Source organism: Brevundimonas sp. Root1423 (assembly GCF_001426805.1).
Genome location: NZ_LMFL01000005.1, coordinates 55,691 through 104,634, shown reverse-complemented (window position 1 = coordinate 104,634; position 48,944 = coordinate 55,691). Strand labels below are relative to the sequence as shown.

The following is a 48,944-nucleotide window of genomic DNA, read 5'->3' as shown; positions in this document are numbered from 1 at the left end:
ATCGAGATCGCCCTGGCCAAGGGCAAGAAGCTGCATGACAAGCGCGAGGCCACGGCCCAGCGCGACTGGCAGCGCGACAAGGCCCGGCTGATGAAGGAACGGGGCTGACGGCTCAGGCCTGCGGCGTCGCCACGTCCATCACCGGCTGGGCGTCCAGCACGCCCGGCGTCGAGGCCGTCATATAGGCGTCGATCCCGCCCGGTCCGACCGAGGGCTGGCTGTACTGCTGGATCATCAGCCCCATCGCCGCCAGCAGGGCCGCCATCAGCAGGGCCCACATCGCCGTCTTCCGTTCCTGGGGCGTGAAGACCCCGTTCGACCTACGCATCACAGCCTCCAAAGCTGTTCGATCAACGCAAGCTGGGCGGTACTGTTCCTGGGAGCCAAGGCTACACCCGGAGGCCGGTGATTCGCGTGGCGCGGGAGCCACACTCGCCGCGTCGGCGAGGGGCGTCCGGTCAGGTTTCGATGATCTCGCGGGCGCGGCGGAACACGGCCTCGAACATGGCGGGGGTCAACCGGCCGGTGTTCGTGTTTAGGCGCGAGCAGTGATAGCTGTTCAGGATCACATAGCCGCCCAGGGCCGCCTCTACGCCATGGCCTGGCGGCGCGGCCGTCCCCCTGAGGCCGAGCGCCTTGAGCACATTGCGCCGCGAGACGTCGCCCAGGGTGACGATGACCTTGAGCCGGGGCAGGGCGGCGAGGCGGGCGGTCAGGAAGGGGCGACAGGTCGATTCCTCGGCGGGCAGGGGCTTGTTGCCGGGCGGGGCGCAGCGCACCGCGTTGGTGATCATGCAGTCGACCAGCCGAACGGTGTCGTCCGGCCGCGCCTCGTAGACGCCGGTGGCGAAGCCGGTCCGGATCAGGGTTTCATAGAGAATCCAGCCGGCGCCGTCGCCGGTGAAGGGCCGGCCCGTGCGGTTGGCGCCGGTCCGGCCGGGAGCGAGTCCGGCGACCAGCAGACGCGCGTCGGGATCGCCGAACGAGGGGGCGGGACCGTTGAACCAGTCGGGGTTCTGGCCCTGGTTCTCGCGCCGGTACTCGACCAGGCGCGGGCACAGCGGACAGTCGCGGGGCGGCTCCGGGTTCAGGCTCATTCGCGGTGATCCGTCTCGAACACCCGGCTGGTCGGCTGCGGCGCCGCGGCGCGCGGCCGGCCGATGTCCGGCAGCAGGTCGTTCAGCTCCACGAAGGCGTCGGCCTGGCGGCGCAGTTCGTCGGCGATCTGGGGCGGCTGGCTCTTCGTCGTCGAGACCACGGTGACCCGCACGCCCTTCGCCTGCACGGCCTGGACCAGCCGGCGGAAATCCCCGTCGCCGGAAAACAGGATCGCGTGGTCGATGTGCGGGGCGAACTCCAGCATGTCGACGGCGATCTCTATGTCCATGTTGCCCTTGGTGCGGGTGTGGCCCTGGGCGTCGGTGAAGCGTTTGACCGGCTTGGTCACCACGGTGAAGCCGTTGTAGTCCAGCCAGTCGACCAGCGGCTTGATCGGCGAGAACTCTTCGCCCTCGATCACCGCCGTGTAATAGTAGGCGCGAACCAGAACGGCCTGGTTGCGATACATCTCGACCAGCTTCTTGAAGTCGAGATCGGCGTTCAGCGCCTTGGCCGCGGAATACAGATTGGCCCCGTCGATGAACAGGGCGATGCGATCGGTCGGATAAGGCGTCATGGAAAAGGACTCCGGCGAAATGGACGTCCCCGCCTCCGTCGAAATAGACGACGCGGTCGATCTGGACCTGGCTGTCATCGTCGCGCTGGGCTGCAATGACAAGGGGGCGTGGGCCGACTGTCGCGAGGCGCTCGAGGCCGCCCTGGCCCGCTTCCGGTCGGAAGGGATCGATGTGCTGGCGCGGTCGTCGTGGTGGCGCTCGGCCGCCTGGCCGGACCCCGCCGATCCGCCGTTCCTCAACGGCGTGGTCATCGTTCGCACCGAACACGAGCCTCACGACCTGATGGCCGCGCTGGGCCGGATCGAGGAGGCGTTCGGACGCCAGCGCGGCGCGGCCAACGCGCCGAGGACGCTGGATCTGGACCTGATCGCCTATGGGCGGCTGGCGGACCAACTGGGCGCGCTGATCGTTCCGCATCCCCGCGCGGCGGAGCGCCGGTTCGTCATGGGACCTCTGGCCGAGATCGCTCCGAACTGGCGGCACCCGGCCGGAGGGACGGCCAGGACCCTCGCCGCAGCGGCGATGGTGGGAAGGGACGCCGCGCCCCAGCGCTGACGCCTCATTCTCGCCCATGCGGCGTTGCACAATTGGGCCTGACCCTATAGTTTGTGCGGTTCTCCCCCCGCGCCCGAGGATATTCATGGCTCGCGTCACTGTCGAAGACTGCATCGAGAAGGTGCCGAACCGGTTCNGGCCAGCCCGTGCGCCAGGCCCTGTTCACCCCCCGCGCCCGAGGATATTCATGGCTCGCGTCACTGTCGAAGACTGCATCGAGAAGGTGCCGAACCGGTTCGGCCTGGTTCTGCTCGCGGGCAACCGCGCCCGCGCCATCGCCAACGGCGCGCCGCTGACGATCGATCGCGACAACGACAAGAACCCGGTCGTGGCCCTGCGCGAACTGGCTGACGACATGGTCAAGCCGGACGAACTGCGCGAGACCGTCATCGTTGCGCTGCAACGTGTCGACGAGCGCACCGAAGCCGAGGACGAGGCCGAGATCGTGGGCCTGCTGGCTGAACCCCAGCACATGAACATGGCCGAGGCCGAGCTGATCCGTGCGCTGCAAAGCGACCGCGACGGTGGCCAGGAGGAGCGGTACTGNGAGGACGAGGCCGAGATCGTGGGCCTGCTGGCTGAACCCCAGCACATGAACATGGCCGAGGCCGAGCTGATCCGTGCGCTGCAAAGCGACCGCGACGGCGGCCAGGAGGAGCGGTACTGACGGCGGAACCCGCCAACGGTATCACCATACTGCCGGCGCGGCAGCCCGCGCCGACGCCCGAACCCGCCAATCTGAACGACCCGGGTGGTCCGCGTCCTCACGTGGATCCGGACGACCATCCGCGTTCCACGGTCCTGCGTCAGTTCGAACTGGTCGAGGCCGTGCGCGCCTACGATCCGACGGCGGACGAGGCGCTGCTGAACCGCGCCTATGTCTATGCGATGAAGATGCACGGCTCGCAGCTGCGGGCCTCGGGCGATCCCTATTTCGCCCATCCCATCCAGGTCGCCGGCATCCTGACCGACTACCGGCTCGACACCGCCACCATCGTCACGGCCCTGCTGCACGACGTGGTCGAGGACACCTCGGCGACCCGCGACGACATCGCCGGCATGTTCGGCGAGGAGGTCGCTTCTCTGGTCGAGGGGGTGACCAAGCTGTCACGGCTGGAGCTTCAGGCCGAGCACACGCGCCAGGCCGAGAACCTGCGCAAATTCATCCTCGCCATCTCCAAGGATGTCCGCGTCCTGCTGGTCAAGCTGGCGGACCGTCTGCACAACATGCGGACGCTGAAGCACGTCAAGCCCGAGAAGCGCGAGCGCATCAGCCGCGAAACGCTTGAAGTCTACGCCCCGCTTGGCCGCTCGATCGGCATCCACTCGATCGCCTCCGAGCTGGAAGAGCTGGCCTTCGAACATCTGAATCCGACCGCCCGGACCGCCATCGAACGCCGGCTGGAAGCGCTGAAGCTGGAGCACGGCCGCGCCATCGACGGCGTGTCGCGCGAGGTCGAACGCGTGCTGTCCGAAGCGGGGGTGAAGGCCACGGTCTTCGGCCGGCAGAAGACGCCCTATTCGATCTGGCGCAAGCTGCAGCGCAAGTCGGTCGGCTTTTCGTCCCTGTCGGACATCTACGGCTTCCGCGTCCTCGTCGAGGCCGAGGACGACTGCTACCGCGCGCTGGGCGTCATCCACCGCGCCTGGCCCGTGGTGCCGGAACGGTTCAAGGATTTCATCTCGACCCCGAAGTCCAACAATTACCGCTCCTTGCACACGACAGTTGTCGGTCCGTCTGGCCTGCGCATCGAGATGCAGATCCGCACCGAGGCCATGGACCGCGTCGCCGAGGACGGGGTGGCGGCGCACTGGGCCTACAAGAACAAGTCCTATGGCTTCGACAAGGAGGCCATGGAGAAGGACGGCGGGCGCGATCCGCTGCAGAACCTGCGCCACCTCGTCCAGGTCATCGAGCACGGCGAGGGCGGCGAGGACTGGGTCGAGCACGCCAAGCTGGAGATGTACCTCGACCAGGTCTTCGTCTTCACGCCCAAGGGGTCGCTGATCACCCTGCCGCGCGGCGGCATGCCCCTGGACTTCGCCTACGCGGTCCACACCGAGGTCGGCGACACGGCCGTCGGCGCCAAGATCAACGGCGAACTCAAGCCGATGCGCACCCAGCTCCAGAACGGCGACGTGATCGAGATCGTTCGCGGCTCGAAGCGGGAAATCCCGGTCGACTGGCGCTCCCTGACGGTCACGGGCCGGGCGCGCTCCGCCATCCGTCGCCACATCCGCACCTCCGAGCGGGGCGAGTTCCAGAAGCTGGGACGGGCCACGCTGGACCAGACACTGTCCCGCGCCGGCAAGACTCTCGCCGAGGTGTCGCTGAAGGCGATGCTGGAAACCCTGTCGTTCGCCTCGGAAGAAGACCTGTTCGAGGCCATCGGCCGCGGCCGACTGTCGGCGGCCAAGGTCGGCGAAACCCTGTTCCCGGCGCTCAAGGGCCGGCTCAAGGCCGGTCCCGACCGCAAACGCATCGGCGACGAGCAGGCGCGCCTGTTCGTCCGCGGCGGCGGCCTGACCCCCGGCGTCAGCGTCCATTTCGGCCATTGCTGCTCCCCCGTGCCCGGCGACCGCATCGTCGGCATCCTCGAGCCCGAGGCCGGCCTGACCGTCCACACCATCGACTGCCAGCGTCTGGCCGACTTCTCCGACGACGATTCCGTCTGGCAGGATCTGCAATGGACGCCCCAGGCGGAGCAGGGGGCCGTCGCCTCCGCCCGCATCCGCGCCACCATCAAGAACGCGCCGGGCGTCCTCGGCCAGGTCGCCACCATCATCGGCGAGGCCGGCGGCAACATCCTCAACCTGGTCATGAGCCACCGGCAGCAGGACTTCTTCGACGTCGACATCGACATGGAGGTCGAGGACGCGAAGCACGCCACCGCCATCATGGCCGCCCTGCGCACCAATCCGTCGGTCGACACGGTCGAACGGGCGCGGGGCTAGGGCCTTGCGGCGACGGTGGCGCTCGTTATGACAGCCGCCATGACCTCAGATGACGTTCTCGACGAATTCCGCGGCGCCGGCGCCCTGCGCGAAGGCCATTTCGTGCTGTCCTCGGGGCTGCACAGCCCGGTGTTCCTGCAGAAGAACCTGGTGTTCATGGACGCGGCGCGGTGCGCGCGGCTGTGCAAGGCGCTGGCGGAGAAGATCACGGCGGCCGTCGGGCCCGTCGACGTGGCCATCTCGCCCGCCGTCGGCGGCATTATTCCCGGCTATGAGACCGCGCGCTGGCTCGGCGTGCCCTCGATGTACGTTGAGCGCGAGGGCGGCGTTTTCAAACTGCGCCGCGGCTTCCACGTCGAGCCGGGCCAGAAGGTCGTCATGGTCGAGGACATCGTCACCACGGGCCTGAGCTCGCGCGAATGCATCGCGGCCATCCAGGCGGCGGGCGGAGAGGTGGTGGCGGCGGCCTGTATCGTCGACCGGTCGGGCGGACGGGCCGACGTCGGCGTGCCCTTGGTGGCCCTGGCGACGCTGGACGTGCCCGCATACCCCGCCGACGACCTGCCGCCGGAACTGGCGGCCCTGCCGGTCGAGGACCCCGGCAGCCGCCGGCTGGCGAGCCGGGGCTAGGCGGATGACCGGACGCGTTCGCCTCGGCGTCAACATCGACCATGTGGCCACCGTGCGGAACGCCCGCGGCGGAGTCCATCCCGATCCGGTGCGGGCGGCGCGCGAGGCCCTGGCCGCCGGCGCCGACGGCATCACCGCCCACCTGCGAGAGGATCGACGCCACATCACCGACACCGACATCGCGGCCCTCAGCGACCTGTGCGCCGAGGCCGGACGGCCGCTGAACCTCGAGATGGCCGTCACCGATGAGATGCTGGCCATCGCCCTGCGGCACAGGCCCCACGCCGCCTGCCTCGTGCCAGAGCGGCGCGAGGAGGTGACGACCGAGGGCGGCCTGGCCGTCGCCGGCCACGAAGCCCGCATCCAGCCGGTCGTGAAGGCCCTGGCCGACGCCGGCATCCGGGTGTCGCTGTTCATCGAGCCCAGCCTCGAACACGTCGCGGCCTCCCACGCCGTGGGCGCCCGGGTGGTGGAGCTGCATACCGGCCGCTACTGCCATCTGTCCGGCGACGACCGGGCGGTGGAGTTTGAACGGCTTCAGGCCGCGGCGACGCGGGCGTTCGATCTGGGCCTGGAGGTCCACGCCGGCCATGGTCTGGACTACGTCACCGCCGCCCATATGCTGGCCATTTCCGAGGTCCGCGAGCTGAACATCGGCCATTTCCTTATCGGCGAGGCGGTGTTCGTGGGTCTCACGCCCGCCATCCACCGCATGCGCGCGGCCATGGACGCCGTCGCGTGATCATCGGCGTCGGCGCTGACCTGTGCGACATCCGCCGCATCCAGTCATCGCTCGACCGTTTCGGCGACCGGTTCAAACAGCGCTGTTTCACGGAGCTGGAGCAGGCCCGGTCGGATCGCAAGCCCGACGCCGCGTGGAGCTACGCCAAGCGGTTCGCGGCCAAGGAGGCCTGCGCCAAGGCCCTGGGCACGGGCATGCGGGTCGATGTATACTGGCGCGACATGGGGGTGGTGAACCAGCGTTCGGGACAGCCGACCCTGGCCCTTACCGGACACGCCCTGGAGCACCTGCAAAGGTTGACACCGCCCGGTCACGAACCGCGGATACATCTGACGCTCAGCGACGAGCATCCGTACGCGCTCGCCTTCGTGGTGATCGAAGCCTTGCCGATGTCTTGATCACGTTATACCGATTTCGCCGCAAAGACCGCGGAACAGCGGCTGGGGACCGAACCGAGATGAGCGACGAGCACAAGCCGCACGACGACCACGGCCATGCGGGTCACGACGACCATGCCCCGGCCGCGCCCGACGCGCACGGGCATGACGCCGTGGCCGCGCATCCCGTGGCGGACGACCAGGCGGCCGAGGAGCATCCGGCGGCGGATCACGGCCCCGACGACCATGGCCACGACGAGTCGGCCGCCCACCCCGTCCATGACGCCCACGGTCACGATGACCCGGCGCACGGCCACGACGACCCTTCTGCCGCGCACGCTGACGAACACGCGCATGACAGCCATGCCGCGCCCGTCGTCGCCGCTGCCGCCGGCGGCGCGGCTGTCGCCGCCGCGGCGGCTCCCAGGCCGGTATGGAGCGACGCCGGAGACGCGCCGTTCCAGGACGTCGACAGCACGCCGGTCTACGCCCGTGGCAAGGGCGCCGGGAAGAAGAAGTCCGGCGGCGGTTCCGGCAGCGAGAGCTTCGAGTTCATCAAGACGATCTTCTTCGCCCTGCTGATCGCCTTCGTCCTGCGCGTGGTCCTGTTCCAGCCCTTCACCATTCCGTCGGCCTCGATGGAGCCGAACCTTTACGAGGGCGACTACATCGTCGTGTCCAAATGGAGCTATGGCTATTCGAAACACTCGATCCCGTTCAGCCCGCCGATCTTCGACGGCCGCATCCTCGCCCGGTCGCCCGAGCGCGGCGACACCGTCGTGTTCAAACTGCCGCGCGACGACCGGACCGACTACATCAAGCGCCTGATCGGCCTGCCCGGCGACAGGATCCAGATGGTCGCCAACGTCCTGCACATCAACGGCCAGCCGGTCCGCGACGTCGTGGTCAGCGGCGCCGACGTGACCAATATGTACGGCATGCCCATCGTGCGCATGCGCGAGACCCTGCCGGGCGGCAAGACCATCACCATCCAGGACTTCGGCCCCGGCAACGATCTGGACGACACCCCGGTGTTCGAGGTTCCGGCCGGCCACTACTTCATGATGGGCGACAACCGCGACAACTCGATCGACAGCCGCGTCGAGCAGTCCCAGGGCGTCGGCCTGGTGCCGGAAGAGAACCTGATCGGCAAGGCCGAGATCATTCTGTTCTCGTGGTCGCCCGGCGCCTCGCTGTGGAACCCGGTCAGCTGGTTCTCGAAGATCCGCCCGAGCCGGTTCTTCACCGTCCTCGACTGATGGCGGCCAGATCCTCGGACCGACGGGCCGAGGCTGTCCGCGCGCTCACGCGCCGCCTGGGCCATGAGTTCAGGGACCCGGCGCTGCTGGACCTGGCCCTGACCCACGCCAGCGTGGGGGAGGGGGCCGAGCGCGACGCCCGGGGCCGACTGTTCGCCGACAACCAGCGGCTGGAGTTCCTCGGCGACCGGGTCCTCGGCCTGCTGGTCGCCGACCGGCTGATGCGCGACCATCCCGACGCCAACGAGGGCGAGATGTCCTCGCGCCTGCACGCCCTCGTCGACAAGGCGACCTGCGCCCGCGTGGCCGAGGCCGTGGGGGTGGGCGACGCCATGCGCCTGTCGCCCGGAGAGGCCAGACAGGGCGGCCGCCGCCGCGAGGGCATGCTGGGCGACGCCATGGAGGCCATCCTCGCCGCCGTCTGGTTCGACGGCGGCATCGACGCCGCCCGCGCGGTGTTCGACCGGACGTGGGCGGAGGAACTCTCCGCGCCGGCGCGCAAATCCCTGACCAACCCGAAATCGGCCCTGCAGGAGTGGGCCCTGGCCCACGCAAAGCCTTTGCCTGTCTACCGTATCGTCGACCGCAAGGGCTCGGATCACGCCCCGACCTTCACCGTCGAAGTCAGTGTGGCCGGACATCCGCCCTTGACCGCACAAGGCCGTTCGCGTCAGGACGCGGAGAAAGCGGCCGCCATCGGCCTGCTGCAGCGTGAAGGCGTGATTTGACCAACCCTGAAAACCAGAGTGCCGGCTTCGCCGCCATCATCGGCGCCCCGAACGCCGGGAAGTCCACGCTGGTCAATCGTCTGACGGGAACCAAGGTCTCGATCGTCACCCAGAAGGTCCAGACCACGCGCTTTCCCGTGCGCGGGATCGCCATCGAGGGCGACGCCCAGATCGTGCTGGTCGACACCAGGACGCGGAGAAAGCGGCCGCTGTCGGCCTGCTGCAGCGTGAAGGCGTGATTTGACCGATACAGAAAACCAGAGCGCAGGCTTCGCCGCCATCATCGGCGCGCCGAACGCCGGCAAGTCCACTCTGGTCAATCGTCTGACGGGCACCAAGGTCTCGATCGTCACCCAGAAGGTCCAGACCACGCGCTTTCCCGTGCGCGGSATCGCCATCGAGGGCGACGCCCAGATCGTGCTGGTCGACACCCCCGGCATCTTCACCCCGCGCCGCCGCCTGGACCGCGCCATGGTCGCCTCGGCCTGGGGCGGCGCCTCKGACGCMGACGTGGTCGTGCACCTGATCGACGCGGCCTCGCACATCGCCGCCGAAGGCAAGGAAGGCCAGGCCGCCGACCGCCGCTCGGCCGAGGACACCGAAACCATCATCGCCAATCTCAAGGCGACCGGCACCAAGGTGATCCTGGCCCTGAACAAGATCGACGGCATGCGCCGCGACACCCTGCTGGCCCTGTCCCAGCGACTGTTCGAAACCGGCGTCTATTCCGAGGTCTATATGATCTCTGCGCTCAGCGGCGACGGCGTCGACGACCTGAAACAGCGTCTGGCCCGCGCCATGCCCAAGGGGCCGTGGCTCTATCCGGAGGATCAGTCGGCCGACGTGCCGATGCGCGTCCTGGCGGCCGAGATCACCCGCGAGAAGGTCTATCTGCGCGTCCATGAGGAACTGCCCTATTCGGCGGCCGTCGAGACCACCGCCTTTGAGGACAAGGCCGACGGTTCGGCCCGGATCGAACAGACCATCTATGTCGAGCGCGAGAGCCAGCGGCCCATCGTCCTGGGCAAGGGCGGCCAGACGCTGAAATGGATCGGCCAGAAGTCGCGTGAGGAACTCACCGAGCTGCTGGACCGTCCCGTCCACCTGTTCCTGACGGTCAAGGTCGACCCGAAATGGCAGGATTCCCGCGCTCTTTATGCCCAGTTCGGGCTGGATTTCGACGTCTAGCGACCGTGTTCAACGTACCCAGACACGCCGGGGGCCATCCCCGGCTCATGATCGCAATTTTCGCGGTCCTGCTGATCACCATCGCGGCCCTGGCCGCCTGGGCCAGCGCCCGGCCCGCGTCCGTCGCAGCGGCGGCTGAACCGCTGCCTCCGCGACCGCCGGTCGAGGTGGTCGAAACCCTGCCGGCCCTGAAGGCCCAGCTCGACCGCTGGGGCGCATCCGGGCAGTTCACCGGCGGCGTCCTCGTCGCCCGCGGCGATCAGGTGCTGTTCCGTCAGGTTCACGGCATGGCCGACCGCCGCGCGGGCGAGCCGCTGCAGCTGAACTCGCGCTTCCGCCTGGCCTCGGTCAGCAAGCAGTTCACCGCCGCCGCCATCCTCAGGCTGCAGGACGAGGGCGTGCTGTCGACCCATGACCCGGTGTGCCGGTGGATCCAGCCCTGCCGCCCGGCCTGGGAGCCTGTCCGCCTCTACCACCTGCTTGGGCACAGTTCCGGCATTCCGGATCTGATGGCGCGGCCGGCCTGGGGCGTGCGCCGTGTGACGCCCGCCACCATGGCGGAATTGACCGCCGAATCCATGCAGTACGGCCTTCAGTTCCCGCCCGGTACGAAGATTCGCTACAACAACGCCGCCTACAATCTGCTGGGCGCCGTGGTCGAGAAGGCCAGCGGGCAGCCGCTGCACGATTATCTCCGCACCGCCTTCTTCAAGCCGCTGGGCATGACCGACACGGGGTATGACGACGGCGCCTCGGACGTGGTCATGGGTTACGCCAACCTCGGCGGCGGCGGTCCGTCCGAACAGCCCGACGCCAATGTCAGCATCATCGTCGGGGCAGGGGCCCTGTATTCGACCCTCGACGACCTGCTGGTCTGGCAGCGGGCCCTGCATGGCGGCCATCTGCTGAGCCCCCGCAGCTATGCGATGATGATCGCCGACCACGCGCCGGACTCGACGCCGGCGGAACGCGGGCGGCCGCGCCGCGACTGGGGCTTCGGCCTGTTCACCAACAGCCTCGGGCGCCGCGTCAGCCCCGACTTCCTCGACCGTCAGATCTATCACACCGGCAGCTGGTCGGGATTCCGCAACCTGGTGACGTACCAGCCCGACGCGGAGGTGACGGTGATCGTCCTGTCCAACAACTATCACCAGCGCGACGCTGTCTTCCTGCTGTCGCAGCAAGGCGTGGCCGAGGCCCTGGGGCGGCCGGTCCCGACCTCCATGGCGCGCTGACCGGTCAGAACCGCATCGTTCCCGTCTCGACGAACCGCTGGTGCCAGGCCAGCGCCTCGTCCAGCAGGGTCGGCGACTGCAGGCCGTACGAACCCTTGAGGGCGCGGTCGTAATAGTCCTGCAGCTGGTCGCGGTAGTCGGGGTGGGCGCAGTTGGGGATGATCACCCGGGCCCGCTGCTTGGGCGACAGGCCGCGCAGGTCGGCCAGGCCCTGTTCGGTGACCAGCACCTGGACGTCCTGGGTGATGTGGTCGACGTGGCTGGCGTGGGGCACGATCGCCGAAATCCGGCCGCCCTTCGCCGTCGACGGCGTCATGAACACCGAGATGAAGGCGTTGCGGGCGAAGTCGCCCGAGCCGCCGATGCCGTTCTGGATGCGCGAGCCCATGATGTGGGTCGAGTTGACGTTGCCGTAGATGTCGGCCTCGATCAGGCCGTTCATGGCGATGCACCCCAGCCGGCGGATCAGTTCGGGGTGGTTCGATATCTCCTGCGGCCGCAGGATGATCCGGTCGTGGAACTCGGTCATCCGCGCGTTCAGGTCCGCCGCCGCGTCGGGGCTCAGCGAGAAGGCGGTGGCCGAGGCGACGCGCAGTTTTCCGCTGTCCAGCAGGTCGAGCATGCCGTCCTGGATGACCTCGGTGAAGGCCGTCAGGTTTTCGAACGGGGCGTCCACCAGCCCGGTCAGGACCGCATTGGCGATATTGCCCACCCCCGACTGCAACGGCAGCAGCGAAGCGGGCAGGCGGCCGACCTTCACCTCATGGGTGAGGAATTCCAGCAGGTGGCCGGCGATCGCTCTTGCCGCGTCGTTCGGCGGATCGAACGGCGCGTTGCGGTCGGGCGAATGGGTCTCGACCACGGCCACGACCTTGGCCGGATCGCAGCGGAAGGTCGGCTGTCCGATCCGGTCGTCGGACCGTATCAGCGGGATCGGCACCCGGTCGGGCGGCAGGGCGGTGCCGTAGTAGATGTCGTGCATCCCCTCCAGCGCCTCGTTCTGCCAGGAGTTGACCTCGAGGATCACCTGATCGGCCCGGTCGAGCCAGGTCTTGTTGTTGCCGACCGAGGATGAGGGAATCAGCGAACCGTCCTCCCGGATGCCCGACACCTCGATCACCGCCGTCTCCAGCGGCCCGAGGAAGCCCTGCCAGGCCATCGGCGCCACCTGGCTCAGGTGCATGTCGAGATATTCCATCTCGCCCCTGTTGATCTTCTCCCGCGCGATCGGATCGGAATTGTAGGGCAGGCGGAATTCGATGCCGTCCGCCTTGGCCAGGGCGCCGTCGAGCTCCGGCCCGGTCGAGGCGCCGGTCCAGACCCTGAGCCGGAACGGGTTACCCCGGGCGTGCTCGGCCTCGATGCGGGCGGCCAGCGCCGGAGCGATGACCTTGGGATAGCCCGAGCCGGTGAAGCCGCTCATCCCCACCGTGCTGTTGGGCGGGATCAGGGCGGCGGCGTCCTCCGCGCTCATGATCTTCGACTGCAGGGCGGCGGAGCGGATGCGTGAGGGGGCCATGGATCCGATCTAGGCGCCCGGACCCGCCGCGGCCAGCCCGGAAGACTGCGTAGGCCGCTGTCAGCCCTCCCGGGCCCAGCGCGCGCGGCGCTCCAGCTCGGCCGCGCTGGGATCGTCGTCGCCGAACGTACCCGTCCGCGGCGGCTGGTCGGTCCTCACCCAGGTGTTGGCGACGACCCCCGACCCCGACTGTCGCGTCTTCGTCAGCGTCCAGGCGCGGGGGCGGGCGCCGTCGTCGAACAGCCGCTTTCCCGCGCCCAGGATGACCGGGAAGGTCAGCAGGGTCAGCTGGTCGATCAGGTCGTGCGCCAGCAGGGTGTGGATGACCTCGCTCGACCCCTGGATCAGCAGGTCGCGCCCCCCGGTCGCCTTCAGCGCGCGCACCGCGGCGGCGAGGTCGCCGTCCAGTCGCTGACTGTGGGCCCAGTCCAGCGGCGTCTCCGGGCCGGCCGCGACGTATTTGTTCACGGCGTTGAACGTGCGGCCGATCTCGTCGTTCTGGTGCGGCCAGTAGGCGGCGAAGATCTCATAGGTCCGGCGGCCCAGCAGCAGGTCGTAGTCCTCGCCCATGGCCTCCTGCATCAGTCCGCCGGCCGTCTCGTCGAAGAACGGCCAGACCCAGCCGCCGAAGGCGAAGCCCCCGGTCGTGTCCTCGTCGGGTCCGCCGGGGCCCTGAATGACGCCGTCGAGGCTGACGAAGGTGGCGGTTCTGATCCTTCGCATGACGGTCATGCTCCCTGGGGCTTCCAGCCTTCCGCCGGCATGGTGTTGACCATCCACGGCACGCCGAACCGGTCGATCAGCCCGCCGTAGCCGGGCGACCAGAAGGTCTCTCCGAACGGCATGGTCGTCTTGCCGCCTTCGGCCAGGGCGTCATACCAGCGCCGGGCCTCGGCCACGTCCCCGGTGTGCAGGGTGACGTCGAAGCCGTTCTTCGGCTTGTCGACGTTCGGAGCCCAGTCGACATCCATGTCGGCGCCCATGATCGCCTGATCGCCGACCTCCAGCCAGCAATGCATCAGCCAGTCCCGGTACTGCGGTCCCACGGGCATGTCGGGCGGGCCTTCGCCATAGGGGTAGGCGGCGGTGATCCTGCCGCCCAGAACCCGGGCGTAGAACTCGAAGGCTTCCCGGCACTGGCCGCGGAAGCTGAGGCTGGTCACGATCTTCATGGTCGGTCCTCCCTTGAACGGTTGAAACAAACGCCGAGGCTACGAATCCTTGTCGCGGGCGAGGAAGGCCTCCAGCCGCTCGAAGGTGCTGGTCCAGCCGTGTCTGTGGCCGGTCAGGCTGGCCTCCGACTTCAGTCCCTCGTGGGTGAAGTCCATCAGCGTGCCGCCGCCCGGGGCGTCGCTGAGCCGGACCGTCACCAGGGTGTCGACCGGTGGGCCGTCCTCGTGCGACTCGTCCCACTTGAAGGTGAAGACCAGCCGCTCGTCGGGTACGATCTCGCGATAGATCCCGCCCTGCCACAGGTCCTGGCCGGTGTCCGGCGAACGCAGGCAGGCCCGCCATTCGCCGCCGACCCGAAGGTCCTGGGTGGCGCTGACCGCCGGCCACTCGACCGGACCCAGCCACAGCACCATGACCTCGGGGTTCGTCCACGCCCGCCACACCAGCGGCCGCGGCGCATCGAAGAAGCGCTGCATCTGCAGGGTCGGACGGGTCGCGGGGGCTTCGACAAAGGTCATCGGGCGGCTCTTCGGCGTGTCCGGTCGAGGGTCGGGCAGGTCAGTGGGTCTTCAGCAACTCGGCCAACTGGTCGGCGCAGGTCCCCCAGCCTTCGTGGAAGCCCATGGCCTCGTGCTGCTTCATCGTCTCGGCGTTCCAGTGGCGCGCCGTGGCGACATAGTCGGTCCGGCCGTCGTCCCGCGGCGTCAGTTCGACCGTGGCGACCATGAACGGCTGCCCGGCGGGCCGCCAGTCCGGCGTCAGGGCGTCGGTCGTGATCCAGCGCCGGTTCGGAATCGCCTCGAGGAAGACGCCGCTGTTGGGAAAGCGCTCGCCGTCGGGGCCGTGCATGATGAAGTTGAACACCCCGCCGGGCCGCGGGTCGAGTTGTACGTCCGAGATCGTCCAGGGCTTGGGCGCGAACCACTGCTGCAGCAGCTCGGGCGTCATCCACGCCTTCCAGATCTGCTCCGGCGTCGCGTCCAGCACCCGGCGCAGCACGAGGGCGTGCTCGTGGGCGACGCCGTCAGTGTGGCAGGGGTTGTCGTCAATTTCTTGGGCCATCGGGGTCTCCCTTCTGGATCTTCTTCAGATAGGCGTCGAGACGGTCGAAGCTGGCGTCCCAGTAGCGGCGGTAGTGTTCCAGCCACTCGGCGATGCCCTTCATTCCCATGGGTTCGAGGCGGGCGGGTCGCCACTGGGCCTCGCGACCGCGGCTGATCAGCCCCGCCTTCTCCAGCACCTTCAGGTGTTTCGACACCGCGGGCAGGCTCATGTCGAACGGCGCGGCCAGGTCGTTGACGCTGGCCTCGCCCTCGCACAGCCGCGCCAGGATGGCCCGACGGGTCGGGTCGGCCAGGGCAGCGAATTTGGCTGAGAGGGGATCGGTCTGCATCAGGGAACTTCGTGTGTAACTCACAGGTTAAATGCGCGCCGGTTCGGAGCTTGTCAACCCTTCAGTTAAATAAAGCGCCGGAACGTCCGGCCCGCCCGAGCGATTGGATCAGTCAGCCGGAGCAAGACCATGAAAGCCCTGATCCTGAACTGCACGCTGAAGCCGTCGCCCCAAACCTCCAGCACCGAGGCCCTGGCGAAGGTCGTCCTCGCCGAACTCGAAAAGGGCGGCGCCCAGGTCGAGATGATCCGCCTCGTCGACCTGAACCTCAAGCCCGGCGTGAAAACCGACGAAGGGGAGGGCGACGACTGGCCCGCCGTTCACGCGAAGATCATGGCCGCCAACATCGTCGTCTTCGCCACCCCGACCTGGCTGGGCCAGATGTCCAGCGTCTGCCTGCGCGCGCTCGAGCGGCTGGACGCCCTGTTCGGCGAGACCGACGACAGCGGTCGCCCGGTCGCCTTCGGCAAGGTCGCCGGCGTCGTCATCACGGGCAACGAGGACGGGGCCCACCACATCGTCGCCACCGTCTGCCAGGGCCTGATCGATATGGGCTTCACCATTCCGGCCCAGAGCTGGACTTACTGGCACCTGGGACCGGGGCCCGGACCGGACTATGTCGACACCGATCAGGGCCACGACTGGTCGGACCGCGTCGGCCGCAACGCCGCGCGCAATCTGCTGGCCCTGGCGAAAGTGCTGAAGCCCTCGACCTATCCGGTTCCCGAAAGCGGCGAGGACGCCTAGCGTAGGCGAAAGGCCGTCGGGAGGATTCCATGTCGCTGTTGCTCGCCGCCGTTGCGGCTCTGTCGCTGCAGTCCGCGCAGCAAGCGCAGGCCGCCGCCGCCCTGAGTGAGATGCACGCCGCCGCGGCGCGCTCCGACGGCCCGGCCTGGGCCGGCCGCCTCGCCCCCGGCCTCGTCTGGGTCGGCAACGAGACCTCGGAGCGCTGGGACCGCGACGCCTTCCTCGGCTTCGCCGCGCCGACGTTCGCGCGCGGCGAGGGCTGGGTCTATTCGGCGCGCGAGCGCCACGTGACCCTGGCCCCCGACCCCTGCGCCTGCGTCGCCTGGTTCGACGAGGTGCTGGACAGCGTCACCTACGGCACGGCGCGCGGTGAGGGCCTGCTGGTGCGCGAGGGCGACGACTGGCGGGTGCTTCGATACGCCCTCAGCTATCCGATCCCCAATGACCTCGCCAATGCGATGACGACCGAGATCAAGGCCTTCGAGGCCGCGACGCCCATCGTCGACGCCCCGGGCGAGGCCGCCGACACCCCTGAGGAACGGGCTGCGGCCCTGGTGCTTGACACCCTGCATCGCGAGGCCTCCGAAGCCGACGGGGCGGCCTATTTCGACCTGTTCACAGCCGACGCGACCTACATCGGCACCGACCTGACCGAGCGCTGGTCGATCGCCGAGTTCCGCGCCTACGCCGAACCCTATTTCAACCGCGGCCAGGGCTGGACCTATACGCCCCGGTCCCGGTCGCTGACCCTGGCCCCGCTGGATTGCCGCTGCGTGGTCTGGTTCGACGAAGCGCTCGACAGCGCCTCCTACGGCACCAGCCGGGGCACGGGTGTGCTCGTACGCGGCGACGACGGCCGCTGGCGCGTCGCCCTCTACGCCCTGACCTTCCCCATCCCGAACGCCCTGGCGCGGGATATGACGGCGCGCATTCGGGCGGCGGCCGAATAGGCATTTCCCTCCAAGACCGCGCGCCTGCCGGCGCCGAACCGTCCCTCCACCGGGTTCCGTCGAAAGGCAGTGGGAGAACGGTCTGGACCGGGTCGAGAGTCTCGTATGCTTCTCGAAAAAATGTACGCGGATCTCGGGCGGCCTGTCGGCCTGGCCGGCCCCGCGCGAAACCGGGCGCGCGAGGCGCGCGAGGCGCGCGAGGCGTGGAATAAATAATGTCAAAGACCCCGCCCTGTGGGCTTTGGAGGACTAGAACACAGGCCTGCGTCAGAGGCGGTCGCAGGGCTCCGGACGGGCCTCGAACGCGGTCCTTGCAGGGGCGAAAGTCGCCAATTCAGGGGCGAGAGTAGCGGGTTGGGAGGGGCGGGAGTCTCCATCCCGGCGGAGAGCGCAACGCCGCAGTCTGGTGGTGGGCGTCGCCCCTGAAACGGAACGTATGGCCAACTCCAGCCCGGACCTCTAACACCTGCGGCATGGATTTCACCGACCACGCCTTCGTCCTGTCCGCCCGCGCCCATGGCGACACCGGGGTGGTGGTGGAACTGCTGACCGAGGAACACGGCCGCCGCGCCGCCTACGTCGCCGGCGGGGCCTCCCGGCGGATGAAGCCCTTCCTGCAGGCGGGGGCGCGGGTGACCGTCGACTACAAGGCGCGGACCTCGGACCACCTCGGCTCGGCCCGGCTGGAGCCGGTGGGGGAGGGGCCCAGCGCCCTGTTCGACGATCCGCTGGCCCTGACCGGCCTCGCCGCCGCTGCGGCGGTGGCGCAAGGGTCATTGCCGGAGCGGGAGCCGCATCCGGGCGCCTTCCTGGCCTTCGAGGCGCTGATGTCGGCCTTCGCCCTGCCGGACGTCTGGCCCGCCATCTTCGTGCGCTTCGAGGCGGGGCTGCTGGAGGACCTCGGCTTCGGCCTGGACCTGAGCCGTTGCGCCGTCACCGGGACCATGGACGACCTGGTCTGGGTCAGCCCGCGCACCGGCCGCGCCGTCAGCGCCGACGCCGGCGCGCCCTATGCCGACAAGCTGCTGAGCCTGCCGCCCTTCATGTTGGGGGCCCAGGCGGGGCTGGGGGAGGGGGATGTCGGGGCCGGCCTCGATCTGACCGGCCATTTCCTCGAACAGTTTGTCTTCCACCCCCAGAACAGGCCCATTCCGTCCGCGCGGGTGTGGATGATCGACAAGCTGCGCGAGGCGGGCCGGCTTTAGGCGCTAGACTCGAGCCTCCAGACCGCCGATTCGGACCCCATGACCGTTCACACCCCGCCGCCGGAAGGCGGACGCATCGTAGACGAGCCGATGAGCGAGGCGCTGTCGCGCCGCTACCTGGCCTATGCGCTGTCGACCATCACCAACCGNAACCCGCAGGCGGCGGCGCGCAAATGCGCCAAGGTCGTCGGCGAGGTCATGGGCGGCTATCACCCGCACGGCGACGCCTCGATCTATGACGCCCTGGTGCGCCTCGCCCAGGACTTCTCGCAGCGCTATCCGCTGGTCGACGGCCAGGGCAACTTCGGCAACATCGACGGCGATAACGCCGCGGCCATGCGCTACACCGAGTGCAAGCTGACGGCGGCAGCCGTCCTCCTCATGGAGGGCATCGACCAGGACTCGGTGGACTTCAAGGCCACCTATGACGATCAGGACGAAGAGCCGATCGTCCTGCCCGCCGGCTTCCCCAACCTGCTGGCCAACGGCTCGTCCGGCATCGCCGTGGGCATGGCCACCTCGATTCCGCCGCACAACGTCGGCGAATTGATCGACGCCTGCCACGTCCTGCTGGACCGTCCCGACGCCACGACCGAGGAACTGGCGACCATCGTTCCCGGTCCCGACTTCCCGACCGGCGGCGTCGCCGTCGAGGGCCACGCCTCCATCCTCGACGCCTATGAGACCGGCCGGGGCGGCGTTCGCCTGCGCGCCCGGTGGGAGACCGAGGACCTCGGCCGCGGCGTCTGGCGCATCATCGTCACCGAGATGCCCTACCAGGTGCAGAAGTCGAAGCTGATCGCCGACCTCGCCGATCTGATCGAGCACAAGAAGGCCCCGCTGCTCGGCGACGTGCGCGACGAGTCGGCCGAGGACATCCGGCTGGTCATCGAGCCGAAGAGCCGTACGGTCGAACCAGAAGTCCTCATGGAGAGCCTGTTCAAGCTCTCCGATCTCGAGGTCCGTTTCCCGATCAACATGAACGTGCTGGACGCCACCGGCACCCCGCGCGTCATGGGCCTGAAGGCCTGCCTCCAGGCCTTCCTCGATCACCGCCGCGACGTGCTGGTCCGGCGCGCCCACTGGCGCATCGAGCGGGTCGAGAAGCGGCTGCATCTGCTGGAAGGCCTGCGGATCGTCTTCCTCAACCTCGACGAGGTCATCCGCATCGTCCGCGAGGAGGAACAACCCAAGGCCGTCCTGATCGCCCGCTTCGGCCTGTCGGAACTCCAGGCCGACTTCATCCTCGACACCCGCCTGCGCCAGCTGGCGCGGATCGAGGAAATGACGATCGAGAACGAATACAAGGCGCTCGCCGACGAACTTGCCGCGCTGCAGTCGCTCTCGTCCTCGCCGGCCAAACAGTGGAAGCAGGTCGGCAAGGATCTGGAGGCCGTGCGCAAGGCTCTCGTGTCGCCGCGCCGCACCACCATCGCCGAAGCCGTGGACTCGTCCGCCTACGCCTCGGTGGAGGCCTTCATCCCGCGCGAGGCCATCACCGTCATCCTCTCCGAACGCGGCTGGATTCGCGCCGCCAAGGGCAAGGTCGAGGATCCGTCCGAGCTGAAGTTCAAGGAGGGGGACAGCCTCGCCTTCCTCGTCGCCGGCCATACGACCGACAAGCTGCTGGTGGCCGCCTCGGACGGCCGCATCTTCACCGTCGGCGCCGACAAGCTGGCCTCGGGCCGCGGCCACGGCGAGCCGCTGCGCCTGATGATCGACCTCGACGAGAAGGCCGAGATCGTGAACCTGCTGATGCACCAGCCCGGCGGGAAACTGCTGATCGCGTCCAAGGCCGGCTACGGCTTCATCGCCCCCGAGGACGAGCTGCTGGCCCAGAAGCGCGGCGGCAAACAGGTGCTGAACGGCGAGATGCGCGCCGCCCTGCGCGTCACGGGCGACCACGTCGCCGCCATCGGCGACAACATCAAGGCCCTGATCTTCCCCGTCGCCGAACTGCCCGAAATGGGCCGCGGCAAGGGGGTGAAGCTGCAGTCCTACAAACAGGGCGGCCTCGCCGACGTGGCGGTGTTCGACAGCGCCCTCGGCCCTGAATGGGTCGACGGCGGCGCCCGCCGCCGCAACTGGCCCGACTGGAAGGACTGGCTGGGCAAGCGGGCCGGGGCCGGGCGGCAGGGACCGCGCGGGCTCAGGAAATTCCGTTAGTCGAGCGGGGCCGGGATTCCGAATGCCCGGCTCAGCCTCACGCGCTGTTCCTCGCAGGCCGGGACCAGGGCGTACAAGGCCTGGAGCCCGGCGTTGAACCCGTTGATATCCTGCGCGAACAGCGCCTCGCGGGCCGGCCGGAAGGCCTCGCCCCGCACATCGCTGATTGCTTCTTCGGTCACCGGATCGGGGATCCGCAGCTGGGGGCCGAAGCGCTGGCTGTAGCGAACGAACTGCATCTCATGGCCCCGGTAGGTCGCGACGTCGGGATGGTGCTCGAACAGCTCCATCGACTTGCCCGTCGCGGCGGCGCCGTACACGCCGGCGCAGCGCACCGAGACATCGTAGTCCGCCTGGATCTCTTCGAGGAACCGCTCCTGACCCGCGGCGGCGCCCGGCAGGGCCAATGCCGTCAGGACGCCGGCCAGAACCAATATGCGCATGGGAGCCTCCAATCCGCCGCGACGATGAACGAACGCCGTTCTTCGTGCAAGGAGCCAATGGTGTCGGCGATTTCACTATCCGACCCCCGGTTGTCGCGCGATACTCGCGCCCTGGCCGACGCTCGGCCGTCCTGGAGACCGCAATGCTGACCACCCTGATCGTCATCGCCGTCATCGTCGCAGTGGTGCTGTTCGTCATCGTCGGCGCCTACAACAAGCTTGTCGCCCTGGACCAGCGGGCCGACCAGTCGTTCGCCGACATCGACGTGCAGCTCAAGCAGCGCCACGACCTGATCCCGAACCTCGTCGAGACCGTGAAGGGCTACGCCACCCACGAACGCGGCACCCTGGACGCCATCACCGCCGCCCGCGCGGCCGCCGCCGGCGCGACCTCGGTCAACGACAAGGTCGAGGCCGAGAACATGCTGACCGCCACGCTGGGCCGTCTGTTCGCCGTCGCCGAGGCCTATCCCGACCTCAAGGCCAACACCAACTTCCTCGAGCTCCAGCGCGAGCTGTCGGACATCGAGAACAAGCTGGCCGCCGCGCGCCGCTTCTTCAACAACGCCGTCAGCGAGTTCAACGCGGTGCGCCGCCAGTTCCCCACCGTGCTGTTCGCCGGCATGGTCGGCTTCGGCCACGACAAGCCCTTCTTCGACGTCGGCGAGGGCGACCGAGCGACGATGAACGCCGCGCCGCCCAAGGTCAGCTTCACGGCGTAGGGGATCGCATTGATGGCCGCCGTCGGGCTCCAGACCCACATCTGGGCGAACAACACCCGTTCGGTCCTCCTGCTGGCAGGCTTCCCGGTCCTGATGGTGGGCATCATCTACGGGGTGCAGCTCATCCTCATGGGCATGGGCTTCCTGCCCGGGACGGGCCGGGGACTGGGCGAGGACATGGCGCTCGCCGCGTCCTGGCTGGGCGGCACCATTCCCCTGGCCCTCACCGTGGCGGCCATCTGGTTCGCCATCGCCTATTTCGGCAACCAGGCCATGGTCGACGCCATGACCGGGGCTCGAAAGGTTGAGAGGCGGACTGAACCGGACCTCTACAACCTGCTGGAAAACCTCGCGATCTCGCGGGGCCTGCGCACCCCGACGCTGCGGCTCATCGAGACCGGCACCCTGAACGCCTTCGCCACCGGCCTGCACGAGGGCCGGTACAGCATCACGGTCACCCGGGGTCTCGTCGACACCCTGACCCGCGACGAGCTGGAGGCGGTGCTGGCCCATGAGCTGACCCACGTCATCAACAAGGACGTGCGGACCATGGTGATCGCCTCGATCTTCGCGGGCATCATCAGCGTCATCGCCGAACTGGTGTTCCGGGGTCTGATCCATTCACGCGGCGGCGGACGCCGGGACAACAAGAACGCCATGCCGCTGGTCCTGATCGGCCTGGCCTTCGCCGCCGTCGGCTTCGTTCTGGCCATCGTCATCCGGATGATGCTGTCGCGCTCGCGGGAGTATGTGGCTGACGCGGGTGCGGTCGAACTGACCAAGAATCCCGACGCCATGATCTCGGCGCTGCGCAAGGTCGAGGGCCGGTCGACGCTCAAGGGGCCGGACGAGCTCCAGCAGCTGTTTCTCGACAACCAGCCGAATGGCGTCGGCCTGGAAGGCCTGTTCGCCAGCCATCCCCCGATCCAGAAGCGGGTCGACGCCCTGGTCCAGTTCGGGGGAGGGGTGGATCCCGGTCCCTGGAGCGGCTTCGCGCCGGAGCCGCCCGACTACGAAACCTCGGTGCCCGCGGCGGGCTGATCTTCCATCCGCTCCCAGCCCAGCCGGGTCAGCTGTTCCATGGGCCGGAAGTCGGCCTTGTAGTCCATCTTGCGCGAGCCCCGGACCCAGTAGCCCAGGTAGACGAACGGCAGATTCACCGCCGTCGCCTGACGGACGTGGTCCAGGATGGCGAACCGGCCGAGACTGCGGGCCTCCATCGCCGGCTCGAAGAAGCTGTAGACCATCGACAGCCCGTCCCCGAGCAGGTCCGTCAGGCAGACCCCCACCAGATCGCCGGGTCCGCCGTCGGGCGACGGCAGGCGGTACTCGATCAGATGCGTCCGGACAGCCGTGTCCTCGACCATGGCCACATAGTCGAGCCAGCTCATGGCGCTCATGCCGCCGCCGGGATGGCGGCCGTTCAGGTACCGGCGCAGCAGATCGAACTGCTCGGTCGTGGCCTCCGCCTCGACCAGGTCGCGCGACAGGTCGGCGTTCCGCTTCAGCACCTTGCGCTGCGAGCGCGAGAAGGCGAACTCGGGCACCGGCAGCCGCACCGAGACACAGGCGTCGCAGGCCTCGCAGGCCGGGCGGTAGGCGATGTTCTGGCTGCGGCGGAACCCGGCCTGGGTCAGCTCGTCGTTGACGTGAGCCCCTTCGCTGAACGGCAGGTTGGCGAACACCTTCCGCTCGGTCTGCCCTGGCAGATAGGGGCAGGGGGCCACCGAGGTCATGTAGAAACGAAGCTGGCGCTGGGGAACAAAGGTCACGGCGCTACATCCGCATCCGATTTCGCCGACAGTGGGGCAGCCGTCTCGTCATCGGACGATTTGCGCCCGCGTCGCCCCGCGGGGCAAGCCCGTTCACCCCACACGCGCGTGCGGGGCGGCCCGTCACAGGCTGGTGTCCGTGGGCAGCACCGGCGCCTCGCGCAGCAGGACGATGGCGATGCGGCGGTTGCCGGCCAGGGTCGGATCGTCGGGATAGAGCGGGTCCGAACCCGCCTTGCCCGACACCTGGTAGACGCGGTCCGGATCGACGCCCGCGGCCTGCAGGATCAACCGCGAGGCGTTGGCCCGTGCGGAGGAGAGGGTCCAGTCGTTCGGACCCGTCGCGCGGCTTGACCCGGGCGCGGCCGAGGTGTGGCCCGTGACGGAAATGCGGTTGGGCAGCTGGGTGATGACCTTCGAAATGGTCCGCAGCAGCAGCTGGGCCCGCGGATTGGGCCGGGCCGAGTTCTGCTCGAACATCGACCGGCCTTCCTGATCGACCAGCTGGATGCGCAGGCCCTCGGGGGTCTGGTCGATGATCAGCTGTTTGGACAGTTCGGCCAGCTCCGGCATCGACTGCATGGCCTGACGCAACGATTCGGCGGCCGAGGAGAACTCCGCGGCTTCGCGCCGGGCGATCTCCTCGCGCAGGGCCGCCTCGCTGGCGGCGGCGAGGTTCTGGCTCTGGCCCGCTTCGGGCGGTGCGTCCGGCGGCGCCTCGGGCGCGAGTTCGCTGATCACCGACTGCGAGCCCGATCCCTTGGCCCCGTCGTCGCCAAGCGCCGTCCCGCCGAGGATGCCGCCCGAACCCGAGGTCGTTTGCGAGACGCTGGCCGGAGCAAAATATTCGGCGATGCCGCGCTTCTGTTCCGGGTCGGTCGTATTGATCAGCCACATCAGCAGGAAGAAGGCCATCATCGCCGTGACGAAGTCGGCATAGGCCACCTTCCACGCGCCGCCATGGTGGCCGCCGCCAATGACCTTCTTGACCTTCTTGATGAGGATCGGGCGATCGCTCATGGACATGGGACGCTGGCCTCGGCGGTGAACTCGGCCCGACGATGGACGCCTCAAGGTTAAGGCCGCGTTTCCCATACCGTCCGGTCTTGCTCCGGCGCCGGGCCTCGCCTAGTCGTCGCGGTGTGAGCACGCCCTCAGATCCCGCGTTCGACGTCCAGGCCTACCGCCGCGCGCTGGGCGGTTTCGCGACCGGCGTCTGCGTGGTGACCGCGCATACGGAGGAGGGGCCCTTCGGCATCACGATCAACTCCTTCACCTCGGTGTCGCTCAAACCGCCCCTGGTGCTGTGGTGCCTGGATCGGGCCTCGGACCGGCACAACGCCTTCGCCGCCGCGGACCGGTTCGCCGTTCACATGTTGCCGGCCGAGGACCGCGAGATGTCGGACCGGTTCGCCTGGGGCGTCTGCCGCCTGTCGTCGGACGAGTTCGACAGCTCCAGCGCCGAGCCTCCGCGGCTGAAGAACGCCCTGACGCGGCTGGACTGCGTCGCGACCGAGCGAATCGTCATGGGCGATCACCTGACCATCGTCGGGGCGGTGCAGGCCTTTGAAACCGCGCCCGGCGCCGCCCTTGTCTATTATCGCGGCCGCTACGGCGTCGCTCCGGAGCCTGAGGAATGAAGATCGGTTTCGCGGGCCTCGGCGTCATGGGTGGGCCGATGGCGCGTCATCTGGTTCATGCAGGACATGAAGTGTCCGGCTTCAACCGCACCCCCGACAAGGCGCGATCGTGGGCGCAAGCCAGCGGCGGCCGGTTCGCCGAGACGGTCGCCGGGGCGGCGGATGGCGCTGATCTGCTGATCCTGTGCGTCGGAAACGACGACGACGTGCGCCAAGTCGTGACCGAAGCGCTGCCGCACTTGAATACGGGTGCGATCATCGTCGATCACACAACAACCTCCGCGAAGGTCGCGCGCGAAATGTCGGCGCTGGCGGCCGCTCAGGGCCGGGCGTTCATCGACGCACCGGTCTCCGGCGGTCAGGCCGGGGCCGAGAACGGCCAGCTCAGCGTGATGGCCGGCGGCGATGCGGCCGCGCTGGCGAAGGTCGAACCCGCGATCATGGCCTATTCGAAGGCCGTCAAACACATGGGTCCGTCGGGCGCGGGCCAGCTGACCAAGATGGTCAACCAGATCGCGATCGCCGGCGTCGTCCAGGGTCTGGCCGAGGCCGTCCATTTCGCCGAGGTCACAGGCCTCGACACCGGCGCGGTCTATGACGCCATCTCGAAGGGCGCGGCCCAGTCCTGGCAGATGGACAACCGCTGGAAGACGATGGCCGAAGGCCGGTTCGACTTCGGTTTCGCCGTCGACTGGATGCGCAAGGATCTGGGCCTCGTGCTGGACGAGGCCCGCACCAATGGCGCTCATCTGGCGCTGACCGCGCTGGTGGACCAATTCTATTCCGAGGTGCAGTCCATGGGGGGCGCGCGATGGGACACGTCGAGCCTGGCGGCAAGACTGCAGGCGCGCGCCGATCGGGCCTGAGTATGCGCAACATTTCGTATAATATATCTTATGCGCATAACAAGCATGGCCCGGGGCGAGGTGTTCAAGGTCCTGCCGCCGCCCTCTCTCTTGCATCCAGCAGAGCGATCGCCTCCCGCACATAGTTGGCGTGGGCGACCAGACCGATGCCCAGCGGTTCGTCCGAGGGCCGCACCTCGGATGTCAGCACTCCGGCGATGAACGGATGATCGGGCTGGACGGTCCCCGGGAGTTTGCGCGCCGCTGGAGTCCAGAAGACTGGCCCGCCCGAATTTCCCGGAAAAACAGGAAAATCAAGAAGAAACACTGGAAAACTCTCAATCGGAGTCAATGGCCAAGACCCGACTCGCCCCACGCGCAGGATCGGAAACCCCGCCGTGTTCGACGCATAGCCGCGTGGAAAGCCCAAGGTGAACAGTTCATCGCCCGGCCCGACCTGCCACGCGTCCAATGTGTCCCGGTCGGCGAGCCAGGCCAGCGGAATGGCGGCGCGGGCGAAGACAGGCGGCGCGGACACCTCCATTACCGCTATGTCCCGGTCGGGGTGTCTGATCCAGACCGGCTCGCCTGCCGCGTCGCGAATGCGCAGCGGCTCGGGGGCGAAACGCCAGCCGCCGCCCGGAATCTCGACCCGCCAGCCGATCCGCGCCTCGGGCGAACTCATGCCCGACACCACGTGGTGGGCCGTCACCAGCACCGTCCGGGGCTCGCCGTCCGGGCGGGGTGCGTCGATCAGAAAGGCCGTGCCGACCCGGCGCGTGCCGTCGCCGTTCATCTGGTCGATCTGCACCGTGGCGCTGATCAGGCCGACGGTCAGATCCCAGTCCGGAAGGGACAGGCCGGCGGCGGGCGGCGGCTCCTGAACGGGTTCCGGGGGCGTCTGAAGGTCGAACATCATCCCCCATCGGGTCAGCGGCGTTTGTTCATTTGACGGCGGGACGCCGGCGCGCACAAGGTCCGCGTTCAATCGAGGGGCCATCCATGAACCGCCGCGACCTGCTCGCCACCTCCGCCGCCGCGCTGGCCGCGAGCGCCCTTCCCGTTTCAGCCCGCACGCCCGGAGCCCCGATGCCGCAGAATCGTCCCGTCCCCCCTGTCGCCAAAAAAATCCCGGTGACGATCGAACAGCTGGGGCGCGTGCGCACAGACGACTATCAGTGGATGAAGGACGACAACTGGCAGACCGTGCTGCGCGACCCGACCGTCATCAAGGCCGATGTGAAGGAGCATCTGCTGGCCGAGAACGCCTATCGCGAGGCGATGATGGCCTCGACCCTGCCCCTGCAGGCGGCGATGTTCGAGGAGATGAAGGGGCGGATCAAGGAGGCCGACAGCTCGGTCCCCTCGCCCGACGGCGCCTGGGAATACTTCATCGAGTACCGGACGGGCGATCAGCATCCCCGGTACATGCGCAAACCGCGCGCCGGGGGCGACGCGCAGATGCTGCTGGACGCCAACGCCCTGGCCGAGGGCAAGGCCTTCTCCAAGGTCTCGGCCGCCGATCACAGCCCGGACCACGCGCTGTTCGCCTACGCCGAGGATGCGCAGGGGTCGGAGGTTCACCACATCTACGTCAAGGACCTTGCGAGCGGCGCCGTGCTGCCGGATCCGATCGGTTCGGCGACCGGCGACTTCACCTTCTCGCCCGACAGCCAGTGGATATTCTGGACCAATCGGGACGACAACGGCCGGCCGGACAAGATCTTTCGCCGCCCGGTACGGGGCGGCGAAGCCAGCCTGGTCTATGAGGAAGCCGACGACGGCATGTTCATCAGCGTCAGCCGCACCGCCGACGACGCCTTCATCCTGATCTCCATCGCCAATCAGGAAACCGCGGAAGCCCGCGTCATCCCGGCCGCGACGCCGACCGCGACGCCGGTCCTGCTGGAGCCGCGCCACGTCGGTCGGCTGTACGAACCCGACCACTGGGGCGACCGCTGGGTCATCCGGACCAACGCCGACGACGCGATCGACTTCAAGATTGTCGAGGCGCCGACCGCGACGCCGGGCAAGGCGAACTGGATCGACCTGGTCGCCCATGCGCCGGGCCGGTTCATCGAGGGCGTGGCTCTGGTCAAGGACTTCATCGGCCGCCAGGAACGCGCCGATGCCAATACCAAGATCGTCATCCGCGACCGATCGGGGGTCGAGCACGAGATCGCCGTGGACGAGCCCGCCTACTCCCTGTCGCTGGGCGGGGCGTCGGAGTTCGACACCACGATCATGCGCTACGGCTACAATTCGCCGTCCACGCCGACCTCGACCTATGACTACGATCTGGCGACGCGCGCGCGGACCCTGCGCAAGGTGCAGGAGGTTCCGTCGGGGCACGATCCGGCCGACTATGTGGTCGAGCGGCTGAACGCCCCTGCCCCCGACGGAGAACTGGTGCCGGTGACTGTGCTGCGCCGCAAGTCGACGCCGGTCGACGGTTCGGCGCCGGTGCTGCTGTACGGCTACGGCTCCTACGGCTCCCCGATTCCGGCCAGTTTCTCGACCAACCGGCTGTCGCTGGTGGATCGGGGCTGGATCTATGCCATCGCCCACGTCCGCGGCGGCTCCGACAAGGGCTGGAACTGGTTCCTCAGCGCGCGCCGGATGACCAAGAAGAACACCTTCACCGACTTCATCGCCGCGGCCGAACACCTGATCTCTCGCAGCTACGCCCGGGCTGGAAACATCGTCGCCGAGGGCCGGTCGGCGGGCGGCATGCTGATGGGGGCGGTCAACAACATGCGGCCCGACCTCTGGGCGGGGGTGATCGGGGGCGTGCCCTTCGTGGACGTGATCAACACCATGAGCGACACCAGCCTGCCGCTGACGCCGCCGGAGTGGCCCGAATGGGGCAATCCGATCGAGGATCCCGAAGCCTACGACTATATGATGAGCTACAGCCCCTATGACCAGGTCGGGCCGCGCGCCTATCCGGCCGTGCTGGCCACGGGCGGCCTGTCGGACCCGCGCGTGACCTACTGGGAACCCGAGAAATGGGTCGCCAAGCTCCGGCCCGCGACGACCTCGGGCAAGCCGATCCTGCTGAAGATCAACATGGAGGCGGGCCACGCGGGGTCCTCCGGCCGGTTCGACTATCTGAAGGAGGTCGCGCACGACTACGCCTTCGCGGTGTGGGCGATCGAAAAGGGTTGGGAGCGGGCCTGATCCGACCGCGAAATCGACCATGACGCCCCTCCTCCGCGACGCAAGCGAAGGCGACCTTGCGGCCATCACCGCCCTGTACGGCCGTGAGGTGCAGGGCGGCACGGCGACCTTCGAGACGACGCCGCCGACTCTTGAGGAGATGGCTGGCCGGTTCGCGGCGGTGAAGCGCCACGGCTTGCCATGGCTGGTCGCCGAGGTTGACGGCCGGTTCGCCGGCTACGCCTACGCCTCGCCCTTCCGACCCCGGCCGGCCTATCGCTATGGCGTCGAAGGTTCGATCTATGTGGAGGAGGATGCGCGCGGCTGCGGCGTGGGCCGGGCGCTGCTGGTCGGCCTGGTCGAGCGGGCGCGGGCGATGGGCCTGCGGCACCTCATCGGCGCAATCAGCGACAGCGACACCAGCGCCGTCTCGATCGCCCTGCACCGGTCGCTGGGCTTCCGCGAGGCGGGCGTCTATCGCCAGGTCGGCTGGAAGTTCGACCGCTGGCTGGACGTCACCCTGATGCAGCTCGACATGGCTCCCGACGGCGCCCCGCCGCGGGCGCCCGGTCTGAACCTGGGCGGGGGCCTCGCCTGAGGGCTTTCAGTGCGGCGCGATGTCGGCCGGCGGCGTGGTCAGCCAGGGCGCCAGGCGGAATCGGCGCGGCGTCTCGCCCAGGGTCCGGTGCTGGATGAACTGCCGGGCGAAGACGACCACCGCCTGGATGGTGGCTTCGTCGAACGGCTTGGACACGGCGCCAAGGGCGCCGGCGAACCCCTCGGGAATCTGTTCGGGGTTGGCAGTCAGGAAGACGACGGCGCAGCCGAATTCGCTGACCATCCGCTGGGCGATCTGCGGGCCGGTCATACCGTCCAGCAGGTTGACGTCGATCAGGGCCAGGTCGGGGCGTTCACGCTCTGCGATGGCGAAGGCGCTGGCCTTGTCCATAGCGCAGCCAACGACGTCGCAGCCGGTCTCCCCGAGCACAAGCTCCAACTCCATGGCGAGCAGGGCCTGGTCTTCGACGATCATGACCCGAAGGTCGGGTGGATTCGACAAGCAGCACCCCCAACGCGCACCGACTCGTACACGATTTGTGTCGGGTAGCGGACAGTCCAACGCGCCATTGGATATTTGGTTCGGCTCAGCTAAGAAAAACCGGAGTTTTGAGCGTCTGGGGGCGAAATGGCCGCGATTGCCGAGGATCGCCTCGTCGAGCTTCAAGGCCGCCTGCTGGGCGGTTATCAACTGCTGCAAACCCTGGTAGGCATCCGTCTGCGCAGCGTCACCGATCCCGAGAGCGTGCGGCATCTGTCCTGGCTCAGCGACGTCACCGCCGCGATGGAGCTGATCGGTCGGCGGATGACGGCGAAGGGTTCGCTGGACTTCGCCGGCTATCTCGACGACGTCGCCGCCTTCTGGAGCCGGGCCTGCGAGGGCCGGCCAGTGCGGATCGACGTCCGCGGCCAGTCGACGCTCCTGCCTGACAGCCATCTGCTGCCGCTGGCCATCATCACCCACGAACTGATCTCCAACGCCTGCCGTCACGCCTTTCCGGACGACCGGCGCGGGTTGATCGCGGTCGCCTTCTCGCGCGCCGTGAGCGGGGTCAGCCTGGTCGTGCGCGATTCGGGAATCGGCGCCGGGGCGCTGACGCCGGGCGAAGGCCTGTCGCTGGTCCAGGGACTGGTCGAACACCTCGGCGGATCGATGAACATCGAAACCGCGCCGGGCGCGGGCGTGGGCGTGCGCATCCGCCTGCCGCTCCAGACGACCGGGACGCACTAGCCGGCGGTCCGGCTGAAACCTGCAGTGCGAAGCGTCCATGAGGCCTCAACCGATCCCTCGGCGAGCCTCGCATGCGCCTGCGTCAGTTTCGGACGCAGGCCTCGAGCGATGTCAGGGAAGGCGGATGGCTGGGGAACTAGGACTCGAACCTAGAATGACGGTACCAAAAACCGGAGTGTTACCATTACACCATTCCCCAGCAGGTCCGGCGCATCCGGGGCCGAAGGGGCGGATGGCTGGGGAACTAGGACTCGAACCTAGAATGACGGTACCAAAAACCGGAGTGTTACCATTACACCATTCCCCAGCAGGTCCGGCGCATCCGGGGCCGAAGCGCCGGAAGGCGGTCGAGATACGCGAAGGCYGCGRGCGATGCAAGAACCGGTTTCGAGACTATTTTCAYCGACCGCGAAACGRYGCTTGCGGGKGTGAAARCCCGTGGCTATAAGCCCCCTCCTCAAGTCGGAGTGTGGCTCAGCCTGGTAGAGCACTGCGTTCGGGACGCAGGGGTCGGAGGTTCGAATCCTCTCACTCCGACCATCTTTCCCCGGAAAGAAGGCCCCCTCCTCAAGTCGGAGTGTGGCTCAGCCTGGTAGAGCACTGCGTTCGGGACGCAGGGGTCGGAGGTTCGAATCCTCTCACTCCGACCATCTTTCYCCGGAAAGAAGAGAGACAGCCCTTCGGGGCCCCGAGGTTCCCCGCCTCAATCCCCCGCCCTCGCCGCCACCGCATTCAGACGCGCGCCCACGGCCTCGATGGTGCGCTCGCCCAGCGCCTTGCGGCGGGCCAGCAGGTCGGGCGAGCCGGCGTCATAGTCGGCCATCAGCCGTTTGACGAACGAGCCGTCGCGGACCTCGGCCAGGACCATGTCCATGGCGGCGCGAGACGGTTCGCCGATGATGCGCGGCCCCGTCAGATAGGCCCCGTACTCCGCCGTGTTGGAGATCTTGGCGAAGGCGCCGGCGATGCCGCGCTCGAACATCAGATCGGTGACCAGCTTGACCTCGTAGAAACATTCGAACCACGCCACCTCGGGCGGATAACCCGCAGCAACCAGCTTCATGAAGGCTGCGTCGATCAGTTCGCCGACCCCGCCGCACAGCACCACCTGCTCGCCGAACAGGTCGCTTTCGCATTCGGCGGCGAAGGTGGTTTCAAGGATGCCCTTGCGGCCGCAGCCCAGCGCCGCCGCATAGGACAGGCCGAGGGCATGGGCGCCGCCGGTGGCGTCCTGATGCACGCCGAACAGGGCGAAGACCCCCTGCCCTTCGACATAGAGGTCGCGGATGCGCGGCCCGATGCCCTTGGGCGACGCCAGGATGACGTCCAGATCGGCGCGTGGCTGGACCAGGCCGAACCGCACCGACAGGCCGTGGGCGAAGACCAGGGCTGCGCCCGGTTTCATCGCCGGGGCCAGTTCGTCAGCCCACAGGTCGCGATGGGCCTCGTCCGAGACCATGACGGCGACCACGTCGGCGGAGGCGGCGGCCTCGCCGGCGGTCAGGACCGGGAAGCCGTCCCCGGCGGCCTTTTCGCGAGTCGCCGAGCCCGCCTTGAGGCCGACGACGATGTCGCTGACGCCGGAGTCGCGCAGGTTGAGGGCATGGGTGCGGCCCTGGCTGCCATAGCCGATCACGGCCACGCGCCTGCCGCGGATGATCGACAGATCGCAGTCGCGGTCATGGAAGACGGGGAGTGGCGTGCTTAGGTGTTCAGACATGAGCACAGACATAACGCCTTCCGAGGTCGTCGCCTTCTGGAAAGAGGCCGGGCCGAAAAAGTGGTTCGCCAAGGATGACGCCTTCGACGCGGAATTCCGCCGCCGTTTCCACGACGCCCACGTCGCCGCCGCCCGGCGCGAACTGGATCACTGGGCCGGGACGGCGGAGGGCGCACTGGCGCTGCTGATCCTGCTGGACCAGTTCCCGCGCAACAGCTTTCGCAACACCGGCCACGCCTTCGCGACCGATCCGCTGGCGCGGATGTTCGCTGATCGGGCGCTGGCGGCCGGGCATGACCTTGCGATCGAGGGCGATATCCGCCGGTTCTTCTATCTGCCGCTGCAGCATTCGGAGGTTGCGGCCGATCAGGCGCGGCAACTCGAGCTGTTCCAGACCCGGATGGCGCGCGCCCCGGACGACCGCTGGGCCGAGCACCATCACGACGTCATCGCCCGCTTCGGCCGCTTTCCGCATCGCAACCGGGCGCTCGGGCGGGAGACCACGCCGGAGGAGCAGGCGTTTCTGGATCAGGACGGGTTCCGGGGCTGACGACAGACTCCGCACCGGAAAAAACACCGTCCAACCCGTCCAGCTCGTCCAACTCATCGTTCCTGCGTTCCGCGCGCAGGGCGGCGTCCTCGGCGGCGGACTGCTCATGGAGGCGGAGGTGGATGCGCAGCCAGGTGGCGGCCTCGGTCGCGCGGCCGTTGACGATGGCCTCGCGCAGATGGATGGCCGCCATCTCGGCCAGATCGAAATAGCCGGCCTCATCGAGGTCGCCGTCCACCTCGATGGGGGCCGCCGGGCTCGGCGCCGGCTGGTCGATCCGGCGCCAGCCGCCGGAGGCGGCGCGACCGCGGAAGGTGGCGAGGCCGAGGCCGTAGCGGGCGCAGACGTCCGGGCCGCTGTGGCCGGCGAGATAGTCGCGGCGGGCGAGGTCCCAGGTCTCCGGCGGGTGAATGCGGAGGCCGGCCCGCGGCGGCGGTTCGGTGTCAGTCAGGTCGGTCATGGGGTCCTCCCGGTCAAGGGACTCCATTGTGGGCGCGCGGCTTCCTGCGGCGGGTTCGTGACGCTCTTGGCGGGACGATGTCGTGGAAAAACAGCGAGTTGGCCGCGCGAATTAGGATGGCTGGCGACGGAATTGTCGCAGCGGATCCAGCGTCCTTCTTCCCCCAGGGGGAGAAGGCTGGCGGCGGAGCCACCCGGATGAGGGGGATGGCGAGTCACACCGGCCGCAACAGGTTCAGGCCCGGCTGGCGACGGACATCGCACCGACCTGCCCCCTCATCCGGCCCTCCGGGCCACCTTCTCCCCCAAGGGGAGAAGGGACGTGGGGGCGTCCACAGCCCGCACGCCAAAGTGTCCACCGATCGCATTGGGATTCACCGAATCAGCGTCCAACCTGAACGGATGAACGCCGTCGCCACCCTCGCCGATCTGCAGGCCCGCACGGGCGCCGTCGCGGCGGATCATCCGGAATGGCAGTACCTGAACCTGCTGCGCGACATCCTCGACAACGGGGCGCAGCGCGACGACCGGACCGGCACCGGCACCCTGGGCGTGTTCGGGCGGCAGATGCGGTTCGACCTGGCCAAGGGCTTTCCGGTCCTGACGACCAAGAAGCTGCATCTGCGCTCGATCATCGTCGAACTGCTGTGGTTCCTGCGCGGCGAGACCAATATCGGCTGGCTGAAGGACAACGGCGTCAGCATCTGGAACGAATGGGCCGACGCCGAGGGCGAGCTGGGCCCGGTCTACGGCAAGCAGTGGCGCTCGTGGGCGGCGCCGGACGGGCGGGTGATCGACCAGATCACGAAGCTGGTCGAGGGGCTGAAGACCAATCCCAACAGCCGCCGCCACATCGTCTCGGCSTGGAACCCGGCCGACGTCGACGACATGGCCCTGCCGCCGTGTCACTGCCTGTTCCAGTTCTTCGTCGCCGACGGCAGGCTGAGCTGCCAGCTGTACCAGAGGTCGGCGGATGTGTTCCTGGGGGTGCCGTTCAACATCGCCAGCTATGCCCTGCTGACCATGATGGTGGCCCAGGTGTGCGGGCTGAAGCCSGGCGAGTTCGTGCACACCTTCGGCGACGCCCACCTGTATCTGAACCACGTCGAACAGGCCGAGCTGCAGCTGAGCCGCGAGCCCCTGCCCGCCCCGACCATGACCATAGCCCCGCGCGACGACCTGTTCGCCTACCGGCTGGAGGACTTCGTGCTCGAGGGCTACGAGCCGTGGCCGCATATCAAGGCGCCGGTCGCGGTCTGATGCACCTGAAGACCCTGCAGGCCGACGTCCTGCGCATCTCGGACATCTACGCCGCCGNCGCGGTCGCGCTGGGTCGGTCGGAGGAGCGCAGGTGTGCGGCCTGAAGCCCGGCGAGTTCGTGCACACCTTCGGCGACGCCCACCTGTATCTGAACCACGTCGAACAGGCCGAGCTGCAGCTGAGCCGCGAGCCCCTGCCCGCCCCGACCATGACCATCACCCCGCGCGACGACCTGTTCGCCTACCGGCTGGAGGATTTCGTGCTGGAGGGTTACGAGCCGTGGCCGCACATCAAGGCGCCGGTCGCGGTCTGATGTCGCTCGACCTGAAGGGTCTGCAGGCCGACGTCCTGCGCATCTCCGACATCTACGCCGCCGAGCACGGCATCGAGCGCTCCGCCGACTGGGCCCTGCTGAAGGTGCAGGAGGAGCTGGGCGAACTGACCGCCGAACATCTGCGCATGAGCGGGCGGGCGCGGGGCGCCGCCGATGCGGGCAAGCTGGGCGACGAGGCGGCGGATGTGCTGGGGATGCTGCTGATCTATTGCGACCGGGCGGGGATCGATCTGGAGACCGCCGTGCAGAGGAAGTGGCTGAAATGGCTTCGCGACTGACTTCATTCCTGTCCGGACGGACCGTCGCGGTGGTTTGGTCGCTCCTCGCCCTGCTCTTCAGCAGCGGTCGCTACTGGCAATGGCAGAGCTTTGAGGCGCGGCAGGCCGAGTTCCTGGTGTTCCATGCGAGGGTCGCCCCGAATTTTCCCGCCGGAGAGCTCGACCAGTTGGCCCCTTCGAGCGACTTTCTGGTGATGTTCGCACTGTTGACGGGGTTCTGGATCGCGGCGGCGGTGCTGCAGTGGCGGCGCCCCGCGCATTGAGCCACAGCATGCGGCGCGTCGCCCGGCGCGCTGCTGTTCCGCTTCAAGGCGCTGGAACCCGTCGTCTGATCGCGTAAGAACGGGCGGCGGCAGCCCGGCCGCCGTCCGTCTCCGTCGAGGTCCGCTTGCCCCTGCCCCAACTCGTCCTCGTCGTCGCCCGCGCCCGCAACGGGGTGATCGGTCGTGACGGCGACCTGCCCTGGCGGCTGCGCAGCGACCTGCAGCGGTTCAAGGCCATCACCGTCGGCAAGCCCTGCATCATGGGCCGGCGGACGTGGGAGAGCCTGCCGCTGAAGCCCCTGCCCGGCCGGCTGAACATCGTGCTGTCGAAGGACGAGTCCTTCACGGCGCGCGGGGCGCTGGTCTGCACGACGCTGGACGAGGCGATCGAGATCGCGCGGGAGACGGCCGAGGACGACGGCGTCGACGAGATCTGCGTCATCGGCGGCACGGCCCTGTTCGAAAAGGCCCTGCCGCGGGCGAAGCGGCTTTATCTCACCGAGGTCGAGGCCGAGCCGGAGGGCGACGCGGTCTTCCCGGCGTTCGACGAGGCGGCCTTTGTCGAGGTATCGTCGGAGGCGCATCCAGCCGGAGAGAAGGACGACCACGCCTTCGTGTTCCGCGTGCTGGACCGCCGCTGAAAACAGGAGACCGCCCATGCTGATCGTGACCACCAATGACGCGCCCGGCCACCGCGTGGTGAAGACCCTGGGCGTGGTCCGCGGCATCACCGTGCGGTCGCGCAACGCCATCAGCGACATGGTCGGCGGGGTGCAGTCGGTCTTCGGCGGCCGGGTCGGGGTCTATGTGAAGCTGGCCGAGACGGCGCGTCAGGAGGCCTATGACGAACTGGTCGCCCATGCGCGAGAGATGGGCGCCAACGCGATCCTGGCCATGCGCTACGACGCCAACGAGATCATGCCGGGGATCACCGAGGTGCTGGCCTACGGCACCGCCGTGGTGGTCGAAGCCGAGGCCTGAGGCTCGGGCATCGCATCCGTCCCGCCCAGCCGGTCCCAGAACCGGAAATACAGGCCGTAGTTGGTCTTCATATGGGTGTGGTGGCGGCTGTGGTGGGTGGCCGTTATCAGCTGGGCGCCGGGGCCCGAGCGCACCCAGCGGTCGGGCCATATCTCCCAGCCGCAGTGGTTCATCACGGCGGCGGCGGTCATGACCGCCAGCAGGGCGACGACGACCCAGATATTGACCGGGATCAGGAAGACCAGCAGCGGCAGCAGCCAGGCCGTGGCGACCGCCTCGATGGGGTCGAAGGCGAAGCTGGCGAAGGGGCTGGGCTCGCGGCTGCGGTGATGGCCGGCGTGGGCGAAGGCGAACAGCCGCGGGTGATGCAGCAGCCGGTGGGTCCAGTAGTAGTGGGCGTCCTGGATCAGCAGCAGACCGACGAAACTGACCGGCAGCCACCCCCAGCCATGCAGGGCGGGATCGAGATACAGCCGCGTGCCGCCGGCCTTCCACGCCTCGAGCGCGATGGCGGCGGGAAAGGCGTAGATCGGCGTGGAGACCAGGGAATAGCGGATCTCCCGCAGCATCAGGCGGCGGGACGGCCGGTCGCGGTTGAGCCGGCGGCCGACGCCGGCCTTGCGGCCCCACTGCAGTTGCCAGACGGCGCCCGCGATCAGCAGATAGCGGGCGCCGATGATGGCGCTGAGCCACAGGGTGGTGATCAGGACGGCGAGGATCATTCCCGCCATCCTAGGGCGGTCAGGACAGGGTCGCCATCGCCGAGCGTTCGAAGTCCTTCAGCTCGTCGAGACGGCCGTCGCGGATCTTCTCGACCCAGTGGGGATCGGCCAGCAGGGCGCGGCCGACGGCGACGAGGTCGAATTCGTCGCGCTCCAGCCGTTCGATCAGGCCGTCCAGCGAGGCCGGCTTGGAGCCGGCGCCGCCGAAGGCCGCGATGAACTCTCCGTCGAGGCCGACCGAGCCGACAGTGATGGTCGGCAGGCCGGTGACCTTCTTCGTCCAGCCGGCGAAATTCAGGTCCGAACCCTCGAACTCCGGCTCCCAGAAGCGGCGCTGCGAGCAGTGGAAGACGTCGACGCCGGCCTCGACCAGCGGGGCCAGCCAGGCTTCGAGCTCGGCGGGGTCGTGGGCGTTCTTCGCCGCGAAGTCGTGCGACTTCCACTGTGACAGGCGCAGGATCACGGCCATGTCCGGGCCGACGCCCTCGCGCACCGCCCTGACCACCTCGGCCCCGAAGCGGGCGCGGTCGGCGATGGTCCCGCCGCCCCATTTGTCGGCCCGATCGTTGAGGCCGGACCAGAAGAACTGGTCGATCAGATAGCCGTGGGCGCCGTGGATCTCGACGGCGTCGAAGCCGAGCTCGCGGGTGGCGCGGGCCGAGCGGCCGAAGGCTGAGATCGTGTCGGTGATGTCCTCGTCGGTCATCGGCTCGAGGCCGCGCTTGCCGGGACTGGTCAGGCCCGAGGGGCTGTCGACCTTGCCCAGCGGAGCCCAGTCGGCGCCCTGCCCGCGGGCCGAACCGACGTGCCACAGCTGGGGCGCGATCAGGCCGCCGGCGGCGTGGACGTCCTCGACCACCTTCTTCCATTCCGGCAGGGCCTCGCCGTGGAAGACGGGGACGGCGGCGTCGTTGCGGGCGGCGGGGCGTTCGACGACCGTGCCCTCGGTGATGATCAGACCGACCCCGCCCTCGGCCCGGCGGCGATAGTAGCCGGCGACATCGCTGGTCGGGACGCCGCCCGGTGAGAAGGAGCGGGTCATGGGCGCCATGACGATGCGGTTGGGCATCTTCAGGGACTTGACCTCGAAGGGACGGAACAGGGCGTCGACGGACATGGGCGGCTCGCGAGTGACTGGAACCGACAAGGTGGCGATTACAGTTTCGTTTGGAAACCCTCAGAGGCCGAGTTTTTCCGCGAGGGCCCTGGCCATGCCGTCGAAGCGGGCGGCGTCCAGAGGCAGGCCGCCGAGGAAATCGCCGCCGGGACGTCTCCCGGCGGCCGACCTACCATCCGTGGTTACTCAACGCAGTCTTGCTGCACTTCACAAATCCAGTAGCCGCCGTCCAGAGTGTCGATGAAGACGCAGTTTACCGCGCATGCGGGAATTGGGGGCGTCTGGGCGACGGCGGGAAGCGTCACGATGGAAGACGCCGCAATCATCGCGGCCATCACAACCTTCTTGAGCATGATCTTCTCCTGATGCGGGAAATCCGCGTCAACATCGATAGGTGAATTTCGCGATGACACAACCGGAAATATGCCTCGGACAAAGGTGGACTCGTCCACGCTGTCCACGGGGTCCTGGGCGGTACAGCCAGAGATGGCGCGGGACTAGAGCAGACCCAAGGCTCTTGCCACCCGTTCCGCGAGTGCCGCGAAGCGACGGGCGATGTCGCCGTCAGGCTGGCTGACCACCACAGGCGCGCCGGCGTCGCCGCCTTCCCGGAAGGCCGCATCAAGGGGCAGGTCGCCGAGGAAGGGAGTGGACAGGCGCTCCGCCTCGGCCTTCGCCCCGCCCTGACCGAACACGGGGCCGGTCATGTTCTCGACCAGGCCCAGGGTCGGGACGCCGACCTTTTCGAACAGTCGGTGAGCGCGACGCGCGTCGGCGAGGGCCACTTCCTGCGGGGTGGAGACGATGACGGCGCCGTCGAGCGGCGTCTTCTGGATCAGGGTCAGCTGGACGTCGCCGGTGCCGGGGGGCAGGTCGACGACGAGGATGTCGAGCGGCGCCTCCTCCGTGCCCCAGGCCGTCTGGGTCAGCATCTGGGTCAGGGCCTGGGAGGCCATGGGCCCACGCCAGATCATGGCGTCGTCGGCCCTGGTCAGCAGACCGACGGACATGGCCTTCAGGCCGTGAGCCACATGGGGCTGGATCTTGCCGTCGCGGTATTCGGGCTGGCCGGAGATGCCCAGCATGGTCGGCAGGGACGGGCCGTAGACGTCGGCGTCGAGCAGACCCACCGACAGGCCGCGCGCGGCGAAGGCGGCGGCCAGATTGACGGCCACGGTGGACTTGCCGACCCCGCCCTTGCCGCTGGCGATGGCGAGGACGCGGCGGACATGGGCCGGCCGGTCGGTCGCGACGGGAGCCTTGGGCCGGGTCTGGTCGACCGCCTGGGGCGACAGGGAGGCGCGGCGGGTCGGGGCCGTGATCGCCTCGGCCGAGAGCACGACCGAGACGCGCGCCATGCCGGGCAGGGCTTTCAGCGCGGCCTCGGCGGCGTCCCGGACGGGCGCATAGAGGGCGGCGTCGGCGGTCGGCACCTCCATGACGAAGCCGGCGCGATCCTCTGCGACCGTCAGTCCCTGCACCAGACCGGCGGCGACCAGCCCCTGGCCGGTCTTCGGATCCAGGATGGCGTCGAGGGCGGCGATTACGGAAGCGCGGTCGGGCAAGGCGGGTCAGTCCGGGTTGCGGGGGCGAGGTCCGCGTTCTATCGCCGGAGACCCCTGCCCGCGAGCGCGCATTTTGTCCGACCCCCTCATCACCCTGATCGCCGGTCCGACCGCCTCGGGAAAGTCGCGGCTGGCGCTGGAGATGGCGGAGCGCACGGGAGCCCTGATCGTCAATGCGGACAGCCAGCAACTCTACGCCGATCTCAATGTCCTGAGCGCGCGGCCCTCGGCCGAGGATGAAGCGCGGGCGGAACACCGGCTGTACGGCGTGGCCGACGCGGCCGACGCCTGGTCGGTCGGACGCTGGAGCCGGGCGGTGCTGCCGAACCTGATCAAGCAGGCGGATCAGGGCCGGCCGGTCCTGCTGGTGGGCGGAACGGGTCTATATTTTACAGCACTCACAAAGGGGTTGGCGGACATTCCGGATGTTCCGGTCGAGGTCCGCGATGCCGCCGGCGCGATGTTCGACATCGACGGTGAGGCCGCCTTTCGGACGCGTCTGGCCGAGGTGGACGCGGCGGCGTCGGCGCGCATCGAGGCCGGCGACCGGCAGCGGCTGACCCGGGCCTGGGCCGTGGCCGAACACACCGGACGGTCTCTCAGCGCCTGGACGGCCGACACCTCGCCCCTGCTGGCGCCGGGCTCCTGGACCGGGCTGGTCGTCGAGCCGGAGCGGCCGGCCCTGTACGCCCGCTGCGACGCCCGCGTGGCGCAGATGGTCGAAGGCGGCGCGCTGGACGAGGTCCGGGCCCTGGTCGCCCGTGGCCTGGACCCCGACCTGCCGGCCATGAAGGCCGTCGGGGTGCGCGAGTTCGCCGCCCATCTGGCGGGCGAGACGACGCTGGCGGCGGCCGTGGAGGCGACGCGGCAGGCGACGCGCAACTACGCCAAGCGACAGCTGACCTGGTTCAGGAACCAGACGCCCGGATGGACACGGCATCCCGGGCCCGATGCGGTACCCTCGCCCGGGCCCTGAGACGCCGGTCGGCGCGGATGCTATGCAGGGCCGGGTGCGACGGTCGCATCCGCCAGCGTGATGTCGCCCGGACCGATCCGTTGCGCGCGCGCACCTCGGGAGCGCGCATGACGAACCGGGTCGATTCCCTGATCGAGCAGATCCGGGCGCTGGAGCATGATCTGGCGGCGGAGTTCTCGCGACAGCGCTCGGGTTTCCGCTTCGGGCTGGAGCACGGCCGGGCCCGGTTCGAGGAAGAGGCGCTCCGCCGGCTCGAGGAACGCCGCATCCACCTGGTGAAATACATCCTCGGAGCGCCGCTGCTTTACGTGCTGACCGCCCCGCTGATCTATTCGCTGATCCTGCCCTTCGCCGTGGTCGATCTGTGGGTGTCGCTCTATCAGGCGGTCTGCTTCCGCGTTTACGGCATCCCCCAGGTCCCGAGGGGCCGCTACATGATCTTCGACCGCCCCGGCCTGCCCTATCTGAACGCGGTCGAGAAGCTGAACTGCGCCTACTGTTCCTATGTCAACGGCGTCATCGCCTATGTCCGCGAGGTCGCGGCGCGCACCGAACAGTACTGGTGCCCGATCAAGCACACCCGGCGGCTGATGGGCGCGCACGGCCGCTATGCCGGGTTCGGCGATTTCGGCGACGGCGAGCACTATCGCGAGGCCCTGGAGGCGTCGCGCCGGGCGCTGCGGGAGGACTCCGGGGACTGACGTCCGTCGCGGCCCTCACTTCAGACCTTGGAAGCCGGCCCCGGAAGCCCTATATTGATCGTGCCGGGGCCTGCTCCGGATATGGCGATAAACGCGCTTGTAATAAGCGGACCGGACCCGGGTGCGATTCCCGGCGGCTCCACCATTTCTTCCCCGCGTTATCGGCGGAGCGAGCATGGGGCCGACTAGCATCGACGGACGTGTAAAGAAGCCGCCACGCCCTGGTCGAGGTCATGCGCGAGAANAGCATCGACGGACGTGTAAAGAAGACTGCTTTCGCCCGTCCTGGCCCACCGTATCGGGCCATTTTCTAACTGCGAACGATAACTTCGCTGGAGAAGTCGCTCTCGCCGCGTAAGCGGTTCGGGTGATTTCGAACACTTAAGTCCTGGGGGATCAGTTCCTCAGGCGGGGCCGCCGGGAGCCTGCCAACAGAATCCCGGCACTTTCACCATGTCGCCATCTTTCGCAGGCCGTCCGGCGCAGCTATCAGTCGCGCGAACCATCGAGGCGACCCATGGCCGACGAAACCCCTCCAGTCGACGAGATGCACTACGAGCAGCTGGCGCAGGACGCCCTGCGCGGCGTCATCCGCTCGGCGCTGGAACGCGCCGCCCTGCCCGAGGGCATTCCCGGGGCGCACCATTTCTACATCACGTTCAAGACGCGGGCGCCCGGCGTCAGCGTGCCGCCCGACGTCATGGCCAAATATCCGGACGAGATGACGGTCGTCCTGCAACATCAGTATTGGGACCTGAAGGTCGAGCCGACGAAATTCTCGGTCATGCTGAAGTTCGGCGGCATGCCGAAGGTCCTGGCCATGCCCTATACGGCGGTCACCCGCTTCTACGATCCGTCGGTGCAGTTCCTGCTGCAATTCGAGGCCCCGGCCACGGTCGAGGACATCGCCGCCGAGGTCGCCGCGGCCGAGCCGGTCCGCCCCGAACCTGTCGAGACCGGCGACGAGGGCCCCAAGGTCGTCTCGCTGGACCAGTTCCGGAAGAAGTAGCCTCTTCCCCTTCCGCACGCGTCGGCTAACCTCGGCCGGTCGGAACCGGGGAAGCGGTCATGGGACGGGCGTTGGTCATCGTGCTGGCGGTGTGGATCGCCCTCGTCTCCCCTGCGGCGGCCCAGACCCCGCGGAGCCAGCCCGGCCGGTTCGAAGGCTGGACCTCGGCCATCATCGCCGCCGACTGGCGCGACGGCCGCGGCCGGCCGATCCAGGCCTTCGACAATGCGCGCCGCGATCTGGTGAAGGGGTTTCTCGCCGCCGGCTTCCCGCGCGCGACCATGGTCGACTACAGTCTGAGGCCGGACGCGCCCGATCCGGCCACGGCCGAGGGCGTGCTGGACGGTCTTTACGAAGCGGCGGCGCGAGGGAACGCCGGCTGTCTGCTGTATTTCACCTCGCACGGCGTCCCCACGGCCATGGTGTTCGGCGACGCCCCGCGCATGACGCCCGACATGATGGTCAACATCGTCCGGCGAGCCTGCGGCGCGCGGCCCACGGTTGTGATCGTCTCCGCCTGCTATTCGGGAATTTTCGTCAACGGCCTGTCGGCCCCGAACCGGATGGTCCTGACCGCCGCCAGTCGCGAGCGGACGTCGTTCGGCTGCGGGGCGGACGAGACCTATCCGTGGTTCGACGGCTGTGTACTGGAGACGCTGCCGACGGCGACGGACTTCCTCGCGCTGGCGGCGGGAGCGCGGGCCTGCGTGACGCGCAAGGAACAGGAACACGGGGTCGATCTGAGTTCCGAGCCCCAGCTGTTCGTCGGCTCCGAGATGCAGCTGCGTCTGCCGACGCTGCGGTTCAGCCGATCGACAGGCGCGGGAAGACCCGGATCGTGATCCGCTCGCGCTCGCCCTCGCGCCGTTCGACCAGCAGGCGGGCGACCTGGGCGTCGTCGTGGAACAGATAGCCCTTGATGGCGTCCAGCAGGGCCTTGGCCAGGTTGTCCAGATCCATCCACGGCGGATCTCCGACATGCTCCATCAGGATCTCGACCGTGTAGTCGCCGTATGACGGGCGCGACGACCATTCCTTGCGCATGAATTCATAGACCAGCGGCTTGTAGTATTTGGCCTGGGTGGTCAGGCCGTCGATGGTGATCTCGACGGCGTCGCCGACCTCGCGGGCGCGGACCTTTCCGATGCCGATCCAGCCTGCGGTCATTCAGCCGTCCTCGCCCCAGCGCCTTGTTCGCGCGCGGCCCCGTGCTACACCGCCGCGCACTGTCCCGCCACGTCCGATGAGCCCCGCCGACCATGACGAACCGCACCGAAACCGACACCTTCGGCCCCATCGAGGTCGCCTCGGACCGCTACTGGGGCGCCCAGGCGCAGCGGTCGCTGGGGAACTTCAGGATCGGCTGGGAAAAGCAACCCCTGCCGATCGTCCGGGCCCTGGGCGTCGTCAAGCGCGCCGCGGCGGAAACCAATATGGCGCTGGGCAAGCTGGACCCGAAAATCGGCGAGACCATCGTCTCGGCGGCCAATGAGGTCATCGCCGGCAAGCTGAACGACCATTTCCCGCTGGTGGTCTGGCAGACCGGCTCGGGCACCCAGTCAAACATGAACGCCAATGAGGTGATCTCGAACCGGGCGATCGAGATGCTGGGCGGCGAGATGGGATCGAAAAAGCCGGTCCACCCCAACGACCACGTCAACATGAGCCAGTCGTCGAACGACACCTTCCCCACGGCCATGCACGTCGCCTGCGCCGAACAGGTGGTCAACGACCTGATCCCGGCGCTGAAGCATCTGCATGCGGCGCTGGAGGCCAAGGCGAAGGCCTGGGCCCACATCATCAAGATCGGCCGCACCCACACCCAGGACGCCACGCCCCTGACCCTGGGCCAGGAGTTCGGCGGCTATGCCCAGCAGGTCGCCAACGGCATCGAGCGAATCGAACTGACCCTGCCGAAGCTGATGGAGCTGGCCCAGGGCGGCACGGCCGTCGGCACCGGGCTGAACGCCCCGGTCGGTTTCGCCGAACAGGTGGCCGAGCGGATCGCCGCCATCACCGGCCTGCCCTTCGTCACCGCGCCCAACAAGTTCGAGGCCCTGGCCGCCCATGACGCCATGGTCTTCACCCATGGGGCCATCAACACGGTCGCCGCTTCGCTGTTCAAGATCGCCAACGACATCCGCTTCCTCGGCTCGGGCCCGCGTTCGGGCCTCGGCGAACTGGCCCTGCCGGAGAACGAGCCGGGTTCGTCGATCATGCCGGGCAAGGTCAATCCGACCCAGTCGGAGGCCCTGACCCAGGTCTGCGTCCAGGTGTTCGGCAACCACGCGGCGGTGACCTTCGCCGGCTCGCAGGGGCATTTCGAGCTGAACGTCTTCAATCCGGTGATGGCCTACAACTTCCTGCAGTCGGTGCGGCTGATGGCCGACGCGGCGGTGTCGTTCACCGACAACTGCGTGGTCGGGATCGAGCCGCGCGAGGACAACATCAAGCGTGGTCTCGACAACTCGCTGATGCTGGTCACGGCGCTCAACGGCAAGCTGGGCTATGACGTCTGCGCGAAGATCGCCAAGACGGCGCACAAGAATGGAACCACCCTGCGCGAGGAGGCGGTCGGCGGCGGCTATCTGACCGACGCCGAGTTCGACGAGGCGGTGCGGCCGGAGAAGATGATCTCGCCGGGGTGATCGGCGCCTACCCCGGGTTGGTGGCGATAAGCCGGGTTTCGGGTTAGGCTGTCGTCCATGGGCAAGGTCGAGCTGAATATCGGCATCGAGCCGGAACTGGTCGAACAGGCCCAGCGGCTCGGCCTCTCCATCACCGGCATGAGCGAGGTTCAGCTTCGGCTGCATCTGCAGAAAATCGATCCGGCCGGCGCCGAAGCGCGGGCGAAGCGCTGGGCGGAAGAGAACGCCGAGGCGATCAAGGATCACAACCGCCGGATTCGGGAACGAGGCCTCCTTTCGGATCATTTCCGGACTTGGTGATGCGTCAGTTCGACGTCTTCGAGAACCCCTCGCCAGCGGCCCGGCGGTTCGCACCCTACCTCGTCGTTATGTCGTCCCATCTGCTGCTGGATTTCGACGATGCAGTTGTCGCCCCGCCTGTAAACGACAGTCAGGGAACCGTTCCGGGTCTGGAGCTCGACATCGATCTGAATGGCGAGCCGCTGGTGCTGGTGATTTCCGAGATGGCCGGCGTGGAGGGACGGACCTTACGCCGCCAGGTGGGAACACTGGTCGCATGCGAGGATGCCACCCGCCGCGCGCTCGACCGGCTGTTCACCGGCTTCTGATCATGACCGCCCTCACCCGCCCCTACTGGATCGAGGCGCGCTTCGAGCGGCGCGAGGGGTGGGACGACGGCGTCTATCCGTTCAACCTGCCGGTCCTCAAGGCGCTCGAGATCCTGGTCTTCCATCCGCGGGTGACCTTTCTCGTCGGCGAGAACGGCGCGGGAAAGTCGACGCTGATCGAGGCCCTGGCCATCGCCTGGGGCTTCAACGCCGAGGGGGGATCGCGGGACCACCGGTTCTCGACCCGCGCCTCGCATTCGCCTTTGCATCGCTTCATCCGGCCGGTGCGCGCGCCGGTAAAGGCGAAGGACGGCTATTTCCTCAGGGCCGAGAGCTTCTTCACCACCGCCAGCTATGTGGAGGCGTCCGGCACGGGCCGGGCCGGCCAGACCGGCCTGCACGAGCAGTCGCACGGGGAGAGCTTCTTCAACCTGTTCGACAACCGCTTCATGGGCGACGGGCTCTACATCCTCGACGAGCCGGAGGCGGCGCTGTCGCCGACCCGGCAGCTGTCGTTTCTGGCGCGGATGCACGAGCTGGTGCTGCGAGGGTCGCAGTTCATCATCGCCACCCATTCGCCGATCATTCTCGGCTACCCCGACGCGTGGCTCTATCAGGCATCGGCCGATGGGCTGGAGCGTGTCGCGTATGAGGACACCGAGCATTTTCAGGTGACCCGCGGTTTCCTGAACCGCCGCGAGACCTATCTCGACGTCCTGCTGGCCGACGACTGAACCTAGGGCTTGTCGCGGATCGTGCGGCCGATGGGGGCGAGCGCCAGCTTGGCCAGCTCCAGATCCTTGAGGGCGAACGGGATGCCGATGATGGAGATGAACTCGGCAACGGCGATGATCAGATGCGACAGGGCGATGTACCAGCCGGCGAAGATGAACCAGACGACGTTCAGCACGAGGCCGAGTCCGCCGGTGCCGATGTCGTGCTGGCCGGTGAATTCGTCGCGCCAGACCACCTCGCGTCCGAACGGCCAGAAGGAATAGCTGGCGATCCGCCAGGCGGCGAAGGTCCAGGGCAGGCCGACCACGGTCAGGGCCAGGATCGCGCCCCCGAACAGCCACAGCAGGCCGGACAGCCAGCCTCCGAAGACGAACCAGAGCAGGTTGAGGATCAGGCGGATCAAGGCGGACGTCTCCACGCGTCCCATGCGGACGCCCGCCATAGATAGGACGAAGGCCCCGCCGATATCAGCGGGGCCTTCGTGAATTCGCGGTAAGCCGGGTGGGTCTAGTGTTTCTCGGTCCAGCGGGCCTTCGCCTCGTCGCGGGTGAGGTTCAGGTGCACGTGCTCGCCGACGTGATGGACCCAGCTGACGGGAATCATATGGTGTTTGAAGCCGCCGGCGAGATCCAGCTTGGCCAGTTCGATCTGGTCGCCGATGACGTGATCGACGCGGCCCACGTGCTCGCCGTCCGAGCCGACGACTTCGAGGTGTTCGCGGATTTGAGACGGGTCTACCATGGGGAGCTCCTGACGGGTTTCGCTGTCGGGAATAATCGCCCGATCGACGGTCGGGTTGCATCGCGGAGACCGGCATGGGCGAGGTCGTCAATCTGAACAAGGCGCGCAAGGAGCGCGCGAAGGCCGAGGCCAGGGCCGCCTCCACGGCGAACCGCGCCAGCCATGGGCGTTCGAAGGCGGACCGCGCGGCGGCCGACAAGGAGCGCGCCCGAATTCAGCGGCTGCTGGACGGATCGAGACTGGAGGATTGAGGCATGGCTGACCCGCGTCAGGACCCGCGCATCAGGCACGGCCTGATCCCGATTCTGGTCGCCATGCGGGTCAAGGCCGAGCGCGAGCGGCGGACGGCGGAAATGGCGAAGAAGGCCGAGGCCCCGAAGAAGCCGAAGCGCGGCTGGTTCCGCTAGCTCGAGACCCTGGGCGCGCGGATCAGCAGCGCCTGACCCGACAGCACCAGCATCAGGCCGGCCAGGGCCGTCCAGCCGAAATGGGCGCCCTCGAACAGCACGGACACCAGCATGGCGATCGGCGGCGTCAGGGCCGAGATGTAGCTGGCCATGGCGTAGCCGATGGTGCGGGCGATGGTGAAATAGAGGCCGAAGGCGATGACCGAGCCGAAGACGGACAGGTAGAGCAGCGAGCTGACGTAGGTGAAGGTGGGGTCGATGCGGAACTCGACCCCCGTGGCCAGGCCAAAGAGCGCCAGCAGGCCGGTTCCGTAGGCCATGGCCCAGGCGGTCGAGGGAATGGCCGCCGAACCGCGGGTCTGGCCCCGCCAGGCGAAGAAATTGCCGAAGGCCGAGGCCGTGGTGGCGATCAGGGCGAGGCCGACGCCGAGGGCCGCCCGGTCGTCGAAACCCGCGCTGAGCACCTCGCCGCCCGACAGCACGGCGACGCCGACCAGGCCGAGAACCGCCCCGCCCCATGAGGCCGCGGCCGCCTTCTGCCCGGCGGCTAGGCGGAAGAGAACGAGGTTGAGGAAGGTCAGGGAGGCGAAGGTGACGGCCACGATGGCCGAGGCCACATGGCCTTCGGCGGCGTAGGTGAAGCTGTAGCTGATCGAGAAGGCGAAGAGCCCCTGCCCCAGGGCCGCCAGATGCTGGGCGCGCGTCAGGCGGAGGTTCTGCCGTGCGATCAGGCAGCCGAGGAACAGGACGATCGACGCCAGGCCGAAGCGCCAGACGATCGAGGCCAGCGGCGGCACCGATCCCAGCTGCAGGGTGATGGCGTACCAGGTGGTGCCCCAGATCATGGCGCAGATGATCACGCCGCCGATCCCGAGAAGCGTGGTCCGGGACAGGGGTGGGCGCGCGACGGGCGCGATTTCGACCGGGGAGGACATGCGCCGCAAATGAACCGCGTCGGGACGCGACACAAGCCGGGTTATCCGCGCCTGCCACAAGGCGACC

Annotated in this window: 61 protein-coding genes, 4 tRNA genes, 1 other RNA gene and 4 pseudogenes; 44 read left to right on the top strand and 26 right to left on the bottom strand. The window is 68.3% G+C overall.

The window, feature by feature from the left end; all coding sequences use genetic code 11:
* Window positions 1–108 (top strand): SsrA-binding protein (locus ASD25_RS04725; RefSeq protein ID WP_200943542.1); only part of this gene is annotated, 108 nt, incomplete at its 5' end.
* A gap of 4 nt (window positions 109–112) precedes the next feature.
* Here ASD25_RS04725 and ASD25_RS30170 read toward each other — a convergent pair.
* The 3 genes from ASD25_RS30170 to ASD25_RS04715 all read right to left on the bottom strand — a co-directional run bounded on the left by ASD25_RS30170 (window position 113) and on the right by ASD25_RS04715 (window position 1,675).
* Window positions 113–328: a hypothetical protein gene (locus ASD25_RS30170; RefSeq protein WP_156376970.1), complete on the bottom strand. Its 216-nt coding sequence runs from the start codon at window positions 326–328 to the stop codon at window positions 113–115.
* A 130-nt stretch (window positions 329–458) separates the two neighbouring features.
* Window positions 459–1,097 carry a uracil-DNA glycosylase gene (locus tag ASD25_RS04720; protein ID WP_055830447.1) on the bottom strand — a complete coding sequence of 213 codons (639 nt, stop codon included), beginning with the start codon at window positions 1,095–1,097 and terminating at the stop codon, window positions 459–461.
* The gene (locus ASD25_RS04715; protein WP_055830449.1) at window positions 1,094–1,675 is read right to left on the bottom strand and encodes an NYN domain-containing protein; all 582 of its coding nucleotides are present in this window, start codon (window positions 1,673–1,675) and stop codon (window positions 1,094–1,096) included. Before ASD25_RS04715 ends, ASD25_RS04720 begins: the two co-directional genes overlap by 4 nt.
* On the opposite strand from ASD25_RS04715, the gene folK reads away from it, so the two are divergent.
* From folK to ASD25_RS04660, 11 genes and pseudogenes are all read left to right on the top strand, one after another.
* Window positions 1,674–2,231, top strand: coding sequence for a 2-amino-4-hydroxy-6-hydroxymethyldihydropteridine diphosphokinase (folK, locus tag ASD25_RS04710; RefSeq protein WP_082560109.1), 558 nt, complete (start codon window positions 1,674–1,676; stop codon window positions 2,229–2,231). The genes ASD25_RS04715 and folK overlap by 2 nt on opposite strands.
* Before the next feature lie 187 nt (window positions 2,232–2,418).
* Window positions 2,419–2,777: pseudogene (gene rpoZ, locus ASD25_RS04705) on the top strand (DNA-directed RNA polymerase subunit omega); the annotation flags it as partial.
* A gap of 222 nt (window positions 2,778–2,999) precedes the next feature.
* Complete coding sequence (locus ASD25_RS04700; protein WP_055830453.1) at window positions 3,000–5,186, top strand: bifunctional (p)ppGpp synthetase/guanosine-3',5'-bis(diphosphate) 3'-pyrophosphohydrolase; 2,187 nt, start codon at window positions 3,000–3,002, stop codon at window positions 5,184–5,186.
* A 39-nt stretch (window positions 5,187–5,225) separates the two neighbouring features.
* Entirely contained in the window at window positions 5,226–5,816 is a 591-nt protein-coding gene (pyrE, locus tag ASD25_RS04695) for an orotate phosphoribosyltransferase (RefSeq protein WP_055830455.1), read from the top strand.
* Between the two features lie 4 nt (window positions 5,817–5,820).
* Window positions 5,821–6,558 (top strand): pyridoxine 5'-phosphate synthase, encoded by a 738-nt coding sequence (locus ASD25_RS04690; protein ID WP_055830456.1) that lies wholly within the window; start codon window positions 5,821–5,823, stop codon window positions 6,556–6,558.
* Window positions 6,555–6,956: a holo-ACP synthase gene (gene acpS / locus ASD25_RS04685; RefSeq protein ID WP_055830459.1), complete on the top strand. Its 402-nt coding sequence runs from the start codon at window positions 6,555–6,557 to the stop codon at window positions 6,954–6,956. Before ASD25_RS04690 ends, acpS begins: the two co-directional genes overlap by 4 nt.
* Window positions 6,957–7,462: 506 nt before the next feature.
* A pseudogene (lepB, locus tag ASD25_RS33050) lies at window positions 7,463–8,194 on the top strand (signal peptidase I); the annotation flags it as partial.
* Window positions 8,194–8,922, top strand: a complete 729-nt coding sequence (gene rnc, locus ASD25_RS04675) for a ribonuclease III (RefSeq protein WP_055830461.1) — start codon at window positions 8,194–8,196, stop codon at window positions 8,920–8,922. The pseudogene lepB and the gene rnc, both read left to right, overlap by 1 nt.
* Window positions 8,919–9,152 (top strand): annotated as a pseudogene (locus ASD25_RS04670) (GTPase); the annotation flags it as partial. The gene rnc and the pseudogene ASD25_RS04670, both read left to right, overlap by 4 nt.
* Window positions 9,153–9,162: 10 nt before the next feature.
* A complete protein-coding gene (gene era / locus ASD25_RS04665; RefSeq protein WP_056615054.1) occupies window positions 9,163–10,110 on the top strand; it encodes a GTPase Era in 948 nt (315 codons plus the stop codon).
* Between the two features lie 47 nt (window positions 10,111–10,157).
* On the top strand, window positions 10,158–11,345 hold the full coding sequence (locus tag ASD25_RS04660; protein ID WP_235561753.1) for a serine hydrolase: 1,188 nt from the start codon (window positions 10,158–10,160) through the stop codon (window positions 11,343–11,345).
* A 4-nt stretch (window positions 11,346–11,349) separates the two neighbouring features.
* Here ASD25_RS04660 and ASD25_RS04655 read toward each other — a convergent pair whose 3' ends face one another.
* From ASD25_RS04655 to ASD25_RS04630, 6 genes are read right to left on the bottom strand one after another with little or no spacing between them, the layout of a single operon-like run.
* Window positions 11,350–12,864 (bottom strand): acetyl-CoA hydrolase/transferase family protein, encoded by a 1,515-nt coding sequence (locus tag ASD25_RS04655; protein WP_055830467.1) that lies wholly within the window; start codon window positions 12,862–12,864, stop codon window positions 11,350–11,352.
* Between the two features lie 60 nt (window positions 12,865–12,924).
* On the bottom strand, window positions 12,925–13,587 hold the full coding sequence (locus tag ASD25_RS04650; protein WP_055830706.1) for a dihydrofolate reductase family protein: 663 nt from the start codon (window positions 13,585–13,587) through the stop codon (window positions 12,925–12,927).
* A 5-nt stretch (window positions 13,588–13,592) separates the two neighbouring features.
* Window positions 13,593–14,036: a VOC family protein gene (locus ASD25_RS04645; protein ID WP_055830469.1), complete on the bottom strand. Its 444-nt coding sequence runs from the start codon at window positions 14,034–14,036 to the stop codon at window positions 13,593–13,595.
* Window positions 14,037–14,075: 39 nt separating this feature from the next.
* Window positions 14,076–14,555, bottom strand: a complete 480-nt coding sequence (locus tag ASD25_RS04640; protein ID WP_055830471.1) for an SRPBCC domain-containing protein — start codon at window positions 14,553–14,555, stop codon at window positions 14,076–14,078.
* A 40-nt stretch (window positions 14,556–14,595) separates the two neighbouring features.
* Window positions 14,596–15,099: an SRPBCC family protein gene (locus ASD25_RS04635; RefSeq protein ID WP_055830474.1), complete on the bottom strand. Its 504-nt coding sequence runs from the start codon at window positions 15,097–15,099 to the stop codon at window positions 14,596–14,598.
* Window positions 15,083–15,430: a helix-turn-helix transcriptional regulator gene (locus ASD25_RS04630; RefSeq protein WP_055830476.1), complete on the bottom strand. Its 348-nt coding sequence runs from the start codon at window positions 15,428–15,430 to the stop codon at window positions 15,083–15,085. The genes ASD25_RS04635 and ASD25_RS04630 overlap by 17 nt, the downstream gene beginning before the upstream one ends.
* 129 nt (window positions 15,431–15,559) lie before the next feature.
* On the opposite strand from ASD25_RS04630, the gene ASD25_RS04625 reads away from it, so the two are divergent.
* From ASD25_RS04625 to parC, 5 genes and pseudogenes are all read left to right on the top strand, one after another.
* Complete coding sequence (locus tag ASD25_RS04625; protein ID WP_055830478.1) at window positions 15,560–16,177, top strand: flavodoxin family protein; 618 nt, start codon at window positions 15,560–15,562, stop codon at window positions 16,175–16,177.
* Window positions 16,178–16,206: 29 nt separating this feature from the next.
* Window positions 16,207–17,127 carry a nuclear transport factor 2 family protein gene (locus tag ASD25_RS29150; protein ID WP_082560111.1) on the top strand — a complete coding sequence of 307 codons (921 nt, stop codon included), beginning with the start codon at window positions 16,207–16,209 and terminating at the stop codon, window positions 17,125–17,127.
* Window positions 17,128–17,600: 473 nt separating this feature from the next.
* Window positions 17,601–18,332 (top strand): DNA repair protein RecO, encoded by a 732-nt coding sequence (gene recO, locus ASD25_RS04615; RefSeq protein WP_055830480.1) that lies wholly within the window; start codon window positions 17,601–17,603, stop codon window positions 18,330–18,332.
* 39 nt (window positions 18,333–18,371) lie between these two features.
* A pseudogene (locus ASD25_RS31620) lies at window positions 18,372–18,481 on the top strand (hypothetical protein); the annotation flags it as partial.
* Between the two features lies 1 nt (window position 18,482).
* Window positions 18,483–20,498: DNA topoisomerase IV subunit A (gene parC, locus ASD25_RS04610; RefSeq protein ID WP_235562601.1), on the top strand; the 2,016-nt coding region annotated here is incomplete at its 5' end.
* On the opposite strand, the gene ASD25_RS04605 is transcribed toward parC, so the two are convergent.
* On the bottom strand, window positions 20,495–20,941 hold the full coding sequence (locus ASD25_RS04605) for a hypothetical protein (RefSeq protein WP_055830483.1): 447 nt from the start codon (window positions 20,939–20,941) through the stop codon (window positions 20,495–20,497). The genes parC and ASD25_RS04605 overlap by 4 nt on opposite strands.
* 143 nt (window positions 20,942–21,084) lie before the next feature.
* On the opposite strand from ASD25_RS04605, the gene ASD25_RS04600 reads away from it, so the two are divergent.
* Window positions 21,085–21,663, top strand: coding sequence for a LemA family protein (locus tag ASD25_RS04600; protein WP_055830486.1), 579 nt, complete (start codon window positions 21,085–21,087; stop codon window positions 21,661–21,663).
* Window positions 21,664–21,675: 12 nt separating this feature from the next.
* Window positions 21,676–22,704, top strand: coding sequence for a M48 family metallopeptidase (locus ASD25_RS04595; protein WP_235561754.1), 1,029 nt, complete (start codon window positions 21,676–21,678; stop codon window positions 22,702–22,704).
* Here the strand turns inward: ASD25_RS04595 and ASD25_RS04590 are convergent.
* Together ASD25_RS04590 and ASD25_RS04585 are read right to left on the bottom strand one after the other, a co-directional pair.
* On the bottom strand, window positions 22,674–23,435 hold the full coding sequence (locus tag ASD25_RS04590) for an arginyltransferase (RefSeq protein ID WP_369816548.1): 762 nt from the start codon (window positions 23,433–23,435) through the stop codon (window positions 22,674–22,676). The genes ASD25_RS04595 and ASD25_RS04590 overlap by 31 nt on opposite strands.
* Before the next feature lie 123 nt (window positions 23,436–23,558).
* Window positions 23,559–24,461 carry a flagellar motor protein MotB gene (locus ASD25_RS04585; protein ID WP_055830490.1) on the bottom strand — a complete coding sequence of 301 codons (903 nt, stop codon included), beginning with the start codon at window positions 24,459–24,461 and terminating at the stop codon, window positions 23,559–23,561.
* Window positions 24,462–24,577: 116 nt separating this feature from the next.
* On the opposite strand from ASD25_RS04585, the gene ASD25_RS04580 reads away from it, so the two are divergent.
* Window positions 24,578–25,075, top strand: a complete 498-nt coding sequence (locus ASD25_RS04580; protein WP_055830492.1) for a flavin reductase family protein — start codon at window positions 24,578–24,580, stop codon at window positions 25,073–25,075.
* Window positions 25,072–25,941 carry an NAD(P)-dependent oxidoreductase gene (locus ASD25_RS04575; RefSeq protein WP_055830494.1) on the top strand — a complete coding sequence of 290 codons (870 nt, stop codon included), beginning with the start codon at window positions 25,072–25,074 and terminating at the stop codon, window positions 25,939–25,941. Before ASD25_RS04580 ends, ASD25_RS04575 begins: the two co-directional genes overlap by 4 nt.
* Before the next feature lie 64 nt (window positions 25,942–26,005).
* Here the strand turns inward: ASD25_RS04575 and ASD25_RS04570 are convergent, their stop codons facing one another.
* The gene (locus tag ASD25_RS04570) at window positions 26,006–26,836 is read right to left on the bottom strand and encodes a serine protease (RefSeq protein ID WP_055830711.1); all 831 of its coding nucleotides are present in this window, start codon (window positions 26,834–26,836) and stop codon (window positions 26,006–26,008) included.
* An 86-nt stretch (window positions 26,837–26,922) separates the two neighbouring features.
* On the opposite strand from ASD25_RS04570, the gene ASD25_RS04565 reads away from it, so the two are divergent.
* A complete protein-coding gene (locus tag ASD25_RS04565) occupies window positions 26,923–29,100 on the top strand; it encodes a S9 family peptidase (protein ID WP_055830496.1) in 2,178 nt (725 codons plus the stop codon).
* 19 nt (window positions 29,101–29,119) lie between these two features.
* A complete protein-coding gene (locus tag ASD25_RS04560) occupies window positions 29,120–29,677 on the top strand; it encodes a GNAT family N-acetyltransferase (protein ID WP_055830498.1) in 558 nt (185 codons plus the stop codon).
* A 6-nt stretch (window positions 29,678–29,683) separates the two neighbouring features.
* On the opposite strand, the gene ASD25_RS30960 is transcribed toward ASD25_RS04560, so the two are convergent.
* Window positions 29,684–30,112 carry a response regulator gene (locus ASD25_RS30960; RefSeq protein ID WP_162246626.1) on the bottom strand — a complete coding sequence of 143 codons (429 nt, stop codon included), beginning with the start codon at window positions 30,110–30,112 and terminating at the stop codon, window positions 29,684–29,686.
* A 153-nt stretch (window positions 30,113–30,265) separates the two neighbouring features.
* Between ASD25_RS30960 and ASD25_RS30955 the strand changes: the two genes are divergently transcribed.
* Window positions 30,266–30,868 carry a sensor histidine kinase gene (locus ASD25_RS30955; RefSeq protein ID WP_055830501.1) on the top strand — a complete coding sequence of 201 codons (603 nt, stop codon included), beginning with the start codon at window positions 30,266–30,268 and terminating at the stop codon, window positions 30,866–30,868.
* Window positions 30,869–30,993: 125 nt separating this feature from the next.
* On the opposite strand, the gene ASD25_RS04545 is transcribed toward ASD25_RS30955, so the two are convergent.
* Together ASD25_RS04545 and ASD25_RS04540 are read right to left on the bottom strand one after the other, a co-directional pair.
* Window positions 30,994–31,067, bottom strand: a tRNA-Gln gene (locus ASD25_RS04545).
* A 34-nt stretch (window positions 31,068–31,101) separates the two neighbouring features.
* A tRNA-Gln gene (locus tag ASD25_RS04540) sits at window positions 31,102–31,175 on the bottom strand.
* Window positions 31,176–31,331: 156 nt separating this feature from the next.
* Here ASD25_RS04540 and ASD25_RS04535 point away from each other — a divergent pair.
* Both ASD25_RS04535 and ASD25_RS04530 read left to right on the top strand, forming a co-directional pair.
* A tRNA-Pro gene (locus ASD25_RS04535) sits at window positions 31,332–31,408 on the top strand.
* 33 nt (window positions 31,409–31,441) lie between these two features.
* A tRNA-Pro gene (locus ASD25_RS04530) sits at window positions 31,442–31,518 on the top strand.
* Between the two features lie 53 nt (window positions 31,519–31,571).
* On the opposite strand, the gene ilvC is transcribed toward ASD25_RS04530, so the two are convergent.
* A complete protein-coding gene (ilvC, locus tag ASD25_RS04525) occupies window positions 31,572–32,588 on the bottom strand; it encodes a ketol-acid reductoisomerase (protein WP_055830503.1) in 1,017 nt (338 codons plus the stop codon).
* Between ilvC and ASD25_RS04520 the strand changes: the two genes are divergently transcribed.
* Entirely contained in the window at window positions 32,587–33,138 is a 552-nt protein-coding gene (locus ASD25_RS04520) for a DUF924 family protein (RefSeq protein ID WP_055830505.1), read from the top strand. The genes ilvC and ASD25_RS04520 overlap by 2 nt on opposite strands.
* On the opposite strand, the gene ASD25_RS04515 is transcribed toward ASD25_RS04520, so the two are convergent.
* Complete coding sequence (locus tag ASD25_RS04515) at window positions 33,035–33,598, bottom strand: hypothetical protein (RefSeq protein ID WP_056615043.1); 564 nt, start codon at window positions 33,596–33,598, stop codon at window positions 33,035–33,037. The genes ASD25_RS04520 and ASD25_RS04515 overlap by 104 nt on opposite strands.
* A 401-nt stretch (window positions 33,599–33,999) precedes the next feature.
* Between ASD25_RS04515 and ASD25_RS04510 the strand changes: the two genes are divergently transcribed.
* From ASD25_RS04510 to ASD25_RS04485, 6 genes are all read left to right on the top strand, one after another.
* Window positions 34,000–34,857, top strand: coding sequence for a thymidylate synthase (locus ASD25_RS04510; RefSeq protein ID WP_056615038.1), 858 nt, complete (start codon window positions 34,000–34,002; stop codon window positions 34,855–34,857).
* Window positions 34,858–34,915: 58 nt separating this feature from the next.
* On the top strand, window positions 34,916–35,170 hold a 255-nt coding region (locus ASD25_RS04505; RefSeq protein WP_162252055.1), incomplete at its 5' end, for a thymidylate synthase.
* Window positions 35,170–35,469 (top strand): hypothetical protein, encoded by a 300-nt coding sequence (locus ASD25_RS04500; RefSeq protein WP_055830510.1) that lies wholly within the window; start codon window positions 35,170–35,172, stop codon window positions 35,467–35,469. The genes ASD25_RS04505 and ASD25_RS04500, both read left to right, overlap by 1 nt.
* Window positions 35,454–35,732, top strand: a complete 279-nt coding sequence (locus ASD25_RS04495) for a hypothetical protein (protein WP_055830511.1) — start codon at window positions 35,454–35,456, stop codon at window positions 35,730–35,732. The genes ASD25_RS04500 and ASD25_RS04495 overlap by 16 nt, the downstream gene beginning before the upstream one ends.
* Window positions 35,733–35,857: 125 nt before the next feature.
* On the top strand, window positions 35,858–36,373 hold the full coding sequence (locus ASD25_RS04490; protein WP_055830513.1) for a dihydrofolate reductase: 516 nt from the start codon (window positions 35,858–35,860) through the stop codon (window positions 36,371–36,373).
* A gap of 16 nt (window positions 36,374–36,389) precedes the next feature.
* A complete protein-coding gene (locus tag ASD25_RS04485; RefSeq protein WP_055830516.1) occupies window positions 36,390–36,713 on the top strand; it encodes a YbjQ family protein in 324 nt (107 codons plus the stop codon).
* Here the strand turns inward: ASD25_RS04485 and ASD25_RS04480 are convergent.
* The 4 genes from ASD25_RS04480 to ASD25_RS04470 all read right to left on the bottom strand — a co-directional run bounded on the left by ASD25_RS04480 (window position 36,677) and on the right by ASD25_RS04470 (window position 40,117).
* The gene (locus ASD25_RS04480; RefSeq protein ID WP_055830518.1) at window positions 36,677–37,435 is read right to left on the bottom strand and encodes a sterol desaturase family protein; all 759 of its coding nucleotides are present in this window, start codon (window positions 37,433–37,435) and stop codon (window positions 36,677–36,679) included. The two genes, ASD25_RS04485 and ASD25_RS04480, sit on opposite strands and share 37 nt — an antisense overlap.
* A 19-nt stretch (window positions 37,436–37,454) precedes the next feature.
* Entirely contained in the window at window positions 37,455–38,552 is a 1,098-nt protein-coding gene (locus ASD25_RS04475) for an NADH:flavin oxidoreductase (protein WP_055830520.1), read from the bottom strand.
* 182 nt (window positions 38,553–38,734) lie between these two features.
* Entirely contained in the window at window positions 38,735–38,905 is a 171-nt protein-coding gene (locus ASD25_RS30160) for a hypothetical protein (protein ID WP_156376972.1), read from the bottom strand.
* 144 nt (window positions 38,906–39,049) lie between these two features.
* Entirely contained in the window at window positions 39,050–40,117 is a 1,068-nt protein-coding gene (locus ASD25_RS04470; protein ID WP_055830522.1) for an Mrp/NBP35 family ATP-binding protein, read from the bottom strand.
* A 73-nt stretch (window positions 40,118–40,190) separates the two neighbouring features.
* On the opposite strand from ASD25_RS04470, the gene miaA reads away from it, so the two are divergent.
* From miaA to ASD25_RS04450, 5 genes are all read left to right on the top strand, one after another.
* A complete protein-coding gene (gene miaA, locus ASD25_RS04465; RefSeq protein ID WP_055830524.1) occupies window positions 40,191–41,093 on the top strand; it encodes a tRNA (adenosine(37)-N6)-dimethylallyltransferase MiaA in 903 nt (300 codons plus the stop codon).
* A 107-nt stretch (window positions 41,094–41,200) separates the two neighbouring features.
* Entirely contained in the window at window positions 41,201–41,794 is a 594-nt protein-coding gene (locus ASD25_RS04460; RefSeq protein ID WP_055830526.1) for a hypothetical protein, read from the top strand.
* Between the two features lie 23 nt (window positions 41,795–41,817).
* Window positions 41,818–42,241, top strand: a transfer-messenger RNA (tmRNA) gene (gene ssrA / locus ASD25_RS29140).
* 70 nt (window positions 42,242–42,311) lie between these two features.
* Window positions 42,312–42,803, top strand: a complete 492-nt coding sequence (locus tag ASD25_RS04455; RefSeq protein WP_055830528.1) for an SspB family protein — start codon at window positions 42,312–42,314, stop codon at window positions 42,801–42,803.
* Between the two features lie 59 nt (window positions 42,804–42,862).
* Entirely contained in the window at window positions 42,863–43,645 is a 783-nt protein-coding gene (locus ASD25_RS04450; protein WP_055830530.1) for a C13 family peptidase, read from the top strand.
* On the opposite strand, the gene ASD25_RS04445 is transcribed toward ASD25_RS04450, so the two are convergent.
* Window positions 43,608–43,970 (bottom strand): RusA family crossover junction endodeoxyribonuclease, encoded by a 363-nt coding sequence (locus tag ASD25_RS04445; RefSeq protein ID WP_055830532.1) that lies wholly within the window; start codon window positions 43,968–43,970, stop codon window positions 43,608–43,610. The two genes, ASD25_RS04450 and ASD25_RS04445, sit on opposite strands and share 38 nt — an antisense overlap.
* A gap of 92 nt (window positions 43,971–44,062) precedes the next feature.
* Here ASD25_RS04445 and fumC point away from each other — a divergent pair, with 92 nt between their 5' ends.
* From fumC to ASD25_RS04425, 4 genes are read left to right on the top strand one after another with little or no spacing between them, the layout of a single operon-like run.
* Window positions 44,063–45,451 (top strand): class II fumarate hydratase, encoded by a 1,389-nt coding sequence (gene fumC, locus ASD25_RS04440; RefSeq protein ID WP_055830534.1) that lies wholly within the window; start codon window positions 44,063–44,065, stop codon window positions 45,449–45,451.
* 57 nt (window positions 45,452–45,508) lie between these two features.
* Complete coding sequence (locus tag ASD25_RS04435; RefSeq protein ID WP_055830537.1) at window positions 45,509–45,751, top strand: type II toxin-antitoxin system CcdA family antitoxin; 243 nt, start codon at window positions 45,509–45,511, stop codon at window positions 45,749–45,751.
* Window positions 45,751–46,059, top strand: a complete 309-nt coding sequence (locus tag ASD25_RS04430; RefSeq protein ID WP_055830539.1) for a CcdB family protein — start codon at window positions 45,751–45,753, stop codon at window positions 46,057–46,059. The genes ASD25_RS04435 and ASD25_RS04430 overlap by 1 nt, the downstream gene beginning before the upstream one ends.
* A gap of 2 nt (window positions 46,060–46,061) precedes the next feature.
* Complete coding sequence (locus tag ASD25_RS04425) at window positions 46,062–46,793, top strand: AAA family ATPase (protein WP_055830541.1); 732 nt, start codon at window positions 46,062–46,064, stop codon at window positions 46,791–46,793.
* Between the two features lie 2 nt (window positions 46,794–46,795).
* On the opposite strand, the gene ASD25_RS04420 is transcribed toward ASD25_RS04425, so the two are convergent.
* On the bottom strand, window positions 46,796–47,197 hold the full coding sequence (locus tag ASD25_RS04420; protein WP_055830713.1) for a YccF domain-containing protein: 402 nt from the start codon (window positions 47,195–47,197) through the stop codon (window positions 46,796–46,798).
* A 104-nt stretch (window positions 47,198–47,301) separates the two neighbouring features.
* Window positions 47,302–47,535, bottom strand: a complete 234-nt coding sequence (locus tag ASD25_RS04415) for a DUF2171 domain-containing protein (RefSeq protein WP_055830544.1) — start codon at window positions 47,533–47,535, stop codon at window positions 47,302–47,304.
* Window positions 47,536–47,609: 74 nt separating this feature from the next.
* Here ASD25_RS04415 and ASD25_RS29135 point away from each other — a divergent pair, with 74 nt between their 5' ends.
* Window positions 47,610–47,786, top strand: a complete 177-nt coding sequence (locus tag ASD25_RS29135) for a DUF4169 family protein (protein WP_082560113.1) — start codon at window positions 47,610–47,612, stop codon at window positions 47,784–47,786.
* A 3-nt stretch (window positions 47,787–47,789) separates the two neighbouring features.
* Entirely contained in the window at window positions 47,790–47,942 is a 153-nt protein-coding gene (locus tag ASD25_RS30155) for a hypothetical protein (protein ID WP_156376973.1), read from the top strand.
* Here the strand turns inward: ASD25_RS30155 and ASD25_RS04410 are convergent.
* A complete protein-coding gene (locus ASD25_RS04410; protein ID WP_055830718.1) occupies window positions 47,939–48,877 on the bottom strand; it encodes a DMT family transporter in 939 nt (312 codons plus the stop codon). The two genes, ASD25_RS30155 and ASD25_RS04410, sit on opposite strands and share 4 nt — an antisense overlap.
* Between the last annotated feature and the right edge of the window lie 67 nt (window positions 48,878–48,944).

What these genes read in the sequence shown, in the direction of transcription:
- ASD25_RS30170 (WP_156376970.1), bottom strand. Translation starts at nt 328, where the DNA reads ATGCGTAGGTCGAACGGGGTCTTCACGCCCCAGGAACGGAAGACGGCG.
- ASD25_RS04720 (WP_055830447.1), bottom strand. Translation starts at nt 1,097, where the DNA reads ATGAGCCTGAACCCGGAGCCGCCCCGCGACTGTCCGCTGTGCCCGCGC.
- folK (WP_082560109.1), top strand. Translation starts at nt 1,674, where the DNA reads ATGGAAAAGGACTCCGGCGAAATGGACGTCCCCGCCTCCGTCGAAATA.
- ASD25_RS04715 (WP_055830449.1), bottom strand. Translation starts at nt 1,675, where the DNA reads ATGACGCCTTATCCGACCGATCGCATCGCCCTGTTCATCGACGGGGCC.
- pyrE (WP_055830455.1), top strand. Translation starts at nt 5,226, where the DNA reads ATGACCTCAGATGACGTTCTCGACGAATTCCGCGGCGCCGGCGCCCTG.
- ASD25_RS04690 (WP_055830456.1), top strand. Translation starts at nt 5,821, where the DNA reads ATGACCGGACGCGTTCGCCTCGGCGTCAACATCGACCATGTGGCCACC.
- rnc (WP_055830461.1), top strand. Translation starts at nt 8,194, where the DNA reads ATGGCGGCCAGATCCTCGGACCGACGGGCCGAGGCTGTCCGCGCGCTC.
- ASD25_RS04660 (WP_235561753.1), top strand. Translation starts at nt 10,158, where the DNA reads ATGATCGCAATTTTCGCGGTCCTGCTGATCACCATCGCGGCCCTGGCC.
- ASD25_RS04655 (WP_055830467.1), bottom strand. Translation starts at nt 12,864, where the DNA reads ATGGCCCCCTCACGCATCCGCTCCGCCGCCCTGCAGTCGAAGATCATG.
- ASD25_RS04650 (WP_055830706.1), bottom strand. Translation starts at nt 13,587, where the DNA reads ATGCGAAGGATCAGAACCGCCACCTTCGTCAGCCTCGACGGCGTCATT.
- ASD25_RS04645 (WP_055830469.1), bottom strand. Translation starts at nt 14,036, where the DNA reads ATGAAGATCGTGACCAGCCTCAGCTTCCGCGGCCAGTGCCGGGAAGCC.
- ASD25_RS04640 (WP_055830471.1), bottom strand. Translation starts at nt 14,555, where the DNA reads ATGACCTTTGTCGAAGCCCCCGCGACCCGTCCGACCCTGCAGATGCAG.
- ASD25_RS04635 (WP_055830474.1), bottom strand. Translation starts at nt 15,099, where the DNA reads ATGGCCCAAGAAATTGACGACAACCCCTGCCACACTGACGGCGTCGCC.
- ASD25_RS04630 (WP_055830476.1), bottom strand. Translation starts at nt 15,430, where the DNA reads ATGCAGACCGATCCCCTCTCAGCCAAATTCGCTGCCCTGGCCGACCCG.
- ASD25_RS04625 (WP_055830478.1), top strand. Translation starts at nt 15,560, where the DNA reads ATGAAAGCCCTGATCCTGAACTGCACGCTGAAGCCGTCGCCCCAAACC.
- ASD25_RS29150 (WP_082560111.1), top strand. Translation starts at nt 16,207, where the DNA reads ATGTCGCTGTTGCTCGCCGCCGTTGCGGCTCTGTCGCTGCAGTCCGCG.
- recO (WP_055830480.1), top strand. Translation starts at nt 17,601, where the DNA reads ATGGATTTCACCGACCACGCCTTCGTCCTGTCCGCCCGCGCCCATGGC.
- ASD25_RS04605 (WP_055830483.1), bottom strand. Translation starts at nt 20,941, where the DNA reads ATGCGCATATTGGTTCTGGCCGGCGTCCTGACGGCATTGGCCCTGCCG.
- ASD25_RS04600 (WP_055830486.1), top strand. Translation starts at nt 21,085, where the DNA reads ATGCTGACCACCCTGATCGTCATCGCCGTCATCGTCGCAGTGGTGCTG.
- ASD25_RS04595 (WP_235561754.1), top strand. Translation starts at nt 21,676, where the DNA reads ATGGCCGCCGTCGGGCTCCAGACCCACATCTGGGCGAACAACACCCGT.
- ASD25_RS04585 (WP_055830490.1), bottom strand. Translation starts at nt 24,461, where the DNA reads ATGTCCATGAGCGATCGCCCGATCCTCATCAAGAAGGTCAAGAAGGTC.
- ASD25_RS04575 (WP_055830494.1), top strand. Translation starts at nt 25,072, where the DNA reads ATGAAGATCGGTTTCGCGGGCCTCGGCGTCATGGGTGGGCCGATGGCG.
- ASD25_RS04570 (WP_055830711.1), bottom strand. Translation starts at nt 26,836, where the DNA reads ATGTTCGACCTTCAGACGCCCCCGGAACCCGTTCAGGAGCCGCCGCCC.
- ASD25_RS04565 (WP_055830496.1), top strand. Translation starts at nt 26,923, where the DNA reads ATGAACCGCCGCGACCTGCTCGCCACCTCCGCCGCCGCGCTGGCCGCG.
- ASD25_RS04560 (WP_055830498.1), top strand. Translation starts at nt 29,120, where the DNA reads ATGACGCCCCTCCTCCGCGACGCAAGCGAAGGCGACCTTGCGGCCATC.
- ASD25_RS30960 (WP_162246626.1), bottom strand. Translation starts at nt 30,112, where the DNA reads ATGATCGTCGAAGACCAGGCCCTGCTCGCCATGGAGTTGGAGCTTGTG.
- ASD25_RS30955 (WP_055830501.1), top strand. Translation starts at nt 30,266, where the DNA reads ATGGCCGCGATTGCCGAGGATCGCCTCGTCGAGCTTCAAGGCCGCCTG.
- ASD25_RS04520 (WP_055830505.1), top strand. Translation starts at nt 32,587, where the DNA reads ATGAGCACAGACATAACGCCTTCCGAGGTCGTCGCCTTCTGGAAAGAG.
- ilvC (WP_055830503.1), bottom strand. Translation starts at nt 32,588, where the DNA reads ATGTCTGAACACCTAAGCACGCCACTCCCCGTCTTCCATGACCGCGAC.
- ASD25_RS04515 (WP_056615043.1), bottom strand. Translation starts at nt 33,598, where the DNA reads ATGACCGACCTGACTGACACCGAACCGCCGCCGCGGGCCGGCCTCCGC.
- ASD25_RS04500 (WP_055830510.1), top strand. Translation starts at nt 35,170, where the DNA reads ATGTCGCTCGACCTGAAGGGTCTGCAGGCCGACGTCCTGCGCATCTCC.
- ASD25_RS04495 (WP_055830511.1), top strand. Translation starts at nt 35,454, where the DNA reads ATGGCTTCGCGACTGACTTCATTCCTGTCCGGACGGACCGTCGCGGTG.
- ASD25_RS04485 (WP_055830516.1), top strand. Translation starts at nt 36,390, where the DNA reads ATGCTGATCGTGACCACCAATGACGCGCCCGGCCACCGCGTGGTGAAG.
- ASD25_RS04480 (WP_055830518.1), bottom strand. Translation starts at nt 37,435, where the DNA reads ATGATCCTCGCCGTCCTGATCACCACCCTGTGGCTCAGCGCCATCATC.
- ASD25_RS04475 (WP_055830520.1), bottom strand. Translation starts at nt 38,552, where the DNA reads ATGTCCGTCGACGCCCTGTTCCGTCCCTTCGAGGTCAAGTCCCTGAAG.
- ASD25_RS30160 (WP_156376972.1), bottom strand. Translation starts at nt 38,905, where the DNA reads ATGCTCAAGAAGGTTGTGATGGCCGCGATGATTGCGGCGTCTTCCATC.
- ASD25_RS04460 (WP_055830526.1), top strand. Translation starts at nt 41,201, where the DNA reads ATGACGAACCGGGTCGATTCCCTGATCGAGCAGATCCGGGCGCTGGAG.
- ASD25_RS04455 (WP_055830528.1), top strand. Translation starts at nt 42,312, where the DNA reads ATGGCCGACGAAACCCCTCCAGTCGACGAGATGCACTACGAGCAGCTG.
- ASD25_RS04450 (WP_055830530.1), top strand. Translation starts at nt 42,863, where the DNA reads ATGGGACGGGCGTTGGTCATCGTGCTGGCGGTGTGGATCGCCCTCGTC.
- ASD25_RS04445 (WP_055830532.1), bottom strand. Translation starts at nt 43,970, where the DNA reads ATGACCGCAGGCTGGATCGGCATCGGAAAGGTCCGCGCCCGCGAGGTC.
- fumC (WP_055830534.1), top strand. Translation starts at nt 44,063, where the DNA reads ATGACGAACCGCACCGAAACCGACACCTTCGGCCCCATCGAGGTCGCC.
- ASD25_RS04435 (WP_055830537.1), top strand. Translation starts at nt 45,509, where the DNA reads ATGGGCAAGGTCGAGCTGAATATCGGCATCGAGCCGGAACTGGTCGAA.
- ASD25_RS04430 (WP_055830539.1), top strand. Translation starts at nt 45,751, where the DNA reads ATGCGTCAGTTCGACGTCTTCGAGAACCCCTCGCCAGCGGCCCGGCGG.
- ASD25_RS04425 (WP_055830541.1), top strand. Translation starts at nt 46,062, where the DNA reads ATGACCGCCCTCACCCGCCCCTACTGGATCGAGGCGCGCTTCGAGCGG.
- ASD25_RS04415 (WP_055830544.1), bottom strand. Translation starts at nt 47,535, where the DNA reads ATGGTAGACCCGTCTCAAATCCGCGAACACCTCGAAGTCGTCGGCTCG.
- ASD25_RS29135 (WP_082560113.1), top strand. Translation starts at nt 47,610, where the DNA reads ATGGGCGAGGTCGTCAATCTGAACAAGGCGCGCAAGGAGCGCGCGAAG.
- ASD25_RS30155 (WP_156376973.1), top strand. Translation starts at nt 47,790, where the DNA reads ATGGCTGACCCGCGTCAGGACCCGCGCATCAGGCACGGCCTGATCCCG.
- ASD25_RS04410 (WP_055830718.1), bottom strand. Translation starts at nt 48,877, where the DNA reads ATGTCCTCCCCGGTCGAAATCGCGCCCGTCGCGCGCCCACCCCTGTCC.